General features: G+C 66.3%; 42 protein-coding genes (1 of these 42 only partly in view). 11 read left to right on the top strand and 31 right to left on the bottom strand.

From position 1 onward, the window contains the following. Positions 1-104 carry the 5' portion of a UTP--glucose-1-phosphate uridylyltransferase GalU gene (gene galU / locus FDW84_RS07670; protein ID WP_138608139.1) on the bottom strand. 802 nt of this gene lie to the left of the window's left edge, so 104 of the gene's 906 nt are visible here — the first part of the coding sequence; its start codon is at positions 102-104; its stop codon lies beyond the left edge, outside the window. A gap of 113 nt (positions 105-217) precedes the next feature. On the opposite strand from galU, the gene FDW84_RS07675 reads away from it, so the two are divergent. The 3 genes from FDW84_RS07675 to cpaB all read left to right on the top strand — a co-directional run bounded on the left by FDW84_RS07675 (position 218) and on the right by cpaB (position 2,134). Beyond that, positions 218-841 (top strand): 5-formyltetrahydrofolate cyclo-ligase, encoded by a 624-nt coding sequence (locus tag FDW84_RS07675; protein WP_138608141.1) that lies wholly within the window; start codon positions 218-220, stop codon positions 839-841. 146 nt (positions 842-987) lie between these two features. After that, positions 988-1,266 (top strand): FmdB family zinc ribbon protein, encoded by a 279-nt coding sequence (locus FDW84_RS07680; protein ID WP_138608143.1) that lies wholly within the window; start codon positions 988-990, stop codon positions 1,264-1,266. 100 nt (positions 1,267-1,366) lie between these two features. Next, complete coding sequence (gene cpaB / locus FDW84_RS07685; protein ID WP_138608145.1) at positions 1,367-2,134, top strand: Flp pilus assembly protein CpaB; 768 nt, start codon at positions 1,367-1,369, stop codon at positions 2,132-2,134. Between the two features lie 34 nt (positions 2,135-2,168). On the opposite strand, the gene FDW84_RS07690 is transcribed toward cpaB, so the two are convergent. From FDW84_RS07690 to FDW84_RS07720, 7 genes are all read right to left on the bottom strand, one after another. After that, positions 2,169-6,554 carry a DUF4011 domain-containing protein gene (locus FDW84_RS07690; RefSeq protein ID WP_138608147.1) on the bottom strand — a complete coding sequence of 1,462 codons (4,386 nt, stop codon included), beginning with the start codon at positions 6,552-6,554 and terminating at the stop codon, positions 2,169-2,171. A 130-nt stretch (positions 6,555-6,684) separates the two neighbouring features. Further along, on the bottom strand, positions 6,685-8,280 hold the full coding sequence (guaA, locus tag FDW84_RS07695; protein WP_171046702.1) for a glutamine-hydrolyzing GMP synthase: 1,596 nt from the start codon (positions 8,278-8,280) through the stop codon (positions 6,685-6,687). Positions 8,281-8,350: 70 nt separating this feature from the next. Next, entirely contained in the window at positions 8,351-8,857 is a 507-nt protein-coding gene (locus FDW84_RS07700; protein ID WP_138608151.1) for a DUF3817 domain-containing protein, read from the bottom strand. After that, a complete protein-coding gene (locus FDW84_RS07705) occupies positions 8,854-9,690 on the bottom strand; it encodes an SURF1 family protein (protein ID WP_138608153.1) in 837 nt (278 codons plus the stop codon). The genes FDW84_RS07700 and FDW84_RS07705 overlap by 4 nt, the downstream gene beginning before the upstream one ends. Positions 9,691-9,793: 103 nt before the next feature. Next, positions 9,794-10,282: a PTS sugar transporter subunit IIA gene (locus FDW84_RS07710; protein WP_138608156.1), complete on the bottom strand. Its 489-nt coding sequence runs from the start codon at positions 10,280-10,282 to the stop codon at positions 9,794-9,796. Positions 10,283-10,322: 40 nt separating this feature from the next. Then, positions 10,323-12,062: a glycerol-3-phosphate dehydrogenase/oxidase gene (locus FDW84_RS07715; protein WP_138608158.1), complete on the bottom strand. Its 1,740-nt coding sequence runs from the start codon at positions 12,060-12,062 to the stop codon at positions 10,323-10,325. 100 nt (positions 12,063-12,162) lie between these two features. After that, on the bottom strand, positions 12,163-13,299 hold the full coding sequence (locus FDW84_RS07720; RefSeq protein ID WP_138608160.1) for a GuaB3 family IMP dehydrogenase-related protein: 1,137 nt from the start codon (positions 13,297-13,299) through the stop codon (positions 12,163-12,165). Positions 13,300-13,348: 49 nt separating this feature from the next. Here FDW84_RS07720 and FDW84_RS07725 point away from each other — a divergent pair, with 49 nt between their 5' ends. Beyond that, a complete protein-coding gene (locus FDW84_RS07725) occupies positions 13,349-13,621 on the top strand; it encodes a hypothetical protein (protein ID WP_371419144.1) in 273 nt (90 codons plus the stop codon). A 66-nt stretch (positions 13,622-13,687) separates the two neighbouring features. Here the strand turns inward: FDW84_RS07725 and FDW84_RS07730 are convergent, their stop codons facing one another. The 5 genes from FDW84_RS07730 to FDW84_RS07750 all read right to left on the bottom strand — a co-directional run bounded on the left by FDW84_RS07730 (position 13,688) and on the right by FDW84_RS07750 (position 23,198). Further along, positions 13,688-15,601, bottom strand: a complete 1,914-nt coding sequence (locus tag FDW84_RS07730; RefSeq protein ID WP_138608162.1) for an ABC transporter ATP-binding protein — start codon at positions 15,599-15,601, stop codon at positions 13,688-13,690. Between the two features lie 83 nt (positions 15,602-15,684). Then, on the bottom strand, positions 15,685-17,196 hold the full coding sequence (gene guaB / locus FDW84_RS07735) for an IMP dehydrogenase (RefSeq protein WP_138131903.1): 1,512 nt from the start codon (positions 17,194-17,196) through the stop codon (positions 15,685-15,687). Between the two features lie 235 nt (positions 17,197-17,431). Continuing rightward, positions 17,432-19,501: an acyltransferase family protein gene (locus FDW84_RS07740; protein WP_138608254.1), complete on the bottom strand. Its 2,070-nt coding sequence runs from the start codon at positions 19,499-19,501 to the stop codon at positions 17,432-17,434. An 8-nt stretch (positions 19,502-19,509) separates the two neighbouring features. Further along, the gene (locus FDW84_RS07745) at positions 19,510-21,561 is read right to left on the bottom strand and encodes an acyltransferase family protein (protein ID WP_138608164.1); all 2,052 of its coding nucleotides are present in this window, start codon (positions 21,559-21,561) and stop codon (positions 19,510-19,512) included. A gap of 113 nt (positions 21,562-21,674) precedes the next feature. Beyond that, on the bottom strand, positions 21,675-23,198 hold the full coding sequence (locus FDW84_RS07750) for an ATP-dependent DNA ligase (RefSeq protein ID WP_138608166.1): 1,524 nt from the start codon (positions 23,196-23,198) through the stop codon (positions 21,675-21,677). A gap of 62 nt (positions 23,199-23,260) precedes the next feature. Between FDW84_RS07750 and FDW84_RS07755 the strand changes: the two genes are divergently transcribed. After that, positions 23,261-23,875 (top strand): dihydrofolate reductase family protein, encoded by a 615-nt coding sequence (locus tag FDW84_RS07755; RefSeq protein WP_138608168.1) that lies wholly within the window; start codon positions 23,261-23,263, stop codon positions 23,873-23,875. A gap of 89 nt (positions 23,876-23,964) precedes the next feature. Here FDW84_RS07755 and groL read toward each other — a convergent pair whose 3' ends face one another. Further along, positions 23,965-25,575, bottom strand: coding sequence for a chaperonin GroEL (gene groL, locus FDW84_RS07760; RefSeq protein ID WP_138608170.1), 1,611 nt, complete (start codon positions 25,573-25,575; stop codon positions 23,965-23,967). 77 nt (positions 25,576-25,652) lie between these two features. Then, entirely contained in the window at positions 25,653-25,946 is a 294-nt protein-coding gene (groES, locus tag FDW84_RS07765) for a co-chaperone GroES (RefSeq protein WP_003805290.1), read from the bottom strand. A 227-nt stretch (positions 25,947-26,173) separates the two neighbouring features. On the opposite strand from groES, the gene FDW84_RS07770 reads away from it, so the two are divergent. After that, positions 26,174-27,088 (top strand): DMT family transporter, encoded by a 915-nt coding sequence (locus FDW84_RS07770; RefSeq protein ID WP_171046703.1) that lies wholly within the window; start codon positions 26,174-26,176, stop codon positions 27,086-27,088. On the opposite strand, the gene FDW84_RS07775 is transcribed toward FDW84_RS07770, so the two are convergent. Next, positions 27,031-27,408, bottom strand: coding sequence for a hypothetical protein (locus FDW84_RS07775; RefSeq protein WP_138608172.1), 378 nt, complete (start codon positions 27,406-27,408; stop codon positions 27,031-27,033). The two genes, FDW84_RS07770 and FDW84_RS07775, sit on opposite strands and share 58 nt — an antisense overlap. 54 nt (positions 27,409-27,462) lie before the next feature. On the opposite strand from FDW84_RS07775, the gene FDW84_RS07780 reads away from it, so the two are divergent. Next, complete coding sequence (locus FDW84_RS07780) at positions 27,463-28,701, top strand: THUMP-like domain-containing protein (RefSeq protein ID WP_138608174.1); 1,239 nt, start codon at positions 27,463-27,465, stop codon at positions 28,699-28,701. Between the two features lie 6 nt (positions 28,702-28,707). Here FDW84_RS07780 and FDW84_RS07785 read toward each other — a convergent pair whose 3' ends face one another. Both FDW84_RS07785 and FDW84_RS07790 read right to left on the bottom strand, forming a co-directional pair. After that, a complete protein-coding gene (locus tag FDW84_RS07785; protein ID WP_256371717.1) occupies positions 28,708-29,526 on the bottom strand; it encodes a shikimate 5-dehydrogenase in 819 nt (272 codons plus the stop codon). A 25-nt stretch (positions 29,527-29,551) separates the two neighbouring features. Next, entirely contained in the window at positions 29,552-30,985 is a 1,434-nt protein-coding gene (locus FDW84_RS07790; RefSeq protein WP_138608176.1) for a glycoside hydrolase family 3 N-terminal domain-containing protein, read from the bottom strand. Positions 30,986-31,363: 378 nt separating this feature from the next. On the opposite strand from FDW84_RS07790, the gene FDW84_RS07800 reads away from it, so the two are divergent. Beyond that, on the top strand, positions 31,364-32,515 hold the full coding sequence (locus FDW84_RS07800) for a glutamate--cysteine ligase (protein WP_138608179.1): 1,152 nt from the start codon (positions 31,364-31,366) through the stop codon (positions 32,513-32,515). A 118-nt stretch (positions 32,516-32,633) separates the two neighbouring features. Here FDW84_RS07800 and tsaD read toward each other — a convergent pair whose 3' ends face one another. From tsaD to FDW84_RS07830, 6 genes are all read right to left on the bottom strand, one after another. Further along, positions 32,634-33,746, bottom strand: a complete 1,113-nt coding sequence (tsaD, locus tag FDW84_RS07805; protein ID WP_138608181.1) for a tRNA (adenosine(37)-N6)-threonylcarbamoyltransferase complex transferase subunit TsaD — start codon at positions 33,744-33,746, stop codon at positions 32,634-32,636. Then, positions 33,743-34,222: a ribosomal protein S18-alanine N-acetyltransferase gene (gene rimI, locus FDW84_RS07810; protein WP_138608261.1), complete on the bottom strand. Its 480-nt coding sequence runs from the start codon at positions 34,220-34,222 to the stop codon at positions 33,743-33,745. Before rimI ends, tsaD begins: the two co-directional genes overlap by 4 nt. Positions 34,223-34,266: 44 nt before the next feature. After that, positions 34,267-34,938 (bottom strand): tRNA (adenosine(37)-N6)-threonylcarbamoyltransferase complex dimerization subunit type 1 TsaB, encoded by a 672-nt coding sequence (tsaB, locus tag FDW84_RS07815; protein WP_138608183.1) that lies wholly within the window; start codon positions 34,936-34,938, stop codon positions 34,267-34,269. Further along, the gene (gene tsaE / locus FDW84_RS07820) at positions 34,938-35,534 is read right to left on the bottom strand and encodes a tRNA (adenosine(37)-N6)-threonylcarbamoyltransferase complex ATPase subunit type 1 TsaE (RefSeq protein ID WP_240721427.1); all 597 of its coding nucleotides are present in this window, start codon (positions 35,532-35,534) and stop codon (positions 34,938-34,940) included. The genes tsaB and tsaE overlap by 1 nt, the downstream gene beginning before the upstream one ends. Then, positions 35,531-36,751 carry an alanine racemase gene (gene alr, locus FDW84_RS07825; RefSeq protein WP_138608185.1) on the bottom strand — a complete coding sequence of 407 codons (1,221 nt, stop codon included), beginning with the start codon at positions 36,749-36,751 and terminating at the stop codon, positions 35,531-35,533. Before alr ends, tsaE begins: the two co-directional genes overlap by 4 nt. 73 nt (positions 36,752-36,824) lie before the next feature. Then, positions 36,825-37,916: a carbohydrate kinase family protein gene (locus FDW84_RS07830; protein ID WP_138608187.1), complete on the bottom strand. Its 1,092-nt coding sequence runs from the start codon at positions 37,914-37,916 to the stop codon at positions 36,825-36,827. Positions 37,917-37,984: 68 nt separating this feature from the next. Between FDW84_RS07830 and FDW84_RS07835 the strand changes: the two genes are divergently transcribed. From FDW84_RS07835 to FDW84_RS07845, 3 genes are all read left to right on the top strand, one after another. After that, positions 37,985-39,391: a family 4 glycosyl hydrolase gene (locus FDW84_RS07835; protein WP_138608189.1), complete on the top strand. Its 1,407-nt coding sequence runs from the start codon at positions 37,985-37,987 to the stop codon at positions 39,389-39,391. Positions 39,392-39,466: 75 nt separating this feature from the next. Further along, a complete protein-coding gene (gene mshA, locus FDW84_RS07840) occupies positions 39,467-40,732 on the top strand; it encodes a D-inositol-3-phosphate glycosyltransferase (RefSeq protein WP_138608190.1) in 1,266 nt (421 codons plus the stop codon). Between the two features lie 49 nt (positions 40,733-40,781). Next, complete coding sequence (locus FDW84_RS07845) at positions 40,782-42,458, top strand: formate--tetrahydrofolate ligase (protein WP_138608192.1); 1,677 nt, start codon at positions 40,782-40,784, stop codon at positions 42,456-42,458. Positions 42,459-42,708: 250 nt separating this feature from the next. Here FDW84_RS07845 and FDW84_RS07850 read toward each other — a convergent pair whose 3' ends face one another. The 7 genes from FDW84_RS07850 to FDW84_RS07880 form a co-directional block, all read right to left on the bottom strand. Next, positions 42,709-43,794 (bottom strand): inositol-3-phosphate synthase, encoded by a 1,086-nt coding sequence (locus tag FDW84_RS07850; protein ID WP_138608194.1) that lies wholly within the window; start codon positions 43,792-43,794, stop codon positions 42,709-42,711. A 163-nt stretch (positions 43,795-43,957) separates the two neighbouring features. Then, positions 43,958-44,998, bottom strand: a complete 1,041-nt coding sequence (gene mgrA, locus FDW84_RS07855; protein ID WP_138608196.1) for an L-glyceraldehyde 3-phosphate reductase — start codon at positions 44,996-44,998, stop codon at positions 43,958-43,960. A gap of 102 nt (positions 44,999-45,100) precedes the next feature. Beyond that, entirely contained in the window at positions 45,101-46,870 is a 1,770-nt protein-coding gene (gene treZ, locus FDW84_RS07860) for a malto-oligosyltrehalose trehalohydrolase (RefSeq protein ID WP_138608199.1), read from the bottom strand. After that, positions 46,867-49,194 carry a malto-oligosyltrehalose synthase gene (gene treY, locus FDW84_RS07865; RefSeq protein WP_138608201.1) on the bottom strand — a complete coding sequence of 776 codons (2,328 nt, stop codon included), beginning with the start codon at positions 49,192-49,194 and terminating at the stop codon, positions 46,867-46,869. Before treY ends, treZ begins: the two co-directional genes overlap by 4 nt. After that, entirely contained in the window at positions 49,191-51,446 is a 2,256-nt protein-coding gene (gene glgX / locus FDW84_RS07870; protein ID WP_138608203.1) for a glycogen debranching protein GlgX, read from the bottom strand. Before glgX ends, treY begins: the two co-directional genes overlap by 4 nt. A 66-nt stretch (positions 51,447-51,512) precedes the next feature. After that, positions 51,513-53,108: an NAD(P)H-hydrate epimerase gene (locus FDW84_RS07875; protein ID WP_138608205.1), complete on the bottom strand. Its 1,596-nt coding sequence runs from the start codon at positions 53,106-53,108 to the stop codon at positions 51,513-51,515. A gap of 24 nt (positions 53,109-53,132) precedes the next feature. Then, positions 53,133-53,480: a holo-ACP synthase gene (locus FDW84_RS07880; protein ID WP_018776647.1), complete on the bottom strand. Its 348-nt coding sequence runs from the start codon at positions 53,478-53,480 to the stop codon at positions 53,133-53,135. Positions 53,481-53,696: the final 216 nt, after the last annotated feature.

Consider the following 53,696-nt stretch of genomic DNA (forward strand, 5'->3'; position numbering starts at 1 on the left):
GGAAGCATTTCCTTGGGCATCGCCTTGGTTGCCGGCAGGAACCTGGTACCGAGTCCGGCGGCAGGAATGACGGCTTTGCGAACTTTCGGGTTACTGGTAGTCACCGGTCTAATCTAACGTCGGCGTCAAGCATTCAGTAATCAGCGGATGCGTTGAGATGCCGCGGCGGCAGGTGGCCTGCAGCCCGGCGGGCAGGACGACTTTATCGAGGAGAGACATGACAGTTGAGGAAACAAGGGAAGCCAAGGACAGAATCCGCGCCGCCCATCGCCGGCGGCGGGCCTCGCTGACGCCCGGGGAACTGGAGGATGCGGGCGCGGCGCTGGCGAAGCACGGGGCAGCCTGGGCGGATTCGGTAACGCAGGGGAACGCGTCCCTGGTGTGCGCCTACCTTGGCGTGGGCGGGGAACCACCGACGCTGGCGCTGATGAAGGTGCTTCACGACGGCGGCCACAGGGTTTTGCTTCCCGTCTGTGAGCCGGGGCGGGAAATGAAGTGGGTTTTCTGGGCCCCGGGGACTGACTTGGCGCCCAGCAGCTTTGCCCCTATTTTGGAGCCGGTGGGAACGCGCCATGAGATTGAGGTTGCGGGGGATGCCGCTGCCCTGTTCATCCCTGCCACTGCCGTTGACCTTGCGGGCAGCAGGGTGGGCCAGGGCGGAGGCTACTACGACAAGTTCCTGGGCCATCTAGCCTCCGCCGGGAAGCACATCCCGCTGGCCGCTGTTATCTACGACGAGGAACTGCTGCCCGCCGGGAGGATCCCGGTGGAGGAATTCGACCGCCCCGTGCCGGGAGTGGTACTTCCGTCCGGGTTCCGGGACCTTGCCCGCGGCTTCTGAGGGACCGGTGCGGGCACCATTACGGGGCGGTCCGGGCGCAGGAGGATGCTAGAATTAGCACTTAGGCCCTGCGACTGCTAAGGGCTGTCCAGTCGGACACCTGAGGCAGTGCGGGACCTCTCGTTTGCCCAAGAGGAGGAGCACCAGTGCCAACGTATGCGTACGCCTGCAAGGATTGCGGCCATGCCTTCGACATTGTCCAGTCGTTCTCGGACAGCTCTTTGACGTCCTGCCCCGAGTGCCAGGGTACCTTGCGCAAAAAGTTCAACAGCGTGGGCGTGGTCTTCAAGGGCTCGGGTTTCTACCGTACCGATTCGCGTGATTCCAAGGGAAGTGCCGTTTCCGCCACTCCCGCGGCTCCCGCGGCAGCACCTGCGCCTGCAGCCGCACCGGCTTCCGCGGCTCCGGCCGCAGCCGCTAGCTGATTCGGAGCCCTGCCGGCTGGCCCACCTGCTTCACGTGGCGTTGTCCACATAGCTGAGCCCGTCCCTGCCCAGACCTCACCCTGCCCTTTAGCGTGGGGGCATGCCTGCATACCGCCAGTCCCGCCGCGACGCATACAGCCGGGGCGCAACAAACAGACTGCCCAAAGCAGGGTCCCTGGGGGCTCCGCGGCGCCCGGGCGTCCAGGGAAGCAGCCGCGCGAACAAGCGCCCGCCCCTCCGTCCGTCGGCCTGGCTGAACCGCAACAGGAGGCTCGCCGCAGCGCTGCTGCTGTGCGCTGCGGCAGCCATCACCGTCCACCAGCTCACGCCGGCACCTGCTCATACGGTGACTGCGGTAGCGGCCGCCCGCGATCTGCCCGCCGGGGCCGCCATGACCCCAGCAGACCTTGCCGCCGTCCAGATACCACCCGGAATGATGGCCGAAGGCTTCCTTCAAGAGGCAGCCGAAGCGGCAGGCAGACAACTCGCGGCGCCCCTGCGCAAAGGGCAGCTGCTCACGGATGCCCAACTGCTCGGTCCGGGACTGCTTGCAGGGACTCCCCCGGGATCGGCAGCCGTCCCCCTCAGGCTGGCTGACCCGTCGTCCATCCAGCTGGTCTCGCCGGGACAACTGGTCAACGTAGTACTGACCGCTGCCAACGGCTTCGACCAACAACAGACCCCGGAGGTGCTGGCCTCGGCCGTGCCGGTGCTATGGACCGCCGGCCAGGGCGGGCAGGGCGGCCAGTGGCTGGGGACCGCGGAGACAGACGGGCTGATCGTCGTGGCAGCAAATCCCGAACAGGCCGCCCGGCTCGCCGGCGCCTCCACCCAAGGCAAGCTGTTCTTTGTCCTCGTCGGGCCCTAGTCCAACATCAGCCGCAATGGACCAGCGCCGAACGTCAGCCCCAGTGCGGGGGCCGCTGCTCCTTCAGCCAGGTCTCATGGTCGCTGTCATCGCGGTCACCCCAGCCCCGGGCTTCATCCTCAGACGCCTTGTTGGGAAGGGCGGCACTGCCATCCACGGCGGCAGTTCCCCGCCGGGTTGGCGCCGTACTTACGGCGCTGCTGCCTCGCCTGGTGCGGCTGCCGGACACTACTGCACCCTCAGGCTCTGCATCCTCTGCCCCAATTGCATCATGCGTTTCACCCTCCACCTTCTCCGGGGCAGGAGTGGGGTCATTTGACTGTCCAGTGGCGGATGTGCCGTCCTGTTCGCCGTCCGCGGCCATGGCCGTTGCCTCCTTGGCGGGCAGGCTTTCAGCCTGCGCTGGGTTATTTGTTGTTGCAGCGCGCCGCCCGGCGCGGGAGATTTCCGCATTATCACGGCTGGTGTTCCCTGAGGCCGAAACCGGGTCCGGCGAGGCCGGGAGGTGGGTCTCCGGAGTGAAAGAACACCCATGCCCGGATCCGTCGTGAGGGGCCGCGGACGCACCTTCCAGTACTTGACTGGCTGCGTCCACACCGTGAAGCGCCTGGTGCACGTCGTCATCGAGGAAGGCGATGGAGGTGCCCGCCCGTGCGGACAGCAAATTTTTCTCAAGGCCCAGATACCCGGCAATCCGGTCAGCGCAGGCGGACGGATCGGTAAAGACCTCGATGGTCCACAGCGGCATGTAGCGCCAGCCAAGGCGTTCCAGCTGCTGCGGCCGGAGGCGGCTCCGCTCGCGGACGCTCAAGGTGCGGTACTGCTCCGTGCCGTCCGATTCGATCGCCACCGGCCAAGGCAAATCGGCGTCGTCCTGTCCCATGGTGCTAAGCGGATCAGCGGCGGCAACCACATCGATAGCGCCGTCGTACTGGTGCCACACCCTTGCACCCCGGGCCCGGAGACGGTCCCCAAGGTCTGCCACCAGCGGATCCGCGCCCAGTGCCTGTTCGCTTGCTGCTGCGCGAGAGGCGGGAGTTCCGAGATCGGTATTCCCGGAGATTTCACGGTCCAGGAGCGCGTAGAGGTCCATGGCGCCATGGGTCAGCCTGGTGCGGTCCAGGTCCTCGGGCCGGAAGCAGGTGAGCACATGCATGGACCTGCGGGCCCGGGTCATGGCCAGGGCAAACTTTTCCCGGCCACCCTCGGCCGAAAGCGGCCCGAAATTGTGCAGGGCGCGTCCGTGCGGCGTGCGGCCAAACCCGGGCGAGAAAATGACGTGGTCGCGTACCAGGCCCTGCGCCCGTTCAAGGTCAACAACACGGAAGGACTCGGGTCCGGCTCCGAAGAAGCTTGCCAGGCCAGGGTGGTTCGGCAGCTGCAGCCTGATTGATTCACCAATCCGGGCAGCATGCCGGAGGCTGGCAGTGACCACGGCCAGCGACGTCCGCGGGCGCAGGCGTGCGTGCTCGAAGACCAGCTGTACCACACGGTTGACCTCCGCCACGACGGACTCCACGCCTTCATGGTCGGCGCTTGGCAAGCCTGTGCCGTCCGGGAGGTACTCCACCAGCAGGGCGCGGTCCAGTCCGGTTGCCGACTGGCCCTCCGGGAGCCGGCGGAGCCCGCCGTCGTAAAAGCTCTTGCTCAGCTGCAGGACCAGGTCCTCGTCCACCGCGCGATAGACGAAGTTCAGCCGCCATACCGGAAGCACCTCGGACAGGGCAGTAAAAGCACTCTCCACCCGATGGTGCGCTGATTCGCCCGGAGCCAGGCGTTCCACTCCAACCGTGAAGGTGCGGGAGGTTGCGATCCGGGCGTCACCGAAGGCGATGACCTGCTTGGCGCGGGCGATGGAAGGCAGCACGGCCTGGAGCGAGGTCGCCTCCGCGTCCAGGATGACCACCGCATCAAAGTGCTGCTGCGCCGGCAGCAGACCGGTCATCAGGTAGGGGCTGACGGACCAGACGGGGACCAGGGCGCCAATGAGTTCAGGAGCCTGTGCCGTCAGGGACGCCAAGGAAACCCGCCCGTCCTTGAGCAGGCTGCGAAGGAGGTCTGCCTGCCGCGGATGCTCGGCGATGGCGCTGCGCCACCGCTCCGCAAGGTCCCAGCGCAGGCGCGCGGCACCGCTGGCGATATGGGCGTTGTCGGCAAGGCGGTATTCCGCCTCCAGCTTCCGCAGGGCGTCACCGTCGGACATTGCGAGGTAGTCGTCACCGCTGATCATGGCCTCGAGGGCGGACTGCCACCATGCCAGCTCGAGCTCCGCAGCGACTGACCCTGCCGGAACCTCACGCTCTGCCAGGTCCGCCAGGAGTTCGCCCAGCCCGTGCTCGCGCATGTTCTCCACCAGCAAGGTCCGCTCGGGCAGCGTCTTAAGGGTGTCCGTGTCCGCCACCAGGCGCTCCAGGCGCTCCGTCAGCTCCTCGTACCGGACGGTGGCCAGGGATCCTCCGGCCTCGGTATGCCGGAGGGCCTCGCCCAGCTTGGCCAGGTCAGCGTCCAGCGACCGGTACATGACGTTCATCTCGGCCAGTCCCGACGGAACTGCCGGATGCCGCTGCGTCGTGGCGTAGCCCGCCCACAGCACCCGCTGCTCCTGGACCAGCAGCAGGGACGTGTGCAGGTCGGCGATGTGGACACCGGGCCGGACGTATTCCTTGGCAACCCTGCGCAGCCGTGAGCGCTGCATCGATGTCATCTCGATGCCGCGCTCCTTCCGCCAGGAGGAAGGAGCGGTGGCAGAAATGAGGTCCGTGACCGGGCGGTCGAAGATATCGGGCGTGAACTTGTCCAGGCTGCCCCGCACCGCGACGAGAAGCTGGAGCTGCTCGCCCCACTCCGCGAAGGAGGCACCCGGCCGGATCTCCGCGTGCTCCGCCACGGCCTTCATGCGGTCGCGCAGGACAGGCAGGTTCTTCGCCACGGAACGGACCAGGTCCTGGGCCTCCTCGGTCTCTTTCCGAGTCAGCAGCCTGGCACCATGCCAGGGGCTGGTGGTGGATGCCTTGCTGAAGCTGCCCAGTTCCGCGGCCCGGCGAAGCCTGCCCGCGAGCTCTTCACGGTCCCGGATGCTGTCCAGGACGCTTCGCTTCAGCCGGACCGTGGTGGCCGGTGCCGGATGGATGGAGGTCAGCTCCGCCAGCGACTGCATTGCCTGGTACGGTGAGCAGCCCCAGCGCTGGCGGACGTTATGGAGCGACGCCACGTGGTCCATCAGGGCGTGGCGGTGCTCGACCAAGGTGTTGTGGAGGTTTCCCAGCTGGGGTTCCAGCGACTTTTCATTGCGGACGATGGCCCGGACCAGCTGTGCCTTCAGCTGCTGTGCTGTGACGTTCCCGGACAGCTGGAACAGGATGGACTCCAGGCCGAGGCCCTCGAGCTGTCCGGATACCTCGTTGAGGCTGGCGCGGCGGTCCCCCACCACCAGGACGGTCTTCCCGGCATCCACCAGTGCACCGATGGTGTTGATGGCGGTCTGGGTCTGGCCGGTGCCGGGGGGGGTGCTGACCACCAGGGAATCGCCGGCCCGGGCAGCGTCAATGACGTACTGCTGGTCGGTGTCCGCATCCAGCAGGAGCAGTTCGTCCTTGGGGTGCCTGCTGTCCAGTGGCGGGAAGCGTGAGGGGTCCGGCTGATCGAAGTCCACCACTTCGCCGCCTGCCGCCGTGGCCAGCGCGGAGATCAGCGGGTTGGAATCGTTGATCCACGGGTCGTCAAGGTTCCCGGAGAGGTCTGCGAAGGTTGAGACCAGGAGGTTGTGCTGGGCTTCCGCGCCATGAATGGGCCGGATCAGCGTGCCCAGCCGGTCCAGGACGGGCTGCGGATCGAAGCGGGCGGTGCTGTAGGCGAGGCGGGTGACGGCATTGACGTCGAAGACGATGCCGTGAATGTTCTTCAGGTGGCGCACCAGGGCAGGGTTGATGTGTGCCTGCTCCGTCAACTGGAGCTCGTAATCGTCCTCCCCCGGGCGGACGGTAAGCGAAATGGCGGTGAGCATGACCGGCGCCGAGATGCGCTGCGGCTTGCCTCCGACGGCGGACGTCCACACCACCGTGCCCGCCGAGAGATATCCGGCATCGATGCCGCGGTCGTTGGCGAGTTCGAAGATCTTCGACCGGATGTTCCGCGAAGCCCTGGCAGCAACCACGTACTGCTGGCGGTCCCTGATCAAGGTGGAAAGCCTCGTTTTGCGGCCCGCCATCAGCTGTGCCAGGCCCGACGGGTGGGCATGGGTCAGGTCGATGGAGCCTTCCGGGGTCTTGGTGAAGCGCAGCATTGTGTCCGCACCAGTGACGGGTTTGAGCCCGGACAACCATTTGCGGAGCTCCTCCGAGCCCTCCGGGTGGTCTTGACCAACTGACACTACTGCCTTCTTTTCTGCGCTTGCACGTGACGCCCTGGACCATACCGGCATAGCTTCGAGCGTAGCCGCTCGGGCGCCGGACTTGAGAGACCGCAACACTGGAGGCGGCGAATTTAGGGAGGACTTTCGCCCGGCAACAGCAGTGGCCGGCCCCCGCGACGGAGGCCGGCCACTCAGGATGCTATTCCCACTCGATGGTTCCCGGCGGTTTGCTGGTGACGTCCAGCACCACGCGGTTTACGCCTTCCACCTCATTGGTGATGCGGTTCGAGATCCGGGCCAGCAGATCGTAGGGAAGGCGTGACCAGTCCGCCGTCATGGCGTCCTCGGAGGAGACCGGGCGGAGCACGATGGGGTGGCCGTAGGTGCGGCCGTCGCCCATGACGCCGACGCTGCGGACATCGGCCAGCAGGACCACCGGCATCTGCCAGACCTCGTTGTCCAGGCCGGCGGCGGTCAGCTCTGCACGCGCGATGGCGTCTGCCTTGCGCAGCAGGTCCAGGCGATCCTTGGTGACTTCACCGACGATCCGGATGCCGAGGCCAGGTCCGGGGAAGGGCTGACGGCCCACGATCTCCTGCGGCAGGCCAAGCTGGGCACCGACGGCACGGACTTCGTCCTTGAAGAGGGCGCGCAGCGGCTCGACGAGCTCGAACTGGAGGTCCTCGGGCAGGCCGCCCACGTTGTGGTGGCTCTTGATGTTGGCTGCGCCTTCGCCGCCACCGGATTCGACGACGTCAGGGTACAGGGTGCCCTGGACCAGGAACTTAATCTTCTCGCCGTGGGCTGCAGCCTCGGCGATGATTGCCAGCTCCGCTTCCTCGAAGGCGCGGATGAACTCGCGGCCGATGATTTTGCGCTTGGTTTCGGGATCACTGACGCCGGCGAGGGCTGAGAGGAAGCGCTCCTGCTCATTGGCAACGTAGAGCTTCACGCCCGTAGCGGTAACGAAGTCGCGCTCCACCTGCTCAGCTTCGCCTTCACGCAGCAGGCCGTGGTCCACGAACACGCAGGTGAGCTGGTCGCCCACGGCACGCTGGACCAGTGCAGCCGCAACGGCGGAATCCACACCGCCGGAGAGGCCGCAGATGACGCGCGCGTCCCCGACCTGCTGGCGGATGCGCTCCACCTGCTCCTCGACGATGTTGCCGGTGGTCCAGTTGGGCTCGATTTTTGCGCCCTTGAACAGGAAGTTCTCCAGAACCTGCTGGCCGTAGGCGGAGTGCTTGACTTCCGGGTGCCACTGGACCCCAAAAAGGCCCTTGTCCTCGTTGGCGAAGGCAGCCACTTCAGCGCCCGCCGTCGTCGCCAGGACCTCAAAGCCTTCGGGTGCCTGGTGAACGGAATCACCGTGGCTCATCCACGTTTTCTGGTGCTGGGGCATGCCCTCGAGGACGGAACGTCCCTCACCGAGGATGGTGGTCTCCGTGGAGCCGTACTCCCGCAGCCCGGTCTTGTCCACCTTGCCGCCCAGGGCGTTCGCCATCGCCTGGAAGCCGTAGCAGATGCCGAAAACCGGCACCCCTGCCTCGAAGAGGTCGGCACCAACGCTGGGGGCGCCGTCGGCATAGACGCTGGAGGGGCCGCCGGACAGGATGATGGCGGCTGGATTTCTGGCGAGGAGTTGCTCGGTGGAGTAGGTATGCGGAACCACTTCCGAATACACATTCGCTTCCCGGACGCGGCGGGCAATCAGCTGCGCGTACTGGGCACCGTAGTCAACTACCAGCACCGGCTTCTGGGAAGTCTGGGATGCAGTGGGAGTAGTCACCGTCATAGCCTACTTGCCGCCGTTGCACCCGCGCACCTTGAGGAGCAGCGCTGTGACGCAGCAGACGTTGGCTGGCTCAGTACCGCTGGGCTGCCTGCGGGTGGGCTGCAAGCTCGGCTTCCACCTCGGCGTGGACCTTCTTCTCCACGATGAAGGACAGGAACGGAACCACGCCGCCCAGCGCCAGCAGGATCAGCTTGAGGAACGGCCAGCGCATGAGCGCCCACAGCCGGAAGTTGGACATCAGGTACACCACGTACATCCAGCCGTGCACGATGAGGACCGTGACGGACAGGTTGACTCCGCCCAGCACAGCCGGCGGCTCGGCGCCTGCGAACCCGAAGCCAAAGGGCTGGCCGGTGGCGGCGTCGGTGCCGCCCGCGAACAGGTACTGGCCAAAACCGTACCGGGCAACCAGTTCGGCGCAGAGCAGCAGCAGCATGGCACCCGTCAGGTACGCCAGGACCTTGTAGAACTTCAGGGCTGACCGGATCTGCGCCTCGGTACCGCCGAAGCGGCGCTTTTTTCCGGAGGCTTTGCCACCGGCGGGCACGGCGGGGCTGGCGGGTTTCGGGTCAATCATGGCTGTACCTTTTGCTGGTTGTGGTCTGTGTGCTGGTGGTCTTCATCTTCAGCTTCAAGGCTGTCTTCGAGATCGCGGTGGTAGTCGTCCTTCACCAGGCGCCACCAGATGAAGAGGGCGAAGCCGGCGAAGACCACCCATTCCAGGGAGTAGAAGAGGTTGAGCCAGTTGATCTGCTGCGCCGGCGGCTGCGGACCAATGTCCAGCGGAAGGAGCTTGCCCGGCACCGCAGCCGGACTGACATCCACCCCGTCCGCAACTTCAGCGGTGGCGGCCACGAAACCAGGGTAGCTGCTGACCTCCCAGTAGTTGATCAGCTCAGCCACTGAAACGGCGGTGGCCTCCCCCGGCTGCCGCGCCGTTCCCGGCACGGGCGCTTCGGACGGCAGGAGCCGTCCCGTCAGTTCAATGGTTCCCGACGGCGGCGCGGCGGCATCTGCGCGGTCCGCCACCCAGCCGCGGGCCACCGGGATCCACGTCTGCGGCGAGGCAGCGGCCCCGGCAAGGGTGGGCGCCCCGTTGACGGCAAAGGCGGAAACCACCCAGTAGCCCGTCTTGCCGCCGTGCAGCCGGCCCGGGACCAGGAGCTGCCTGGCAGGGTCATACGAACCCCGCGCCGAAACCATTTGGTCGGCGTCGGAGCCGTGGAAGAACTCGCCCGGGCTAAGGGTTTCGGTCAGCGGCCGGACCTGCTCCGTGGCAGGGTTAACCGGCACCTCAGGCTGGGTGGACCGCCCGAACTGCCACTGGCTCAGCAGCACGAAGACCCCGGAAACGGCGATCGCGAAAACAAAACCGGCGATCCATCGGGGCTTGAGGGCTGTTTTCCACACGTCTTAACCGTACTTCGTACTTCTGTAGAACAACTAAACGCCGGAACGAAGAAATCTCTGCCTTCGCCTGTCCCTGGGGAGCGGCAGGGCTTGCTCAGCCGGGTCAGTGGTCGAAGAAGACCAGGCTGGAGTTGATGAGTTCGGCAATCACTTCGGCATCGTACGCCCGGCGCAGGGACTCACGGAACGACTCCTTGGACAGCGACCGGGCCAGGGTGGCCAGGACTTCAAGGTGGTCGGAGAAGGAGCTGGCCGGGGTTGCGATCAGCAGGATGACGGATGCAGGGCCGTCGGCGGCACCGAAGTCGAGGGCGTGTCCGTACTTGGCAATTCCCACGCCGATGGAGGTTTGGGAGACGAACTCGCTGCGCGCATGCGGCAGGCCGATCCCGCCCGGCAAGCCCGTGGCAAGTTGGTGCTCCCGGGCATTGACATGCTTTAGGAACCCTTCGAGATCCGAGATCCGCCCGGCGTCGTGCATTCGCTTTGCCAGCTGGGTGGCGGCGTCGGCCTTGTCCGCTGCCTCCAGCTCCAATATCACCATGTCCGGTGTGGTGAGTGCGGCATCGTACCGGTCAAGTGGTTCCGCCAAGGCGTATCCCTTCAGTCAGCAATGCTGGTGCCGTAACCCCTCAGCGCAAGGGCACGATGTCCTCCACGCCCAGGCGGGCGGCGTCTGCGGATTCGTCGTCCGGCTGTTGCTGGCTGAGGCGTTCGGCCTCCACCCGGGCAATATAGTGCCGGACCTCGTTTTCGCGCTGGGCGTCACTCCAGCCAAGAACGTCACCCATCAGTTTAGCGACAACGGGCACGGCGGACACGCCGCGGTCCCACGCTTCAATGGAAATCCGGGTCCTTCGCGTGAGCACATCGTGCACATGTCGGGCGCCTTCATGGGTAGCGGCATACACGGCCTCAGCCTGGAGGTAGTCGTCAGCACCCGGAAGCGGCTCCGCCAGCGCCGGATTCTCCTCGATGAGGGCCAACACCTCGGAGGTCATGGAGCCGTACCGGTTGAGCAGGTGCTCAACCCGGGCCACGTGCACCCCGCTTTCCTCCGCGGTACGGTTCCGGCGGTTCCAGGCAGCCCGGTACCCGTTTGCGCCGAGCAGCGGGATGGTCTCCGTGCAGCTGGGCGGGACACGCTCGTCCATGGTCCGGGTCGCCTCATCCACGGCGTCCTTGGCCATGACCCGGTACGTGGTCCATTTTCCGCCTGCCACCACCACGAGTCCGGGTACAGGGTGTGCCACCACGTGTTCGCGCGAAAGCTTGGCAGTGGAATCGTTCTCGCCTGCAAGCAGGGGACGGAGCCCGGCGTACACGCCCTCCACGTCTTCGCGGGTCAGCGGCCGCTTGAGGACCCTGTTGACGTGTTCCAGGATGTAGTCGATGTCCTTGCTGGAGGCAGCGGGGTGGGCCTTGTCCAGGTGCCAGTCAGTGTCCGTGGTCCCGATGATCCAGTGCCGGCCCCAGGGGATGACGAACAGCACGGACTTCTCAGTGCGCAGGATCAGCCCCACCGTTGACTGGAAGCGGTCGCGCGGAACCACCAGGTGGATGCCCTTGGAGGCACGGACCTTCAGCTGCCCGCGCTCTGTCACCATGGCCTGGGTTTCATCCGTCCAGACGCCGGTGGCATTGATGACCTGCTTGGCCCGGATGTTGAATTCGGTCCCGTCCTCGTGGTTGACGACCTTGGCGCCCACCACCCTTTCACCTTCGCGGAGGAAATCCACCACCTTCATCTGGTTGACGGCGTGGGCGCCGTAGTAGGCCGCAGTCCGGACCAGGTTGGCGCAGTATTTCGCGTCGTCCACCTGGCCGTCGTAATACCGGATGGACCCGACAAAGGCGTCGTTTTTCAGGCTGGGGGCGGCGCGCAGGGTGCCCCGCCTGGTGAGGTGTTTGTGGAACGGCACTCCCCTGCTGTGGCCGCTGGAAATCGACATCGCGTCATACAGGGCAATGCCGGCACCAACATAAGGGCGTTCGAGGAAGGGTTTGGTGAGCGGATACAGGAAAGGCACCGGCCGGGCTAGGTGCGGCGCTATTTCGGAGAGCAGCAGCCCGCGCTCCTGAAGCGCCTCCTTGACCAAGGCAAAGTCCAGCATTTCCAGGTAGCGCAGGCCGCCGTGGATCAACTTGGATGACCTGGACGACGTACCTGCCGCCCAGTCGCTGGCCTCGACTATTCCGACTTCCAGTCCCCGGGTGACGGCGTCGAGGGCGGCCCCGGTGCCCACTATACCGCCGCCGACAATCAGGATGTCCAGTTCCCGGCCGGGTTCCGCAGTGGCGCGCAACCGCTTGATGGCCGCTTCCCGTGCTGCGGGGCCCAGGGCCCCTCCGTTAGCAGGAACACTCTTCATTGAACGCCTCCAGTACCACTAGTGCCGGTCGTGAAACCACCCTACTTCGTTTGCGGCGTGGTTGGGCAGGGCGGCAGGGGGCGACTGGCTTGGCCCGGCGTCAGTTTCCTTCGTACGGGGATACGACGACGTCGACCCGCTGGAATTCCTTCAGGTCCGAGTAGCCTGTGGTCGCCATGGAGCGGCGGAGGGCACCGATGAGGTTGGACGTCCCGTTGGTGTGGTGCCCGGGGCCGAAAAGAACTTCCTCCAGGGGTCCGACGGTGCCGACGTTCACGCGGTCACCGCGGGGAAGCTCCAGGTGGTGGGCTTCCTGGCCCCAGTGCCAGCCTTTGCCGGGCGCCTCTTCGGCGCGCGCCAGCGCACTGCCCAGCATGACGGCGTCGGCGCCCATGGCGATGGCCTTGACGATATCGCCCGAGGCGCCCATGCCGCCGTCGGCGATCACGTGGACGTAGCGGCCGCCGGACTCGTCCATGTAGTCGCGGCGGGCGGCAGCGACGTCGGAAATGGCGGAGGCCATGGGCGAGTGGATGCCCAGCGCCCGGCGGGTGGTGGTGGTGGCTCCGCCGCCGAAGCCGACCAGGACGCCGGCCGCGCCGGTGCGCATGAGGTGCAGCGCGGGCGTGTAGCCCGCCGCACCGCCCACGATCACCGGTACGTCGAGTTCGTAAATGAACTGTTTGAGGTTCAGCGGCTCGTGGTCCTTGGAAACGTGCTCGGCGGAGACGGTGGTGCCGCGGATGACGAAGATGTCGACGCCGGCGGCAAGGACGGTCTTGTAGTGTTCCTGCGTGCGCTGCGGGGTCAGCGATCCGGCCACGGTCACGCCGGCCTCCCGGATCTCCGCCAGGCGGGACGTGATGAGCTCCGGCTGGATCGGAGCCTGGTACAGCTCCTGCATCCGTCCGGTGACTGCGGGACTGTTGGTCTCGTCCTGCAGGGCACCGATTTCGTCCAGAACGGGCTGCGGATCCTCGTACCGGGTCCAGAGGCCTTCGAGATCAAGGACTCCAAGACCGCCGAGCTTACCCAGCGCAATGGCCGTCTGCGGTGACATAGCGGAGTCCATGGGCGCCGCAATGACGGGCATGCTGAACTGGTAGGCATCGATCTGCCAGGAGACGGAGACGTCCTTTGGGTCGCGGGTACGACGGTTAGGGACGATTGCAATGTCATCCAGGGAGTAGGCACGACGCCCACGCTTGCCACGGCCGATCTCGATCTCGTAAGTCACTGCTCTAGGTTATCCCAGCCGCTGCGGTACCCCTGGCTAGAGTGGCCTGATGGGCAAGCGCTGGATTTTTGATGGCCATATTGCAGGGCTGGGCACCTCCTCCGGGCTGCGCGCCGTGGTGGGCGTCCTCGCGCCCAGTGAGAACGTCGCGGACTTCATTGCTGCCACGTACGCTTTCGACGACGTCGCGCTGGTGGACGTGTCCGCGCGGCTGGAGGAGGACTCCTTGAGGGTCGACGCCGGCCCGCTGGCCGTGAGCGCGCCGTCGTCGGCTGGAACGGCGCCGACGCCGGCGAACTGGCGCCTATTCGGCCTGCCGTGACATTCGGTTTCAGCAGCGTTCCGCCCCAGCCAGGCCTCGCCCGGGTGCGCACCACGATAACCGAAGTCACGCCCCGCCGGCCTCCGGGCCTACCCCGGCAGGATTCCCTGGGCGGGCGTGCGCGGTCATGGGGCCGGCGGGGACGCTGAGCTGCGATTCGAACATCCGGAAGTAGCGGCCCCGCAACGCCACCAGTTCCTGGTGCGTGCCCTGCTCCACGATCCTGCCTTCCTCGAGCATGAACACCATGTCCGCCTTTTCGATGGTGGCAAGGCGGTGGCTGATGGCGATGATAGTGCTGTTCCGGTCCGCGAACAGGCGGGTGAAGATCCGGTGTTCGGCCAGGGCGTCGATGGCTGATGTCGGTTCATCCATCACCATGAAGGAAGCGTCCCGGTAGAAGTTCCGGGCCATGGCGAGCCGCTGCCATTGGCCGCCGGACAGCCCGCTGCCCTTCCGGCCCCGCGGGTCCTCCATCCAGTTGCTGACGTGGTTGTCCAGGCCATTGGGCAACCTGTTGATGAAGTCCAGGGCCTCGGCATCTGCGGCGGCCTTGCGGATACGGCCGTCGTCCCGGGGCGAGTCAACGTCGCCGAACCAGATGTTCTCCGCGGCCGTGGCGAACTCGTACTTGAGGAACTCCTGGCTGAGCACGGCGAGGTGGCGGTGCCAGGAGGTGACGTCGACGGCGGCGAGGTCCACGCCGTCGAGCATCACTTGGCCAGAGTCGGGGCGGTAGAGGCCGGCGAGGATCCTGATCAGCGTGGACTTCCCGGCGCCGTTTTCCCCCACGATGGCGATGTGCTGGCCTTCGCGGATGGTCATGGTGATGCCCCTGATGACTTCGAGGTCACTGCCCGTGTAGGTAAACCGGATGTCCTTCAGCTCCACGGTCCTTGGTGGCTGCAGCAGCGGCGGCGCGTGCTCCGAGTGGACGGGCAGGCCCATGAACAGCTCATAGTCCTTCAGGTTTGCCAGGTCCTCGTCAATGGAGCTGAGGGAGGACACCAGGTTGTTCGCGGTGGACAGGGCGCGGCTGACGATTTGCTGCACGTAGAGGAACTGGCCCACGGGCTGGGCGCGTGCGATGATTTGCCCCACCACCCAGATCAGCGAGACCACCTCTGCGCCGTATTGGAGCGCGTCCGCGGCCAGCTGCTTGGGGATGTAACGGCGCTGGAAATCAAGACGGCGGCGCTCGTCTGCGTCGCGGAGGCGGGAGCGGAGGTCCATGAGGAAGCCGACGATGCCGTACAGCCGCATCTCGGCAATGTGCTGCGGACGCAAAAGGTTGGTTTCGATCATCCGGCGCTGGCGCCTGGAATCCACCTGGGTGTTCCAGTGGGCAATCTGTTCGCGCGACAGCTTGAACTGCAGGTAGACGCTGGGCACGATGGCCACCAGCACGATCACTGCGATCCACCAGCTGACCAGCAGCAGGGCGCCGACGGCCAGGACCACCGAGACGAGCTGCGTGAAGATCGCCGCGATGCGGTCAAGGACCCGGGCGTAGGAGTCGGAGAACCTTTTGGCGCGGTCGTACAGGTCAACGGTTTCTTTGTCGTCGTAGCGCCAGAATTCGAGTGCCAGGAAGCGTTCGTACATCTGGTCGCCCACGATGGCGCCCACTTTGAAGCTCATCAGTTGCTGGATGTAGCGGTCCACGCTGCTGAAGGCGCCCCAGAACAAACCCAGGGCAGCGGTGATGATGACGTAGACGACGGCGAGCTGGCCCGCCCCGCCGTCCCCGGCATAGGCAGCGGCAAGCGCGGTGGTGGTGAGGGCCGCAAAGTAGGTCGTGACCAGCGGAAGCACGGCCGAGATCAGCGAACCGAGCACTTTCATGACCACCGCGCCCGGCGAGGCGCGGAAGCTGACCTTCAATACCTGGGCCACGGCCCGGGCATAAGGCCGCAGCGCCAGCCGCCGCTGGGGATCTCGTGTCGGGGTCAGTTCCGCCGGATGGCGTGGTGGGGGCATGCAATCAGCCTAGTTCCGAACAGATACAGGTTGGGCCCCGTGCGAAACCTGGGTTTCGAACGGGGCCCAACCAAAGATGGCCCTTAGCGCGAACCGTAGTTCGGTGCCTCCACAGTCATCTGGATGTCGTGCGGGTGGGATTCCTTCAGCCCGGCCGGGGTGATCCGGACGAACTTGCCACGGGCCTTCAGTTCCGCAATGGTCGGTGCGCCGGTGTAGAACATGGTCTGGCGCAGGCCGCCCACCAGCTGGTAGGCCACGGAGGACAGCGGGCCGCGGTAGGCAACACGGCCTTCGATGCCCTCCGGAATGAGCTTGTCATCCCCGGAGACATCCGCCTGGAAATAGCGGTCCTTGGAGTAGGACGTGTTCTTGCCGCGGGACTGCATGGCGCCGAGCGAGCCCATGCCCCGGTAGGACTTGAACTGCTTGCCGTTGACGAAGATCAGCTCACCCGGGGACTCGTCGCAACCGGCCAGCAGGGAACCGAGCATTACGGTGTCGGCACCGGCCACCAGCGCTTTGCCGATGTCGCCCGAGTACTGCAGGCCGCCGTCGGCGATCAGCGGAACGCCGGCGGGGATGGCAGCTTTGGCCGATTCGTAGATGGCGGTGATCTGCGGGACTCCCACACCGGCCACCACGCGGGTGGTGCAGATCGATCCCGGTCCCACGCCAACCTTGATGCCGTCGGCGCCGGCGTCGATCAGTGCCTGTGCGCCTTCGCGGGTTGCGGCCTGGCCTCCGATGATGTCCACGTGGGCTGCCACGGGATCGGACTTGAGCCGGCGGATCATGTCCAGCACACCCTGGGAGTGGCCGTTGGCGGTGTCAACGAACAGCGCGTCGACGCCGGCGTCCACGAGTGCCATGGCACGCTCCCAGCCGTCCCCGAAGAAACCGATGGCGGCGCCCACGCGGAGCCGGCCTTCGTCGTCCTTGGTGGCCAGGGGGTACTGCTCAGCCTTGGTGAAGTCCTTGGTGGTGATCAGGCCCTTGAGCCGGCCCTGCTCGTCCACCAGGGGAAGCTTCTCGATTTTGTTGGTGGCCAGCTTGTGCGAGGCTTCCTCGCGGCTGATTCCCACGTGTCCGGTGACCAGCGGCATCTTGGTCATGACGTCGCTGACCAGCCGCAGCGGGAAATCGGACTCGGGTACAAAGCGGGTGTCGCGGTTGGTGACAATACCCAGGAGGCGATTGTCCTCATCCACCACAGGCAGGCCCGACACGCGGTACTGGGCGCACAGGTCATCCAGTTCACGCAGGGTGGCTTCCGGACGAATGGTCAGCGGGTTGGTGATCATGCCTGACTCACTGCGCTTGACCCGGTCCACCTGGTCAGCCTGGTCAGCGATGGACAGGTTACGGTGCACCACGCCCAAGCCGCCCTGGCGTGCCATCGCGATGGCCATCCGGGACTCGGTGACGGTGTCCATGGCAGCGGACAGGAGCGGCGTCTGCACCGTGATCCGCTTGGAAATCCGGGAGGAGGTGTCCGCCTCGGACGGGATGACCTCGGTGTGTCCCGGCAGGAGCAGGACGTCGTCGTACGTCAGGCCAATAAAGCCAAAGGGGTTGTGTTCGGGCTCGGTCATGAGTGCGCCTCTTACCTTGGTTGCTGGACGGGTAGGGGTTGCAGCCGATGACCAGCCCGTCATTACGGGACTGGCCTGTGCAGAAGTTGGTGCAGGACCACCGTGGAGGGCGGCGGCCCAAGAGCAGGAAAGTGTTGAGTAAATATTAGAACCTCTGCGCCGATCCCCCTATTCCACGCGTGCATTGTGAGGAACCGCACTCCCCACCCGCCCCATCCCTGTCGCGGGGACCTGTCTAGCTCCAGCCGGTGGCTGCCAGGAGGCGCTGCTCAAACATGGGCATCATGGTCTCCACGTAGGTGCGGGTGAGATGGTTGTCATCCTTGTACACGTAGACGTTTCCCACCACAGCAGGGCAGACACCGCGGGCGCAGATGAAGTCACTCAGATCCATCAGGTGCAGCCCGGGCAGCTTCCCCCGGTAGCTTTCCAGCGGTGAGGGGTCCGCCAGGGACTCGGCCAGGGACGGATTGCACTCGGGAGCGTGGGGGCCGTTCCGCTGGACGCACTCGGGCATGTTGAAGGTAAAGCGGGGGTTGTCCCGGATCCCGACAATCTCGATGCCCGCCTCCGCGAACGGCCGGACACCCTCCAGGTAGCCCGGGACCCCGGTCTCGAACGGCGCTTCCTCATGTGTCAGGGATGCCACCGTGAACACAGCGTCGGGGCGGTGTTCCAGAACGTAGGCGGCGCTTGCCTGGTTGTAGGCGTTGCACTCGGCGTTCCTTGTTTCGGACGCGGCACCGAAACGGCAGGCCGGCATCAGCAGCGTCACCAGTTCCCAGCCCCGCGCGGCGGCGATCGGCCCCAGCGCGCCCAGGTACTGCTGCGAGTGGGAATCCCCCAGCACCACGATCCGCTTGGTCGCTTCGCCTCCCGGGACCTCCTGCCGGCAACCCTCAAGAAGGGGATCCCTGGTGGCATTGGCACCGGTGCAGGGGGCGTGGATGCCGGCCCAGTCGTTGTCCAGCGCGGACGGCCCGGGGATGATTTTGGCACCGGCCGCAGGCACCGGTGCGTTCTCCGGGTGCAAGGCAGCGGCCCCGGGGGTAAGCTCCCGCGGCTGGGCCGCCGTCGCGCTTTCCTCCGCAGTGAGGGTGGTCTGCCAAACAGCCACGGGCCCGGCAAGGACGGCACCACAGGCAGCAATCACGACGGCGGTGCGCCAGGCCCGGCGCTGTGGCCAGTGCCAGTCGCGCAACGGCTTTTCCACGAAGCGCGTGGTGAGGACCGCGAGCACGATGGACGCGCCCACAATCCCCATGCCCTGGGCAAGGTTTGGCGCCTCCAGCCCGGTAGCGGCGAGTGCGAGCACCAGGACGGGCCAGTGCCACAGGTACAAGGCATAGGAATTATCCCCGAGCGCCACCAACGGCCTGCTGCTGAGGAACCTGTCCACGCCGAAGCGGCTGCCCGTTTGACCCGCGACGATGATGCCGGCGGCAGCCAGGGTCGGCCAGAGCGCCACGTAGCCAGGGAAGGACCGGTCCACCGTCAGCAGCAGGCCGCAGGACACCATGGCCGCCAGCCCGAGCCAGCCGAGCACCACCCGCAGCGCCCGGTTGGGTTTGAGGTGCGGAAGGGCCAGGGCAAGCAGCGACCCCAGCGCGAATTCCCAGAGCCTGGTCCGGGTGTCGAAGTAGGCGTAGGCCTGGTTGGTGGCCGTCTGCTCCACGGAGCACACGAGCGACACGGCGAACACTGCCCCGAACACCAGTGTGAGCAGCCCGCGGTAGTCCAGGCACGCGCCGCCGGGAAGGCGGTGCAGCAACGCCAGGAGGCCGGCGCTGCCCGCAAAGATGAGCGGCCACAGGATGAACACCTGCCCCTGGATGGACAGGGACCAAAAGTGCTGCAGTGGGCTGGCACCGGCATGATCCTGGGCGTAGTAGTCGACGGCTGTGTCTGCCAGCAGCCAGTTCTGGGTATAGAGCAGGGACGCCCAGGCCTGGTCCAGGATCTGGGGCCAGCGGTTTTGCGGCAGGATCAGCCAGGTGCCGGCAAGGATGCCGAGGATCACCACGACGGCGGCGGGCAGCAGCCGCTTGAAGAGGTGCAGCCAGTGGCGCAGGAGTCCAAAAGGCCGCCCCGCCTCGGCTTTCCGCACAAAGGAAAGCGTAAGCAGGAACGCGGAGACCAGCAGGAATATGTCCACCCCGCCGGAGACCCGGCCCAGCCACACGTGGTACGCCACCACCATCAGCACAGCAAGCGCACGGAGCCCCTGGACCTCGGGCCGGAAGTTTGCCTTGCGGCTCTTCGCGCCGGCTTTGGGCAGGTTCGCGGGCTTGCTGCTGTCCGTCATCCGGGACATCAGACCTGCCAACCCGTGGCGGCCAGAAACTCCTGCTCGAAGAATGGGGCAAGCGTCATCATGTAGGACCGCGTGACGTGGTTGCTGTCTTTGTAGACGATCACGTTGCCGATGGCGGCGGGGCAGAAATCATCCGTGCAGAAATACCGGGTGAGGTCCATGAAGCGGGTGTCCGGAAGCCGGTCGGCTGCCGCGTCTGTTGGGGAGACTGGGCTGAAGCTGACCACGCGGCTGCTGCCGCAGATCTCCTGCGCCTGGGGGTTCTCCGCCAGGCAGTCCGGCGTGTGGGCAGGCATGCGGGGGGTGTCCCGAATTCCGAGCACCGGAATACCGGCCTCGTTGAGCCGCTGAACCTCACGGATCCAGCCCTCGTCCAGCCACTCGGACACGGCGGAATCATGGAAGGTACGGGTGCTCGTCGTCAGCACGAGGTCGGGTTTCATCTCCAGGACTTTCTGCATTTCCTCCGCGTTGAAGTCGAGGCACTCCTGGCTTATCCCCGGACCCATCTCGTCAGTCAGCGGGCAAAAGCCTTTCGTTATGGAGGTGACGCTCCACCGGTTTTTCTCGGCTATGGGGAGGACTAACGTGTTCAATACGTGTGCGTGCGAGCTGCCCATGATGACGATGCTCTTCGTGCCGTCCTCCACAGCGTTCGTGCAGATGTTGACGTTCTCCCCCTCCCCCGTGCAGGGTTCAGGAAACTCGGGCCATTCGGTGGCCATCACTTCCGGTGTGGGGACCAGCTGCGTCCGCCCATCGGGCTGGAAGTTGAAGTTGTTGCTGGCTGCACGGGCCCCGGGATAGCGGGGGTCGTCCAGCCCGATGGCGGAGATGGAGCTGGACTGAAGGATGTGGTGCCGCCAAAGAGCCAGGGGTGCCGCTGCCACCGTTACCACCAGGGCGATGGCCAGGACTGACCGGCGCCGCCTGGTCTCCGGCCACTTCCATTCACGCCACGGTGTCTCAATGAAGCGCGTGGTGAGATGGGCGAGGAGCAGGGACGCCAGGATGATCACCGAACCCGACAGCCACCCTGCATGCTCCTTGCCGCTCCACGCCAGCCCGAGCACCAGGAGGGGCCAGTGCCACAGATACAGCGCGTATGACATCCCGCCCAGCTTCACCAGGGGCTTGAAGCTGAGGAACCTGTCCACCCCGGCCGCGCTTTGGGTCTGGCCGGCGGCGATGATCAGGGCAGCGGCGAGGGTGGGCCAGAGTGCGGCTATCCCGGGAAAGGCTGCCTGGACGTTCAGCAGGATCCCGCAGCTGAGCATTGCGATGAGGCCCACCCAGCCCATGATGATGCGGGTGGGACGGGAAAGGCGGAGACCGGGAAGAATAAGGGCCACCAGCGTGCCGAGTGCGAACTCCCAGAGCCGTGCTCCGGTGTCGAAATATGCCTGGACCTGGTTGGTGGCCGTGAAGTAGATCGAATAGGCAAGCGAGCCCAGGAAGAGTGCGAAGAAGACGTAGGCGAGCAGCGGCCGGTATGACAGCCTGTAACGCTGCGCCGCCCAGGCGGCGAGTGCGAAGATGAGCGGCCAGAGGATGAACACCTGCCCCTGGATGGAGAGGGACCAGAAGTGCTGCAGGGGGCTGGCGAGGCTGTGGTCGTTGGCGTAATAATCCACTGCCTGTTCCTGCAGCAGCCTGTTCTGGGAGTAGGACAGGGAAGCCCAGCCCTGCTGGATGAGGTCCAGCCAGCGGGTTCGCGGAAGGAACCGGTATGAAGCTGCCAGGGTCGCCACGATGACCGTGACGGCTGCCGGCAGCAGCCGCCGGAAAAGGTGCAGCCAATGCTTCAGCAGGCCCACGCGCTCCCGTCGCTCATGCCGCCCGGTGAACTGCAGGGTCATCAGGAACGCGGAGATCAGGAGGAATATGTCCACCCCTCCCGAGACGCGCCCGAACCAGACATGGTACGAGACAACCATCAGGACAGCCAGGGAACGAAGGCCTTGGATTTCGGGGCGGTAGGAGGATCTGTAGTGCGTTTGCCGGCCTCCGGCAGTCGGGGCTGGCGCTTCCGCGGTCCTTGTTACTGACACAAAATATCCTTCAGAGCCCTTGACAAACCATCAAGTTTAGCCGATACGGCTGGCCCTCCCGAATTTGGCGGTACCGGCCGGATCCCGCCGCCCCAAAAACTGCTGCGTTTCGGCTAGGCGCGCAGCAGGCCGCGCAAGGTCTGGATCGTGTCGGCGTCCGCCGCCGTCTTGTCGTCACGGTAGCGCTTCACGCGGGCGAAGCGAAGGGCGATTCCGCCGGGGTACCGCGGGGATTGCTGCACGCCGTCGATGGCAATTTCGACGACGGTGACGGGCTCCACCCACACGGTGCCCGCAGTGCGCCGCACCGCTATCTCTTGGAACCGCCGGGTCTGCCATTGCAGGAGCGCATCGGTGAGGCCTTTGAAGGTCTTGCCCACCATCACATAGCCGCCGGGTTCGCCGAACTCGCCGGTGGGGTCAAGTGCTCCGAGGTGAAGGTTCGACAGCAGCCCCGTCCGTCGTCCTGATCCCCACTCGCAGGCCAGCACCACCAGGTCGTAGGTGAGCACCGGCTTCACCTTCATCCAGTTGGAGCCCCGCCGGCCGGCGGCGTAGGAGGAGTCAGCTGCTTTGACCACCACGCCCTCGTGTCCGGCCGCGAGCGCATCGCGGGATACCCGCTCGGCGGTGGACGCATCCGCAGTGATCACCCCCGGAATCCTGTACTCGGGGGCGATGCGCTCGAGTATGGCGATGCGGGTCGACAGGGGCTCGTCCAGCAGGTCTTTCCCGTCAACGTGCAGCACGTCGAAAAACCATGGATGCAGCAAGGTGGCACGCGCCGCTTCCGCACCGAACCGGGCCATGGTTTCCTGAAACGGCCGCGGACTACCCTCCTCGTCGAGGGCGAGGGTCTCGCCGTCTAGGATCACTTCCCGCACCGGGAGTCCGCGCACCACCTCCACCACCTCGGGCAGGCGGTGTGTCACCTCAGCAAGGGTACGGGTGAAGACGCGCACGTCCTCTCCCCTGCGGTGCACCTGGATGCGCGCGCCGTCGAGCTTGTATTCCACGGACGCCTTCCCCGTAACCTCCAGCGCTTGAGTGGCGCTGGCGGCAGTTGAAGCGAGCATCGGCAGCACCGGACGGCCGACGACGAGCCCCACCGCGTCCAGTTCTTCCGGCGTGCCAGTAATCGCCAGCAGGGCGCTCTGACCGAGATCGCCGGAGAGCATTGCCGCCCTGCGGACTGCCTCGACAGGCCGGCCGGCGGCGCGGGCGATGGCGTCGGTCAGGACCCCCTCAAGCGCCCCCGTCCGCAGTTCGCCGAGCAGCACACCGGCGATGAAACGCTGCTCCCGTTCAGTGGCGGCGGACGTGAGCGTCCGGAGCGTCACGGCGCGTCCCGCAGCCGATCCCGAGCCCGTAGTGGCGAGCAGCCGGTCCAGGGCGGCGTCGAGGTCGGCGACAGTAAGAGTGGCATCAGCCGCCGGCTCCCCCATGGCCGCTGTCATGCCCCGCCAGCCGACCCCCACCCGTCCCTGCCGCGGCTTGGCGGTCAGCAGGCCGACCGTCGTCGCTATCGCGGCAGGCTCCAGCCGGCGCAGCAGGCCTGCCAGTGCCTCGACCTTCGCGAGCCGGGAGCGGGTGGACGCAACGGCGTCCGTGGTCCTCACGAGCTCGTCGAGCAGCATGGGACCAGTCTGCCACGCGCCCACCTCTGGACAGCGGCGGACACCGGTTCCAGAATGGGCGCGTGGGAATCATCGTCGCGAACCTGTTCCTTACGCTCGACGGCGTCTACCAGGCTCCCGGTGGCCGGGAGGAGGACCGCGAGGGCGGCTTTTCCTTTGGCGGCTGGCAGCTGCCGGTGTCCGATGAGGAGGCGGAAGCGGCCATCGAAGCGGAGATCGGCCGGATCGACGCCCTGCTCCTGGGCCGCAAGACCTACGACATCTTTGCGGCCTACTGGCCCCGGCAGTCCGGTGAGATCGCCGGCACCCTCAACCGTGTGCCGAAGTTCGTCGTCTCCGGCAGTCTTGCTGATCCGGCCTGGGCCAGCACGCGAGTGCTACCTGACGCAGCGGCCGCGGGCAGGCTCCGCGAGGAATACGGCCAGGTGCACCTGTTCGGCAGCGGCGTCCTCATCCGTTCACTGCTGGCCGCAGGTGTGCTCGACCGCCTCCACCTCTGGCTTTATCCGGTCACGCTCGGAGAGGGCAAGCGCCTCTTTGATACCGGGACCATCCCCGCTACTTTCCGGCTCGCCGAGCCTGCGCGGAGCTTCCCTAAGGGTGCAGTCTCCCTGGTTTACGAGCCGACCGGGGGCGTGGAAACGCAGGATATGCCGGGCGCTCAGGCCGCCGGGTAGTCCCCACCGTTCCCCCGGACACACAAAGAACCGGCCCAGCGCACGCTGGACCGGTTCTTTGCGCACGTTCGCTAAGCTTGGCCTGCAGCTCAGTGGCTGTGGCCTGCGTGCTCGTCTTCCTCGGCAGGCTTCTCGGCAACAAGGGTCTCGGTGGTGAGAACCAGGGCAGCGATGGAGGCTGCGTTGCGGAGGGCTGCGCGGGTGACCTTGACGGGGTCGATCACGCCGGCGGCGATCAGGTCCTCGTACTCGCCCGACTTGGCATTGAAACCGTTGTTGGTGTGGAGCTCGGCGACCTTGGAAGTGATGACGTAGCCGTCGAAGCCGGCATTCTGGGCGATCCAGCGCAGCGGCTGGACCAGCGCGCGGCGGACGATGCCCACAGCAGCCGCGGCGTCGCCTTCCAGTGCCTTGACGGCCGGGTCCTCATCCAGTGCCTTCAGGGCGTGGATCAGCGCAGAACCGCCACCGGCCACGATGCCTTCTTCGAGGGCAGCGCGGGTGGAGGACACAGCATCCTCGATGCGGTGCTTCTTTTCCTTGAGCTCAACCTCGGTGGCAGCACCGACCTTGATGACGCCGATGCCGCCGGCCAGCTTGGCCAGGCGCTCCTGGAGCTTTTCACGGTCCCAGTCGGAGTCGGTGCGGGTGAGCTCGGCGCGCAGCTGCGCAACGCGTGCTGCCACGTCCTCGGCCGAACCTGCGCCGTCAACGATGGTGGTGTTGTCCTTGGTGACCGTGATGCGGCGGGCGGTGCCCAGCACCTCGAGGCCGACGGTGTCCAGGCTCAAACCCAGTTCCGGAGACACAACCTGCGCACCGGTGAGGGTGGCGATGTCCTGCAGCATGGCCTTGCGGCGGTCGCCGAAGCCCGGAGCCTTGACGGCAACAACGTTCAGGGTGCCGCGGATGCGGTTCACGATCAGCGTGGACAGTGCCTCGCCGTCGATGTCCTCAGCGATGATGAACAGCGGCTTGGAAGCCTGCAGGGCCTTTTCCAGCAGCGGCAGGAATTCCTGCAGCGAGGAAATCTTGCCCTGGTTGATCAGGATGAGGGCGTCCTCCAGTACGGCTTCCTGGCGGTCGGCATCCGTGATGAAGTACGGGGACAGGTAGCCCTTGTCGAACTGCATGCCCTCGGTGAGCACCAGTTCGGTCTGCGTGGTGGAGGACTCTTCGATGGTGATGACGCCATCCTTGCCGACCTTGCCGAACGCCTCGGCGAGCAGTTCGCCCACTTCATCGCTCTGGGCGGAGATCGAAGCAACGCTGGCAACCTGGGTGCCTTCAACGGGACGGGCGTTCTCCAGCAGGCGGGCGGCCACGGCTTCAACGGAAACCTCAATGCCCCGCTTGATCTGGCCGGGAGCAGCGCCGGCTGCCACGTTCCGCAGGCCTTCCTTAACCAGTGCCTGGGCCAGGACCGTTGCGGTGGTGGTGCCGTCGCCGGCAACATCGTTGGTCTTGGTGGCAACCTCCTTGGCCAGCTGCGCGCCAAGGTTCTCGTACGGGTCGTCCAGCTCAACTTCGCGGGCGATGGTGACGCCGTCGTTCGTAATGGTGGGAGCGCCCCACTTCTTGTCCAGGACGACGTTGCGGCCGCGGGGGCCCAGCGTCACCTTGACGGTGTTGGCGAGCTTATCGATGCCGGCTTCAAGAGACCGGCGGGCAGCGTCGTTAAACGCAAGCTGCTTTGCCATGGTTTTGTCCTTTCAAGACAGAACCCCGCGCCGCTGAGCAGCAGAATGCATGACCAGCGGCGCGGGGACCCGGAGAGTTACTTTACGACGATCGCCAGGACGTCGCGGGCGGACAGCACGAGGTACTCGGTGCCGCCGGTTTTTACTTCGGTTCCGCCGTACTTGGAGTAGATGACGACGTCGCCGACAGCGACATCAACGGGAACGCGGTTGCCGTCCTCGAAGCGGCCGGGGCCTACTGCAACAACTTCGCCTTCCTGGGGCTTCTCCTGTGCGGAGTCCGGGATCACCAGGCCGGAAGCCGTGGTCTGCTCGGCTTCGAGCGGGCGGACAACAATACGATCCTCAAGAGGCTTAATAGAGACCGACACTCGGACCTCTCCTTCTTCGTCAGCAAATTCGTGGACTTGAAAGCTTTCCGCCCTGGCTGGCAAACCGTCGTCGCGGTGCCGGCCGCAGCCTGGTTGGCAGCTCTTCATGTATTAGCACCCTCCCAGGGAGAGTGCTAATGAAGACTCTATGTAAGGGTTAGCACTCGGTCAAGGTGAGTGCCAGCGTTTCGTCACGGGCGGACGCCGCCCGCGTGTAAATTTGACGGGTGCGAGCCGCCGTGTACCTCATTTTTGCCAATCTCTTCTGGGCCGGAAACTTCGTCGTGGGCCAGGCCGCCATGAAGACCATGGAGCCGCTCCAGCTGACGTTTTGGCGCTGGGCGCTGGCTGCGGTGCCATTGCTGGTGCTGGCCCGCGCGGTGGAAAAGCCGGACTGGCGCGCCGTCCTCGGCAGGTGGCCCGTCCTGCTCCTGCTGAGCCTGCTGGGCATGAGCGGCTACACCCTTTTGCTGTACAGCGCGCTGCAGCACACCTCGGCCCTGAACGCCGCGCTGGTGACGGCCGCGAACCCTGCCCTGATCATGGTCCTGGCCGTGGTGCTGCTCAGGGACCGGCCACGGCCGGTGAGCTGGGCCGGCATCGGGCTCGGCCTGGCGGGAGTCCTGCTGGTCCTGACCGGCGGCGACCTGCAGCGGCTCCTGACCTTTTCGATCAACACCGGGGAACTGCTGATCCTCGCCGCCATTACCGTCTGGGGCCTCTATACGATCATCGCGCGGAGGCTGGCCATCCCGGCAATCACGTCAACCGCAGTCCAGGTGGCCATGGCTGCCGTGGTCCTCGCTCCCGTTGCCGCAGCCACCGGTGCCGGCCTGCCGTCCACTTCCGCCGAAGGATGGTCGCTGGCCTTTATTGCCCTGTTCCCGTCACTGGGCTCCTACCTGCTGTGGAACCTGGCGCTGAAGCGCACCAGCGCAGCCAACGCCGGTAATTACCTCAACCTGATTGCGGTATTCACCGCTATCATCACGGTGCTGATGGGCCAGCCCATCACGCTGGCGCAGGTGCTGGGCGGGGCCCTGGTGATATCGGGCGTCCTGCTGACCAGCGCGGGCCAGCGGCCTCAGCGTCCCAGGTCGTCAAAGTCAACGTCCTCGCCGTCGGAGTCCCGGCTGCCCTGATTCCGGCTGCGGAAGAGCAGCACCGCCGCAGCAGCTGCGGTCGCCAGCGACGCGACAAGGAAAACGATGCTTCCCGCCCGGGCCCCGCTGTAAAGGCCCCGGATATCCTGCGCCTCTTGGGTGTCGTCCTGGATGTCATTGCCGCCCACCGAATAGACAGTGGCGTTGAACGTGTCCAGGAAGAAAATGATCACCAGGAGCGCAAGGCACACCACGGCCACGACGGAACTGGCAATCAGGGCAGGCCTGGCGAACCTTGCCGCTCCCCGGTCCCTGCGTTGGTGCTCAGGAAACGGCTGCGGACCTGCACTGTGGTTCATGCCTTCAACACTATCGGCATCCCTGCCAGCCGCTGCTCCACTAGGCTGGAACCCATGGCTCAAGCTCCCCAGGACCAGATTGCCCCACTGCTCACCCCTGAAGGCTGGGAACTGCTGGCATCCCTGGAGCCGTACCAGGAGGAGAAGTCCTTCGAACTGAATTCTGCGCTGCGCAACGCCGGGCACTCCCCCGAACTGGTCTCCGCCGTCCTGACCCAGTCCAGGCTGCGAACGAGGGCCGCGGCGAAGTTCGGCGAATTCGCCCGCCAGATGCTGTTTACCCAGGCCGGGTTGGAACAGGCCACCCGGCTTACCGTCGCCGCCCGGCATGCCCAGCGGTTCGCTGAAGCCGGGATCCACCACGTGGCAGACCTGGGCTGCGGACTGGCAGCCGACTCGCTGGCGCTGGCGTCCATGGACATCACGGTCACGGCCGTGGAGATGGATGAGACCACCGCCGCGTGCGCCACGGTGAACCTGATCCCCTTCCCGAATGCCACTGTGGTGCACGCCGACGCCACATCCATCCCCTTGGACGGCATCGACGGCGTATGGCTGGATCCGGCCCGCCGCGTCACCTCCACCTCGGGCACCAAGCGCATCTGGGACCCCGAAGCGTTCTCACCGCCGTTGTCCTTCGTCGAGGCTCTTGCCGCCTCCGGCAAGGCGGTGGGCGTCAAAATGGGCCCGGGCATGCCCCACGACTCCGTGCCTGCGGACTGCGAAGCCCAATGGGTGTCCGTAGCCGGGGATGTCACCGAAGTGGCACTGTGGTTCAACGCCGTGCGCCGGCCCGGGATCCGGCGGGCAGCTCTGGTGCTTGGCCCCCAGGGCGCGGCGGAACTGACCAGCGGCGAAGACTTCGGGGCAGGCCCGGCAGCCCCGACAGGACCCGTGGAGGGCTACCTGTACGAGCCGGACGGCGCCGTCATCCGCGCCGGCCTGGTGGCCGACGTCGCGCTGCAGCTGCGCGGGCACCTGGTGGATGAACACATTGCCTACATCTGTGCACCCTCGCTGGTGGATACACCCTTCGCCCGGGCCTACAAAGTGCTGGACGTCATGCCCTATAACGTAAAAGCGCTCAAGACCTGGGTGAAGGAGAACGGCATCGGGGTACTGGACATCAAGAAACGCGGCACCGCGGTCACCCCCGAGGAACTCCGCAAGCAGCTCCTCGGCGGCAGGAACGCCGGCAAGGCCGCCGGCCGGAAGGCCGCGAAAACAGGCACCCTGGTCCTGACCCGCATCGGGGAGGACCGGGTGGCCATCGTGGTGGAGCCGGTGGCCTAGGCCGCGCTACTGTGCGCGCATGAACTCCTCAGCGGCGCGCACCTGCTCCGCGTCGGGCCGCACGCCGGTGTAGAGCACGAACTGCTCCAGAGCCTGGATAGTGGCCACCTCCGCTCCGGTAATCACCGGTTTCCCCGCGGCCCGCGCCGCCCGGATAAGCGGAGTCTCCGCCGGCAGGGCGACCACGTCGAACACCACCCGTGCCGCCTTGATGGCTTCCTCGGGGAACGAGAGGCTTTCGGCCTCAGCTCCCCCTGCCATGCCGATCGGTGTGACGTTGATGACCAGGTCCGCGGTCCCGCCGTCGAGCGCTTTCCGCCACTGGAACCCGTACTGGTCCGCGAGCGCCCGCCCGCCGGCTTCGTTCCTGGCAATGACGGTCACATCGGAGAAGCCGGCATCGCGAAGCGCGGCTACTGTGGCCTTGGCCATCCCGCCTGCCCCCTGGACCAGGACTGAATAGCTGGTGGGCACCTGGTTTGCGGCCAGGAGCTGCTCAATGGCCGTGTAGTCGGTGTTGTACGCCTTCAAGTGCCCGTCCGTGTTCACGATGGTGTTCACCGAGTCGATCGCCTTGGCCGAGGGGTCCATCTCGTCCACCAGCGCGATCACGTCCTCCTTGTACGGCATCGAGATGGCGCAGCCGCGTATTCCCAGCCCGCGCACGCCTGCGATGGCCCGTTCCAGGTTGGTGGGGGCGAAGGCCTTGTAGATCCAGTTGAGGTTCAGCTGCTCGTAGAGGTGGTTGTGGAACCTGGTCCCGTTGTTGCTGGGCCGGGCCGAGAGCGAGATGCAGAGGGTCATGTCTTTATTGAGAATGGGCACCAGACCATTAAACGCGTTCCCGGGCTCAGGGGCAGCCGGTTCCCGCGGGGAAGCTTCCGACGGCGGCGGGCAGTTTCCCCGGTGCCGCCGCCTTTCCGGCCAGGACGGCTGCCAGTGCGTCGAAGGCTCCGTCGCTCCGGCCATAAAGTGCCATCTTGACCGGCGCGGTTGATTCCTGCAGCGGCCAGGGAGCATCAAGCGCGACGGCGATGTCCCCGCCAGCGCCGCGCCCGCCGTAGCCGATCAGGCTGACCACCGGTCCCGAACCCAGGGACAGGCCGGCCCTGGCCGCCGCAGCCTCGAACCGTGCCCTGTCGGCCGGATTGCCCCCGGCCACCTGCACGGCTCCGGGAACCATGGGACCGCCGCACGGACCGGATAGCACGGTGACGGCCGACGCTGAAACGCGCGCTGAGAGGGGTGCGCTGCTGCCTGCCGGCGCACCGGTTTTCGAGGCTGTCCGGGCGTGCCAGACCATCATGGTGGCGACGCGCCGGGCTGCCTCGTCCAGCCGCTCAGGGGGCAGTCCGCCGGTAGCCACCGCATGCACTATCGCTGCGTGCGCCTGGTCAACGTCGGCCGGCATCAGGAGGAGGTCGGCCCCGGCGGCAAGGGCCATCACGGCCGCGGTTCCGCCGGGATACTGTTTGGTCACTGCACCCATGTTCAGGGCGTCGGTCACGGCCACGCCCTTGAAACCCAGAGCCCGCAGCGCGTCATATGTCGGGGCGGAGAGCGACGCCGGGACGCCGGGTTCCAGTGCGGGTACGGCAATGTGCCCGGTCATCACCATGGGCAACCCGGCAGTTGCTGCAGCCTGGAATGGTTTCCAGTCCCGCGCGCTGAGTTCGGCCACGGTAGCTGTTTGGGTGGGGAGGCTGAGGTGTGAATCGACTGTCATCGAGCCGTGCCCCGGGAAGTGCTTGACAGTGGGCAGCACGCCCGCGGTGAGCATTCCCTCCGAGAAGGAGACGCCGAGAGCAGCGGCAGCACCGGGATCGGAGGAGAGGGACCTGGCACCGATGGTGACGTCCTTCGGCCCGCTGGTGACGTCGGTATCCGGTGCGAAATCTACATTGAACCCGAGCGGTACAAGTTCGGCCGCCAGGCCCTGCCCGGCTTCCCTGGCCAGGGGTCCGCTTCCGGCGGCACCGTAGCTCATGGGCGTGGGCCACTCCGTCAGCGGCGGCCCGAGCCTGGCCACCTGGCCGCCTTCCTGGTCCACCGCGATGATCCCGGGCCAGGGCCTTCCGTTGGCGGCTGCTGCCTGTGCCAGCCGCTGGTTAAGGGCGGCCATGCCCTCAACGTCCATCCTGCCGTGTGCATCCAGTGGCACGTTGTCGCCCATGATGATGGACCCGGCCAGGTGCAGCCGCTCAATGGTGGCTGCCTGGGCCTCCACCGCCATGCCCTTGAAGAACGGAAGCAAGACCTGCCCGGCCTTCTCTTCGGAGGTCATGGCCGCCACTGCCGCAGCGGCCGCATCCTGGTCCTGCTGCTGCGGACCCCAGCCCAGGGGCCGGGTACCCGGATCAGGCAGGGGGGACGCGGTGGCGCGCGACGGCGTCGTAAGCGGTGTTGGCGCAGGCGACGCCGAAGCGGAAGGGGACGACGGCGACGGGGCCGGTCCGGGCGCAGCGGTGCAGGAGGCAAGGGCTACTGCGGAGGCTGCCGCAAGGAGGTGGAAGGGTCTGTGAAGACTGTCACGCAGATGTTGGAACAAGGCCATCAATACGATGCTACCCCTGCACTAGACTTGAACCACCCGTTCGCCTGCCGGCAGCAGCCTTGTCAGTGACGGCGTGAGCCAGCGGCAAACAGGACAGTTAGGAAATGCGTGAAGATCGACTTCGCTTCATCCAGGCAGTCAACCCTTGGTGTTGAATGGGAACTCGCACTGGTGGACGGCAGGACAGGCGAGCTCGCCTCCGTAGCCAACGAAGTGCTCCGCGGCGTGGCCTCCCGCCACCCGGAGCTAAACGAAAACGACGAGCATCCGCACATCAAGCAGGAACTGCTGCTGAACACAGTTGAACTGGTGACCGGCATCTGCGGGACAGCCGCCGAAGCCAAGGAGGACCTCAGCCGTTCCCTGGCCGCCGTCCGCGAAGTCACCGACCCCATGGGCGTGGAACTGTTCTGCGCCGGCAGCCACCCCTTCAGCCCGCCGCAGCTGCAGCCGGTCACGGACAAGGCACGCTACGCCAAGCTGATCGACCGCACCCAGTGGTGGGGCCGACAGATGGTCATCTACGGCGTGCACGTCCATGTGGGGCTCGACCGCCGGGACAAGGCGCTTCCCGTCCTGGACGGGCTGGTCAACTACTTCCCGCACTTCCAGGCGCTCTCCGCGTCAAGCCCGTTCTGGGGCGGCGAGGACACCGGCTACGCTTCCCAGCGCGCCCTGATGTTCCAGCAGCTCCCCACCGCAGGCCTGCCCTTCCAGTTCCGTTCCTGGGAGGAATACGAGTCCTACGTCCAGGACATGTTCACCACGGGAGTGATCGACACCCTCTCGGAAATCCGCTGGGACATCCGGCCGGTTCCCAACCTCGGCACCATCGAGATGCGCATCTGCGACGGCCTGGCCACCCTGGAGGAAGTGGGGGCGATTGCGGCCCTCACCCAGTGCCTGGTGGACGAGTTCTCCACCATCCTGGACAACGGCGGAAGCATCCCCACCATGCCGCCGTGGCATGTGCAGGAGAACAAGTGGCGCGCCGCCCGCTACGGCATGGACGCGATCATCATCCTCGACGCCTCCGGCAAGGAGCAGCTGGTCACCGAGCACCTGCTGGAGACCCTGAACCGGCTGGAGCCGGTGGCGAAGAAGCTTGGCTGCCCGGATGAGCTTGCCGACGTCGAGAAAATCATCCGCCGCGGTGCAGGCTACCAGCGCCAGCGCAGGGTGGCCGCCGAGCACGGCGGGGACCTCCAGGCAGTGGTGCTGGACCTGGTCAAGCAGATGCGGAACGGCCCCACCGCCTGATTCTTCTCTTCCCGCCCCGAAACGGGGGCACTTCGGCACTGACATGCCGCCCGCCGCCGTAATTTACGACGGCGGCGCCCCCAAAATGCCCCGAGACGGCTCGCCGGGACAACTGCCGTCAGGCCGGGAGCGACACCGACGTGACCGGCAGGGATGAATCCGGGGCGAAACGGATCCCGCTGGGTTCCACTCCTGCCATCACCAGCTGCGCCCCCAAAGCTGCCACCATGGCGCCGTTGTCCGTGCACAGGTTCAGCGGCGGCACATGCAGCCTGATCCCTGCCGATGCGCAGCGCTGGCTGGTGAGCTCCCGGAGCCGTGAGTTCGCCGCCACGCCCCCGCCCAGCAGCACGTCCTTGATGCCGTGCTCCCGGCACGCCAGCACAGCCTTGGACGAGATGACGTCCACAACCGCCTCCTGGAAGGCGGCAGCGATGTCAGCCACCGGAATGTCCTCGCTGCGGGCTTCGAACTGCTCCACGCACCGGGCCACCGCCGTCTTGAGGCCGCTGAAGGACCAGTCGTACCGGTGCCTGCCGGGCTCTTCGGCGGTGCCCATGTACTTGGGCTGGCTGAGCCCACGGGGGAAACGGATGGACTTCGGGTTGCCGGTCCGGGCCACCTTGTCGATGGCAGGCCCGCCCGGATAGCCGAGGCCCAGGATGCGGGCCACCTTGTCGTAGGCCTCCCCGGCGGCGTCATCGATGGTGGAACCCAGGAGCACCACGTCATCGGTGATGCTGTTGATTTTCAGGATTTCAGTGTGGCCGCCGGATACCAGCAGGGCGCCGAGGTTTTCGGGCAGCCGGGGAGCTGCGCCGTTTTGCCGGCTGCCGCCACCGTTGTCCTGCCCGTCCAGCAACCCCACGCCCACGTGGGCCACCAGGTGGTTGATGGCATACAGGGGCTTGCCGGTGGCCACGGCCAGCGCCTTTGCCGCGCACACCCCCACCATCAGGGCCCCCGCCAGGCCGGGACCGGAGGTGACGGCAATGGCGTCCACCTCGTCCAGGGTCACACTCGCGTCAGTGAGTGCCTGCTCCAGGGTGGGCACGAAGGCATCGAGGTGGGCCCGCGAGGCGATCTCAGGGATCACGCCGCCGAAACGGACGTGCTCGTCCATGGAGGAAGAGACGGTGTTGGTCAGCAGCGTGGTTCCCCGGACGATGCCAACGCCGGTCTCATCGCAGGACGACTCGATGCCCAGCACCAGTGGCTGCGAACGGTTCATGGCTGGCCTGCTTCCTTCGTTGTCCCGGCGTCCGATTGCCCACCCGGCGAGCCGTTTAGCTGCAGGCGCATGATCAGGGCGTCCACGCCGTCGCGGTAATAGCGGGGGCGGATGTGGATCTGCTCGAAGCCGAAGCGCCGGTACAGCTGCTGCGCCCGCGGGTTGTCGGCACGGACCTCCAGCAGGACGTCCGCCGCCCGCCGGCGCCGGGCTTCCTCAATAAGGCTGGTCAGCAGCCAGCTGCCGATGCCGCGGCCCTCATATTCAGGCACGACGGCGATCGTCTGGACGTCCGCGATGGGCTCGATGCACATCAGGCCCGCGTAGCCCACGATGCCGTCGCTGCCCTGGGCCACGAGGTAGCGCCGGGTTTCCGGCTGGGACAGCTCGTCGAAGAACATGTGCAGGGGCCAGGCGTCCACCGGAAAGAGCCGCTGCTCCAGTGCGCTCACGGCAGGCACATCATCAATTGTCATTTCCCGGACGGTGATCCCGGGTGCCTGACGGCCAGGAACGCCGTTCACAAAGCCCTCTTCCGCGGCCCGGGCACCTGCGCGTCGGATTCCCGAAGGTACAGGGGCGTTGAGTCGAGAAGCCCGTTGCCGGCAGCAAGCCGGGCCAGTGCGAACTGCCCCAGGTACAGGGCGTCCGGTTGTTCCTGCGCAAATTCCGGATGGCAGTCCAGGGAATCGGCATAGAGGCCGGCACCGGCACCAAAAGCGGGCAGGTCCGGCAGGTCCGCAGCGAAGCTGACGTGCGGACCGTCCTCCAGGTGCGGAAGCCGGCCGTCTTCAAGGGTGTACCGCGCCCAGTAAACCTCTTTGCGCCGCGCATCGGTGACCACCAGGAACTCCGGCACGGCGGCGGTGGATTCGGCCACTTCCAGGGCGACGGCGTCCAGGCTCACCATCCCATGCAGGGGTTTGCCCCAGACAAACGCAAGCGTCCGGGCGGTAGCGATGCCCGAGCGCAGTCCGGTGAAAGGTCCCGGCCCCACGCCCACCACCAACGCGTCGATATCCTCCCCGGTGATTTCGGCGGAGGCGAGCATCTCCTGGATTCCCGGGGCAAGCACCTCTGCATGGCTGCGGGTGTCCTCGGTGGAGAAGCTGGCCAACACTCCTTCGGGCACGTCATCGGACACCAGGGCTGCGCTGGCAACGGCGGAGGTGTCAACGGCAAGGATCAGCATCAGCGGACCCCTTCCACGGCGGCACCAAGTTCCGGTGCCTCGGGCCAGCGCGGACCATAGCCGCGCATGACGATCGTGCGGGGCTCGTCCGCGTCCTCGGTATCGAAGTCAAGCTCCGCAGAAAGCTTGTGGCCGCCGGGTCCAAAGGCACCCAGCCCAAGGGCACGGTGCAGGTCGATTTCCAACCTGCTCTCGCTGAGGTGTTCCACCCGGTCCTGGCCCCACTCCACGACCGTGACGGAGGAGTCCATGGTGTTTTCAAGGTCAATGTCGTCGATTTCGGCGGCGGATTCCAGCCGGTAAGCGTCCACGTGCACCAGGTCGGGGCCGCCGGGCCGGGGTCCCCCGGGCAGGTTGGGGTGGATGCGGACCAGGACGAACGTGGGGGAAATGATGCCCTCCCGGACTCCCAGCCCCTCTCCGAGCCCCTGGGTGAACGTGGTTTTGCCGGCACCCAGCTCGCCGCTGAGCACCAGCAGGTCCCCGGCCTCCAGCGCCGCCGCCAGGCGGACGGCGAGCGCGTGGGTCTGCTCCGCCGTCGTCGCCGTGAACGTCTTCTCCCAGTTAGGCAGTGCAATGCCGCCGTTGGTGCTCATGCCCCACCCTCCCGGCCGGCCGCGACGCCCCGGTCCTCTTCGTTGATGAAGGAGCGCGGCACCCGCGGGCTGATGCGGGTGACGATCTCGTAGTTGATGGTGCCGGCGGCGTGGGCCCAGTCATCGGCAGTGGGGCCGCCGTCGGCGCCGTCACCGAAAAGCTCCGCCTCGGCACCCAGCAGGCCGGCGCCGCCCGGACCAAGGTCGCCCAGGTCAACGACCATCTGGTCCATGGCAATCCGCCCCACTACCGGGTAGGTCCTGCCGGCAATGCGGACCGGGCCACCGGTGGCGACACGCGGGATCCCGTCTGCGTAGCCCACCGGGATCAGGCCCAGCGTGCTGCGTCCGCTGGTGTGGTACCGGAGGCCGTAGGAAACGCCCTGCCCCTCCGGTACTTCCTTGCACTGCGACACCACCGTCTTCAGCGTCATGGCCGGGCGGAGTCCCAGCTCGGCGGAACTCTGGCCCTGAAAAGGCGACAACCCATAGATTCCCAGGCCTACGCGGACCAGGTCGAAGTGGGTGTCGGGCCGGGACAGCGTGGCGGGAGTGTTGGCCAGGTGCCGGACCTCCGGGTCCACGCCGGCGTCCTCCGCGACGGCCAAGACTTCACGGAAGGTGGCCAGTTGCTGGTCCGTTTCCGGCCGTTCGGGTTCGTCCGCAACAGCAAGGTGGGAGAAGATTCCCACCACCCGCAGCAGGCCCTGGTCCTGGTACTCCATCGCCTCGCCCACCAGGCTGTCCCACCTGTCCAGGGCAGCGCCGTTCCGTCCCAGCCCGGTGTCCACCTTCAAGTGGATCCTGGCGGGACGCTCCTGTTCGCGGGCTGCGGCAACAATGCGGTCCAGCTCCCAGCCGGAGCAACCGATGTCGACGCCGGCGGCCACGGCAGCGCCGAAGTTGCTTTCCGTGGTGTGCAGCCAGGCGAGCAGCGGGGCGTCGATGCCGGCAGCGCGCAGCGCCAGGGCCTCGGAGATATGGGCAACCCCCAACCAGGAGGCCCCTGCCTCCAGTGCTGCCCGGGCCACCGGAACAGCCCCGTGCCCGTATGCATCGGCCTTTACTACCGCCATGACTTTCGCCGGGGAGGCGGCGGCGGCAAGGCGGCGGACGTTGTGCCGGATCGCGTCCAGGTCGATCACCGCCGAGCGTTCAGAACGGGGGCCGTGTCCCGGGACAGCACGTATTTCGCCGGTTGTTGCGGGGTAAGTCACCCTAGTGATTCTAGTGCTGGGGCTTCCGGCCGAATAATCAGGGCGGAACGGCGCAGCACGGCGGTGAGCCCGGTCAGGCGTCGGACAGGTGCGCAATGGTGGCGGAAGCCCTGCGCTGGGCTCCGAGCGGGACGTCCTGGATGATGTCCGCCAGGAAGCCGAAGCGCCGCAGCCACTGGCTCATCTGCCGCTCCGGCCGGGCATTGGCCCGCCGCCACCAGTCGGCAATGTCCCCCCAGCCCGGGGCAGCCAGCGATCCGCCCACCTCCTGGACGGCCAGTGAGGCGCAAAGGTTAGCGAAACGCAGCCTGTCCCCCAGCGGCCAGCCGGCCAGGCTGCCGACGATGAACGCGGCGTCGAAACAGTCCCCGGCCCCGGTGGGATCGAACGCCGTGACTGGAAGCGACGGGACCCACTCCTCCTCCCCCGTTTCGGAGTTCACCGCCATGGCCCCCTGCGCACCCAAGGTTACAACCGCCACCGGGACCCGGTCGGCGAGCGCGTACAGGGCGGTCCACGGATCATCCTTTCCGGTGAACGCCATGGCCTCGCGTTGGTTGGGCAGGAACGCGTGGAAGTACTGCAGGTTGTCCAGCCGCACACGCGCCCATTCACCGCTCGGGTCCCAGCCGACGTCGCCGAACAGTTTGACGCCGGCCTGGTGGGCGGCTTTGGCCCAGGGCTCGATTTCCGTGCCCACTTCCGCGATTCCGGCGAGCGCTGGCGGAGGATCGCCGATGAGCTCTGAGGAGGTGATCGGGGCGGCATGGCCGTGGGTCACCAGCGACCGGTCCTTCTCGACGCAGAGGGAAACAGTCACCGGTGAATGCCAGCCCGGAATCCGCCGGGACAGGGTGAGGTCCACGTGCTCCTGGCGGGACAGGATCTTCCAGTTGAAGTCCCCGTAGCCGTCGTCACCGAAGGCGGCGGCCAGTCCCGTCCGCAGCCCCAGCCGTGCCGCAGCGATGGCTTGGTTGGCAACCCCGCCGGGGCAGCTTCCCATGCCGTCGCTCCAGATTTCGGTGCCCGGTTCCGGTGCGTGGGGCAGGCCGGTAAAGATGATGTCCTGGAAAACGGTACCGGCCAGCAGCAGGTCAAACCCGGGCATTGACGGCGGGCGGACCGCAGCCAGGGGGTCGAACGGGCGGGCTGGGATCGCGTCCATGTCCGCACAATACGCCCTGCCGCCGACATCCGGTAGGGGCTCGAGCGTGCCCGGCCTACACTGCTCTTATGCGGCTTCTGATTGCCGGCGGCGGCGGGTTCCGGGTCCCGCTGATCTACCGGGCGCTGGCCTCCGGCCGCTTCGCCGGCCTGGTCACCGAGCTGGTACTGTACGACGTCGACCCTGCCCGCCTCGACGCCGTCACCGCCGTCCTGAGCAGCATGCCTGAAGGGACGGGCGCCCGCGTTCCCGTCCACGCCACCACTGACCTGACCCGTGCGCTGGCCGGCACGGACATGGTATTTGCAGCCATGCGCCCCGGCGGCACGGCAGGGCGGGTGGCGGATGAAAAAGTGGCGCAGGGCCTGGGCCTGCTGGGACAGGAAACCACCGGAGCCGGCGGCATCTCCTACGCACTGCGGACCATTCCGCACATGCTGCGCCTCGCACGGCTGATGAAGGAGCACTGCCCGGATGCGTGGCTGGTCAATTTCACCAATCCCGCCGGCATGGTCACCGAGGCGCTGCTCCCGGTGCTGGGCAGGAAGGTGACCGGGATCTGCGACTCGGCGGGCGGCCTGGTGCAGCGCGCAGCGCGGGCAGCGGGTATTGGGTTGCGGGAGGGGAGGCTCGACGGCGTGGGCTACTACGGCCTCAACCATCTGGGCTGGCTGTACCGGCTGGAGTCCGCCGGGCGGGACGTGCTGCCGGACCTGCTCGCAAACCCGAAGGCGCTGGACTCGTTCGAGGAGGGCAGGATGTTCCCCCAGCCAGCCCTGGCCCGCCTGGGCGCGCTGCCCAACGAGTACCTGTACTACTACTACGAGCAAGACAAGGCCCGGGAGGCAATGCAGGCCATGGCCCGGACCCGCGGCGAGACCATCCACGTCCAGCAGCAGGAGCTTTATCCGAGGCTGGCCGTTGCCGGCGCCGATGCTTTCCGGCTGTGGGAGGAGGCGCGCCGGTCCCGCGAGGAGGGCTACCTTGCCGAAGCGCGCGCCGGGGGCGGGCAGCGGGATGAGGACGATCTGGCCGGCGGCGGCTACGAACGGGTGGCCCTCGCCGCCATGCAAGCACTGTCCGGAGCCGGCGACACCCAGCTGATCCTGAACACCCGCAACTGCCTGCCGGGTTCAAGTCCGCCCCCGGTGGCTGAAGCAGCCCCTCCACAGGCCGCCATTCCCGGACTGCCTGCGGACGCCGTCGTCGAACTTCCTTGCACGGTGACTGCCCACGGCGCACATCCACTGCCCCAGGAGGTTCCCCCGGAACCCCAGCTGGAGCTGCTCCGCCGGGTAAAGGAAGTGGAGCGCTTGACGGTGCGGGCGGCAACAGAGGGAAACCGGGACGCGGCCCTGGCAGCCTTGGCCCGGCACCCGCTGGTGGGATCCGAAGGGCTGGCCGCCGTGCTGCTGGCGGGCTACGAACAGGAGTTCCCTGCGCTGCGGGACCTGTGGAGCAGGGGCAGGCGTTAAGGGAGGAGTAGTGTTTTATCGGACGCGCACTGAACCGGCGCTGCCAGTACGTGCCGGTGGCCGGAAGGAGGTCCCGTGGCTTTGATCCGCAGGGTCGCTTTGCTCTCCCTCCACACCTCTCCCATGGAGCAACCGGGCTCCGGTGACGCCGGGGGGATGAACGTGTACATTCGGGAACTCGCGTCCGCGCTGGCCGAAGCCGGTGTTGAGGTGGAGATCTTTACCCGGTCCACGTCTGCCAACCAGCCCGCCGTCGAGCATCCCGATCCCGGCGTCTGCGTCCACAATGTCCTGGCCGGGCCGCCGAAGAAGATCCCCAAGGAAGAACTTCCGGGCCTGCTGCACAGCATGGTTGCGGAGATTGAGCAGATCCGGCGCCGGCAGCCGCACGGGCGCTACGACGTGATCCACTCGCACTACTGGGTTTCCGGCATCGCCGGCCTGGAGCTGTCCGGGCTGTGGGGCGTGCCGCTGGTCCACACCATGCACACCATGGCGAAGGTGAAGAACCTGCTGCTCCAGTCAGGTGAACAGCCAGAGCCGCGGCGCCGTGAACTTGGCGAGCACCGCATCGTTGACGGTGCCGCGCGGCTCATCGCCAACACGAGCGCGGAGGCCGCCGAACTGGTGTCGCACTATGGCGCCAGCTATGACCGGATCGACATCGCCCCGCCCGGCGTGGACCTCAGCACCTTCACCCCGGCTTTCCGCGCCAGGTCCCGCAGCGAACGGGGCATCGGCGCCGGGACGTTCCACCTTGTCTTCGCCGGCCGGATTCAGCGGCTGAAGGGGCCCCAGGTACTGGTCAAGGCGGCCGCGCTGCTCCGGCAGCGCCGCCCGGACATCGACCTCCGGCTCACCATCCTGGGCTCGCTGAGCGGCAACAAGGAATTCAACCTCCGACGCCTGGTGACGGAGGCGGGAATGGACGACGTCGTCACGCAGCTTCCGCCGGTCAAGGCACCTGAGCTGGCTGCCTGGTTCCGTGCGGCGGACGTGGTGGTCATGCCTTCCTTCAGCGAATCCTTCGGCCTGGTGGCGCTTGAAGCCCAGGCCTGCGGCACGCCGGTGGTGGCCACGCGTGTGGGCGGGCTGTCCCGCGCAATCTTTCATGGCAGGACCGGGCTGCTGGTGGACGGGCACCATGCCTCCGATTGGGCCGATGCCCTCGAGGCCCTGTACGACGATCCCGTGACCCGCGAGGACATGGGGCGGGCGGCCGCCATCAGGGCACAAAACTCCGGCTGGGCCCGCACTGCGGCCATCACGCTGGAAAGTTACCACGCCGCCGTCGACAACTACGCGGGAAGCCGGCTGGTCCCGGCCGTTCCTGCCTCGTAAGGACCCGTTCGCCGGACTATCCACCGGAACCGCCAAGGAAAGGACAACGATGTCTTCCACCCCCAGTGACCTTGAAATTGCCAGGGCGGCACGAATCCGTCCCATTGGGGACATCGCGGCAGCGGCGGGCATCAACGCGGAAGCGGTGGAGCAGTACGGGCGGTACAAGGCCAAGATCGATCCGGCCCGGCTGCAGGCTCCTGCTCCCGCAGGGAAGGTGGTGCTGGTATCAGCCATGTCCCCCACTCCTGCCGGTGAAGGGAAGTCCACCACCACCGTTGGGCTGGCTGACTCGCTGGCCCGGGCAGGGCACAAGGTGATGATCGCCTTGCGCGAGCCCTCGCTTGGACCTGTCCTGGGCATGAAGGGCGGGGCAACCGGAGGTGGGTACTCCCAGGTGCTCCCGATGGATGAAATCAACCTGCACTTCACTGGCGACTTCCATGCCATCACCGCGGCGAACAACGCACTGATGGCGCTGGTGGACAACCACATCTACCAGGGCAATGAGCTCAACATCGACCCGCGGCGCATGACGTTCAAGCGCGTCCTGGACATGAATGACCGGGCGCTCCGGGAGGTGGTGATCGGCCTGGGCGGACCCACCCAGGGAGTTCCGCGCCAGGACGGTTTCGACATTACGGTGGCGTCCGAGATCATGGCGGTGTTCTGCCTGGCCACGAACCTGGTCGATCTCCGCGAGCGCCTGGGCCGGATCACGTTCGGCTATACCTTTGACCGTACCCCCGTCACCGTTGCTGATCTGGGCGTCCAGGGTGCCCTGACTCTGCTCCTGAAAGAGGCCATCAAACCCAATCTTGTACAGACCATCGCCGGAACCCCGGCCCTGGTGCATGGCGGCCCGTTCGCCAACATTGCGCACGGCTGCAACTCGCTGATCGCCACGCAGACTGCCCGGCGGTTGGTGGACATCGTTGTGACGGAGGCAGGCTTCGGCGCTGACCTTGGTGCCGAGAAGTTTATGGACATCAAGGCACGGACCGGCGGGGTGGCGCCCTCGGCAGTGGTGGTAGTGGCAACGGTACGGGCGCTGAAGATGCAGGGCGGCGTGGCCAAGGAGCAGCTGGCGATCCCGGATGTGGCAGCACTGGAAGCGGGGATCGCCAACCTTCGCCGTCACGTGCGGAATGTGGAAAAGTTCGGCGTTCCGCCCGTGGTGGCCATTAACCGGTTTGCCTCCGATACTCCTGAGGAACTCGATTGGCTGTTGGCGTGGTGCGCGGCGGAAGGGGTCCCGGCTGCGGTGGCCGATGTGTGGGGACGCGGCGGGGGCGGCGACGGCGGGGATGAGCTGGCAGCCCTGGTGGCGCAGGCGGTTTCCGGGCCCAGCAGCTTCCGGCATCTGTACCCGCTGGAGCTTCCGGTGGAGGACAAGATCCGGGTCATTGCCCAGGAGATCTACGGCGCGGACGGTGTTGATTTCTCCGTCCCGGCGCTGAAGCGGCTGGCTGACATTGAGCGGAACGGGTGGTCCCAGCTGCCGGTGTGCATGGCCAAAACCCAGTACTCCTTCAGCGATGACGCCTCCAGGCTTGGAGCCCCGAAGGGCTTCACCATCCATGTGCGGGACCTGCTGCCCAAGACTGGGGCCGGCTTCATAGTGGCGCTTACCGGAGCGGTGATGACAATGCCAGGTCTGCCCGCAGCCCCGGCGGCAATGCGGATGGACGTTGACGAATCCGGTAACCCCGTCGGCCTCACCTAACCGCCGACGCTCTCTCACTTAACGTGGGCTTTTTACAGACGCTTTCTCACCTAACGTGTACTTTCCGCAGACGCTCTTTCACGCCCGGCGAGTCGCAGACGTTGTGCGGCCGCCATGAGCGTTAAAGCCGCGGCGCTCCCCCACCGAAGTGAAAGAGCGCCGCGTGAGAACCCACGTTAAGTGAGAGAGGATCGGTCCAAAAACCCACGTTAAGTGAGAGAGGGTCGCAACGGGTGACCGGACTTAGCGCTTAGCGCTCGATGTCGCCGCGGATGAAGGCTTCCACCTTTTCGCGGGCGAGGTCGTCGTTGAACTGCTCCGGCGGGGACTTCATGAAGTAGCTCGAAGCTGAGAGCAGCGGGCCGCCGATGCCACGGTCCAGGCCGATCTTGGCGGCGCGGATGGCGTCGATGATCACGCCGGCGGAGTTCGGGGAGTCCCAGACCTCCAGCTTGTACTCGAGGGACACGGGGGCGTCGCCGAAGTTGCGGCCTTCGAGGCGGACGAAGGCCCACTTGCGGTCGTCGAGCCACTGAACGTAGTCGGACGGGCCAATGTGGACGTCCTTGGCGGCCAGTTCTGCTTCCACGTTGGAAGTGACGGCCTGGGTTTTGGAGATCTTCTTGGACTCCAGGCGGTCGCGCTCCAGCATGTTCTTGAAGTCCATGTTGCCGCCGACGTTCAGCTGGTAGGTGCGGTCCAGCGTGACGCCGCGGTCTTCGAACAGCTTGGCCATGACACGGTGCGTAATGGTGGCACCGATCTGGCTCTTGATGTCGTCACCAACGATCGGCACACCGGCAGCCGTGAACTTGTCTGCCCATTCCTTGGTGCCGGCGATAAACACGGGCAGGGCGTTGACGAAGGCCACGCCGGCATCGATGGCGCACTGCGCGTAGAATTCGGCAGCTTCCTGGGAACCAACCGGCAGGTAGCAGACCAGGACGTCAACCTTGGCGTCCTTGAGCGCCTGCACCACGTCCACCGGCTCTTCATTGGACTGCTCGATAGTCTCGAGGTAGTACTTGCCGAGCCCGTCAAGGGTGTGGCCGCGCTGGACGGTGACGCCGGTGGGCGGAACGTCGGCGATCTTGATGGTGTTGTTTTCGCTGGCCAAAATCGCGTCGGCCAGGTCAACGCCGACCTTTTTGCCGTCAACGTCAAACGCGGCGACGAACTCAACGTCACCCACGTGGTATTGGCCGAACTCAACGTGCATCAGGCCCGGGATCGTGGCCTTGGGGTCTGCATCCCTGTAGTAGTGGACCCCCTGGACCAGCGAAGCGGCGCAGTTTCCTACGCCGACGATTGCAACACGAATCGGATGTGAAGACACGGAACTCCTTTGAGGACAAACGTCAGCCGGCCGGTTCGGCTTCGAGGGTGGTACGACGACGGCCGGCAGGCTTTGGCGCCGCGCGGCGCCTTTTCATAGTACCCAACAGAGTGGGGGCGGGGCCTGTTCCCTCGTCCCACTCCTTGGAATAGCGGTAAAGAGGCTAGACGGGCTGCTTCCAGAGGTTGATGTCCGATTCCACGGCGAACTCGTCGATAGCGTCCAACTCGTCCTCCCTGAATTCGATGTTGTTGATGGCGGACAGTGAGTCCTCCAACTGGCTGACGCTGGACGCACCGATCAACGCCGAGGTAACAGCTGATCCCTTGTGCTGGTCCCGGAGAACCCAGGCAATGGCCATCTGCGCCAGTGACTGCCCTCGGCCCGACGCGATCGCGTGCAGGCCGCGGATCCGGTCCAGCTTCTCGTCGGTAATTGCGTCCTCGGACAGGAACCTGGCCTTGGCTGCGCGTGAGTCGGCCGGTATCCCGTTGAGGTAGCGGTCGGTGAGCATTCCCTGGGCAAGCGGAGAGAAGGCAATGGAACCGGCGCCCACCTGGTCAAGCGCCTCGTAAAGGTTCGGTGAACCGTTCTCAGTCCAGCGGTTGAGCATGGAGTAGCTGGGCTGGTGGATCAGCAGGGGCGTTCCGAGTTCCTTCAGGATCCGGGCCGCCTCCAGGGTCTGCTCAGGAGTGTAGGAGGAGATGCCGGCGTACAGGGCCTTGCCCGATCGCACCGCGTAGTCCAACGCGCCCATCGTTTCTTCAAGCGGGGTTTCCGGGTCAGGCCGGTGGCTGTAGAAGATGTCCACGTAGTCCAGGCCCATCCGCTGCAGCGACTGGTCCAGGCTGGAAATCAGGTGCTTCCGGGAGCCCCATTCCCCGTATGGGCCGGGCCACATGTAGTAGCCCGCCTTGGTGGAGATCACCAGTTCGTCCCGGTACGGCTTGAAGTCCTCCTTCAGGTGCCGGCCGAAGTTGCTTTCAGCTGACCCGTCCGGAGGTCCGTAGTTGTTGGCGAGGTCGAAGTGGTTAACGCCGAGATCGAAGGCGCGGCGGAGGATGGCCCGCTGTTCGTCAAAGCGTTTGTCATCGCCGAAGTTGTGCCAGAGGCCGAGGGAGATGGCCGGGAGTTTGAGACCGCTGCGGCCGACGCGGCGGTAGGGCATGGTTTCGTAGCGGTTATCCGCTGCGGAATAAGTCATACGTTCCATCCTGCCGGTTGTGACCGGCGCAACAGCACATCGTGGGAGAAGTTACGCCGCGGGCTGACAAGTCCACTCCGCGGCGCAACTTCAATGCCAGGTTCAGGACTTGAGGATCGCCGCGCTCCAAGGCGCCAAGGCAAGCGCTTCGCCGTCAAGGGAAGTACCTTCATCCGTCGACAGCAGGACGGAACCCCGGGCACCCTCCAACCGGACCTTCGCATCCGACAGGTTCAGGAACACCTCAACACTGCCGCGCCGGAAACGCAGCCAGCCGGCGTCGTCGTCGAACGTCACGTCCGTTTCCCCGAAGCCCAGCCCGGCAAGCTCACGGTGCTCCCGGCGCAGCGCCGTGAGGGAGCGGTACAGCTCAAGGAGCCTCGCGTGGTCGCCGCCGGCGGCCTCGTCCCAGTTGAGCTTGGAGCGGGTGAAGGTTTCCGGGTCCTGCGGATCTGGCACGACGGCGGGATCCCACCCCATCCGTTCGAACTCCTTGATGCGCCCTTCCGCGGTGGCCTTGCCCAGTTCCGGTTCCGGATGGGACGTGAAGAACTGCCAGGGCGTGCTGGCCGCGAACTCCTCACCCATGAACAGCATGGGGGTGAACGGCGAGGTAAGGGTGAGCACCGCCGCCATGGCCAGCTGCCCGTAGGACAGCGACTGCGAGAGCCTGTCCCCCGTGGCCCGGTTGCCGATCTGGTCGTGGTTCTGGTTGCACACCACCAGCGCCGCTGGGTGCACCAGCGAAGCGTTGATGGGCCTGCCGTGGTGCCGGCCACGGAAGCTGGAGTAGCTGCCGTCGTGCAGGAAACCGTCCTTCAGGACCTTGGCCAGAACCCGGAGAGACTGGAAATCCTCGTAGTAGCCGGTGGTCTCGCCGCTGACGCTGACGTGCACGGCGTGGTGGAAGTCGTCGCTCCACTGCCCGGCCAGGCCGTAACCGTTGGCGTCCCGCGGGTACAGCAGGCGCGGGTTGTTCAGGTCCGACTCGGCGATCAGGGTCTTGGGCAGGCCGGTTTCGGCCGAGACGGCGTCACCCAGTGCACCGAACTCTTCCAGGATGTGGATTGCCCGCTCGTCGCGCAGCGCGTGCACGGCATCAAGGCGCAGCCCGTCCACATGATAGTCCCGGAGCCAGAGTGCGAGGTTGTCCAGGATGTATTCGCGCACCACGTCCGAGCCCGGGCCGTCCAGGTTGACCGAATCGCCCCAGGTGTTGGCGTCGCCCTGCTTGAGGTACGGGCCGAACTTGGGCAGGTAGTTGCCGCTGGGGCCAAGGTGGTTGTACACCACGTCCTGGATGACGCCGAGGCCGGCGGCATGGGCGGCGTCCACGAACCGCTGGTAGGCGGCAGGTCCGCCGTAGCCTTCATGCACCGCGTACCACTGCACGCCGTCGTAGCCCCAGTTGTGGGTCCCGTTGAAGCCGTTGACCGGCAGCAGCTCAACAAAGTCGACGCCGAGCTCCGCCAGGTAATCCAGCTTTCCGGCCGCGGCATCCAGAGTCCCCTCCGGAGTGAAGGTGCCTACGTGGAGTTCGTAGATGACCGAGCCCTGCAGCTCCCTGCCCTTCCAGCCGCCGTCCTGCCAGGCGTAAACGGCGGGGTCGAAGGTTCTGGAGAGCTCATGGACGCCGGCGGGCAGCCGCCGTGAGCGGGGATCGGGAACGGGGTGGCCGTCGCCGTCGAGCAGGTAGCCGTAGTCCACTTCCCCGTCAGCCGGGGCATCCGGTGCAGTCCACCAGCCCTCCGAGCCGGGGGCGGTTTCCTTCTGCAGCATCGGATACTGCCTGCCATCGGCCAGCAGGATCACCGAACTGGCTTCGGGGGCCCAGACGTCGAAACGCTCGGGGCCATTGTTCACAAGGGTCATGCTTGTTCTCCATCCGCGGGTACGAGCAAAGCCACCGGGTAGGTACCCAGGACGTCGGCCACCGAAACGGTGCCCGCCCCGTAAGCGGCGCCGGTGAGCTCGTCCCGCATGTCAACGGGAAGGTCGACGGCGGTGTCCCGCCAGCCGCCGCCGGCTGCCAGGCCCGCGGGGAGCCTGGTGGCAAGCGTCAGGGCACCAGGAGCACTTTCGTCCCCTCGGTGGAAGGCGAGGAGGTGCCCGGCGGCCGCACCGGATGCAGTCACCGGCGTGTATCCCTGGAACAGTTCCGGCCGGTCACGGCGGAGCCGCAGCGCGCGGGAGGTGATCAGGAGCTTGCTGGTGTCCGTTCCCGACGCAGGCAAGGTGCCGGCGTCGAGCTTTGCCAGCTCCTCCTGAAGCCGCGCGAAGTCCACGGGCCGCCGGTTGTCCGGGTCCGTGAGGGACCGTTCCCAAAACTCGCTGCCCTGGTACACGTCCGGCACTCCGGGCATGGTGAGCTGGACGAGCTTGGCGGAAACCGAGTTGGACGCGGAGCAGGCGTCGATTCGAGCCACGAAGTCCTCCACCACCTTGGCAACCCGTGAATCGTCGAACACTGCATCCACGGCTGCCTTGACCTTCGACTCGAAGGCCTCGTCCGGGTCCGTCCACTTGGTGGAGTTGCCGGCTTCCCGGGCAGCCTTTTCCGCGTACCCCTGGAGCCGTTCCCTGCTGGCCGGCCAGGCGCCGATGATCGCCTGCCACAGCAGGTTCTCGTAGGGTCCGTCCGGAATCGGTGCCAGTTCCCGGAGGGTGTTCAGCGTTTCCGTCCACTCCTGCGGAAGTTCGGCAATGACTGAAATCCGTGCCCGGGCATCTTCGCTGCGCTTGGTGTCGTGCGTGGACATGGTGGTCATGGAGAGCGGCAGTTCCTGCTGCCGCCGGAGCATCCGGTGGTGGAACTCCTCAGGGCCCACGGCGAACTCGGTGGGTTCGGCCCCCACCTCGGTCAGCGTGCCCAACCGGGTGTAGCGGTAGAACGCGGTGTCCTCCACGCCCTTGGCCATCACCATGCCGGAGGTCTGCTGGAAGCGGACGGCGATGGGGTTGGCCGGGTCCAGGAGCAGCGGCAGCAGCGTGCCGACGGCAACTTCCAGGTCCGGCCGGTGCGCGGCGGCGGACTCGCAGGCTTCCTTCAGGATCTCGGCGCCGGTGGGCAGGTAGGTCCGGTATACCGGGAAGGCGGCGATGATCTCCGCGATGGCATCGGCTGCCTGCTCCACCGAAAGCCCGTAGGATTCTGGAACCAGCCGGGCCAGTCTCAGCACCTCGGACCGCAGGATGCCGTCAGCGATCATCCGCTTGGTGCCACGGATCATCTCGGCATAGTCGGCGGGGGCGTCAGAGTCACGGAGCTTGGCGTCCAGCGCGTCAAGGGGCGCCTCGCCTGCGGGGTCGATAAAGACCCTGTCGACGTCGGCCAGTGCGTCATAGCCGGTGGTTCCTTCGCAGGCGAACTCGCTGGGCAGGACTTCGCCGGGCTCAAGGATCTTTTCCACCAGGACGTACGCGCCGCCGCTCAGGTCCTTCAGCCACCGGAGGTAGCCGGCGGGATCGGCAAGGCCATCCGGGTGGTCCACACGGAGCCCGTCCACGAGGCCTTCCTTGAACCAGCGGCCCACCTCTGCATGGGCTTCCTCAAATACTTGGGGAACCTCCACACGGATCCCTGCGAGCGTGGTGACCGCAAAGAAGCGCCGGTAGTTCAGCTCAGCGTCAGCGCGGCGCCAGTCGATCAGCTCGTAGTGCTGGCGGCTGTGCACCTCCTGCGGGGAGTCCCCTTCGGAGTAGGTCCCTTCAGCAAGCGGGAAGCGGTGATCGTAGTAGCGGAGCTCGCCGTCCTTGATCTCAAGCTTGTCCAGGTCGTCCCCGGAGCCAAGCATGGGCAGCCTTATCTTTCCGCCGCCCAGGTCCCAGTCGACGTCGAACGCCTCGGCATAGGGCGAGCCCTTTCCCTCTTTGAGCAGGGACCACCACCACGGGTTCTGCGCGGGGGTGGCCACACCCACGTGGTTGGGAACGATGTCCACCAGGACGCCCATCCCGTGCTCGCGGGCTGCCTTCGACAGGGCCAGCAGGCCTTCGGGGCCGCCCCGTTCCGGATCCATGGAGGCGGGGTCGGTCACGTCATAGCCGTGGTCCGAGCCCTGTTCCGCGGTCAGGATCGGTGACAGGTACACCCAGTCCACGCCGAGGGATTTCAGGTACGTGACCTTTTCGGCAGCGTCAAAAAGGGTGAAGCTGCGGCGGATCTGCAGGCGGTAGGTTGATGCCGGCGCCCTCACTTGCCGGTCGCCTTCCGCTCACCGATTTGCGTGGTCTTCCCGGGCTCGGCCACCACCGGGGTGCTGATGGATTCCGCCTCGCTTGTGGTCGCCTGGGTCAGGGCTGCAAGGGATGCGGCAACCGAGTGATCAGGTTCAACTTCCTCCACGGTGTGGGCCCGCAGGACCACCAGGGACTTGGCCTCCACCGGAAGCGGCTCGCCTGCTGCCACCGGTTTGGTATCAGCGTTCTGTCCGGCGGTGTCGATGATGACGTCCCATGCCGGAGCGTACTCGTCAGACGGCAGCGTGAACTTGACCGTGTCATCGTGTGCGTTGAAGAACAGCAGGAAGTTGACGTCGGTGATCCTGCGGCCGCGGCTGTCCTTGCCCTGGATGCCGTTCCCGTTCAGGAAGACACCCACGGAGCGGCCGAAGCCGCTGTCCCAGGCTTCGGGCTTCATGGTTTCACCGGACGGGTCCAGCCATACGATGTCCGGCAGGCGTTCGCCTTCGCCCCTCAGGACCGGGCGGCCGTCAAAGAACCGGCTGCGGCGGAAGGTGGGGTGCTTGGCGCGGAGCGCGTTGACTGCCGCCGTGAACTCGATCAGCGGCTGGTCGATGCTGTCCCAGTTGATCCAGGTCAGTTCCGAGTCCTGGCAGTACCCGTTGTTGTTGCCCCGCTGGGTGCGGCCCAGCTCGTCACCGTGCAGGAGCATCGGCACGCCCTGGGACAGGAGCAGCGAGGCGATGAAGTTCCGCTGCTGCCGGGCCCGCAATGACAGGACCTCGGGATCGTCTGTGGGCCCCTCGGCGCCGCAGTTCCAGGACCGGTTGTGCGATTCGCCGTCGTTGTTGTCTTCGCCGTTGGCGTCGTTGTGCTTCTCGTTGTACGAGACCAGGTCGGCCAGGGTGAAGCCGTCGTGGGCGGTGACGAAGTTGATCGACGCCACGGGGCGGCGGCCTGAGTGCTCGTACAGGTCCGCCGAACCGGTGATGCGGGAGGCGAATTCACCGAGGGTGGCGGGTTCGCCGCGCCAGAAGTCGCGGACAGTGTCGCGGTACTTGCCGTTCCATTCCGTCCATTGCGGCGGGAAGTTGCCCACCTGGTAGCCGCCGGGTCCCACATCCCATGGTTCGGCGATGAGCTTGACCTGGGAGACCACCGGGTCCTGCTGGATCAGTTCGAAGAAGGTGGACAGCTTGTCCACGTCGTAAAACTCGCGGGCCAGGGTGGAGGCGAGGTCGAAACGGAAGCCGTCCACGTGCATCTCGGTGACCCAGTAGCGCAGCGAGTCCATAATCAGCTGCAGGGAGTGCGGGTGGCGGACGTTCAGGGAGTTGCCGGTGCCCGTGTAGTCCATGTAGTGCTTCTCATCGCCGTCCATGAGCCGGTAGTAGGCGGCGTTGTCGATGCCCTTGAAGGACAGCGTGGGGCCCAGGTGGTTACCTTCGGCGGTGTGGTTGTAGACCACGTCCAGGATGACTTCGATCCCGGCCTGGTGCAGGGAGCGGACCATGGCCTTGAAGTCCTGGACCTGCTGTCCTGTGTCACCGCTGGAGCTGTAGGTGTTCTGGGGTGCGAAGAAACCAATGGTGTTGTAGCCCCAGTAGTTGTTCAGCCCCTTGTCCTGCAGCGTGCCGTCGTTGACGAACTGGTGCACCGGCATCAGCTCGATGGCGGTGACGCCGAGCTTCTGCAGGTGAGCGATGACTGCCGGGTGCGCCACGCCGGCATAAGTCCCGCGCTGTTCCTCCGGGATCTCCGGGTGCAGCTCGGTCAGGCCCTTCACGTGGGCCTCGTAGATCACTGACTGGTGGTACGGAATCCGCAGGTTCTGGTCGCCTTCCCAGTCAAAGTACGGATTGATGACCACGCCCAGCATCATGTGCTTGGCGGAGTCCTCGTTGTTGATCGAGTCGGGCTCGCCCAGGTTGTAGGTGAACAGTGCGGGATCCCAGTCCACCTGGCCGTGGACAGCCTTGGCGTAGGGGTCCAGCAGTAGTTTGTTGGGATTGAAGCGGTTCCCGGTGGCAGGATCGTAGGGCCCGTGGACGCGGTAGCCGTACTTCTGCCCGGGCTGGACCTGCGGAATGTAGCAGTGCCAGACGTAGCCGTCCACTTCGTCCAGGGGGATGCGCGTTTCTTCGCCATCATCGTCGAACAGGCACAGCTCGACTTTTTCTGCTCGTTCGCTGAACAGGGCAAAGTTGGTGCCGGTTCCGTTGTAGGTGGCGCCAAGGGGATAAGCCGATCCAGGCCAGACTTCCATAATGCTCCTCTTTGTAATTGGCAGCAGAAGAGCAGCAGCGCTCCTGATGCCGGTGCGAACTAATGCCTACCGTAACGGCTGACCGTGACTATTACGTATGCGGGCCCCAGAGTTACTAAGCGTGCTTACTTTACCCCACGTTTCGGGTATTAAGGCAGCGATCGCGCCGGCAGCGATCGGTCCCCCCGATTCGGCTTCCGACGCCGCCCTCCCGGCTTTGCCGTGCAGAGCCGCTCCCAGCGCGGCCACCGCTGCCCATCGCTGGTTCCCGTCTGCGCTGGCCTTTTCGAAGGGTCCGACGTCGGAACCCGCCTGGGCGAGCAGTGCCCCGATGACCCCGGCGAGGACGTCGCCACTGCCGGCGGTTGCCAGCCACGGTGTCCCGTCCGCCTGGCTGAACACGGCCCCGGAGGGTGCTGCAACGAGGGTGGAAGCACCCTTGAGCAGCACCGTGGCGCCTGTTAACTCTGCCGCGCGGCGGACCGCGGCCAGGGTTGCGCCCTCCACCGCTCCCCTGTCCTCCGTCCCGCCCAGCCGCTGAAGGAGCGCGGCGAGTTCCCCGGCGTGCGGGGTCAGGACGATGTGCGGAGCCAGAACGTCGGGAAGGGCGGGCAGTGCCCCGGCATCGGCCACCACGGGCAGGCCGGATGTGACTGCATCGCGCGTCCGCTGAAGTTGTTCGTGCTCTTCCGGTCCCATTCCGGAGCCCACCAGCCACGCCTGGACCCGATTGTCCGCGACCGAGCCGGTACTGCACACCACTTCGGGGCATGACTGCCGGACCACGTCCGCCACCTCGGGCGGGCCGAGGTAGCGCACCATTCCCACACCGGCGGCAAGGGCACCGCGGCAGGCCAGGACGGCGGCGCCGGGATAGGCGGCAGACCCTGCCACCACTCCCAGCACCCCGCGCGAATACTTGTGCGACCGCCTGGCAGGTCGGGGCAGCAGCAGAGCAAGGTCCTGGACCTCGAGCCGGCGCAGGGACGGTTCCGGCAGGTGTTGCTCGATGCCGATGGGCACGACCTGCACACTGCCCGCGTAGTCGGCGCCGGGATCGGCCAGCAGGCCCGTTTTGGCGCCGCCGAAGGTGACGGTGAGGTGGGCAGGCAGGACGGGCCCGGAAACGTCCCCTGTATCGGCATCCACGCCACTGGGCAGGTCGCAGGCCACCACGGATGTCTGTCCTCCGGCAGCGGGCAGGAGTTCGGTCAAGGTGGCGACCAGGGTGGCGGCAGGGCCCCGGAGGCCGCCTTTCGCGCCCGTGCCCAGGATTGCATCAATGACGACGTCGGCACGCGCGGCTTCCGCGGCCAGCTCGCCGGGAGCTGCGTCAGCCAGTCGGTGGACCCTGCCGCCGGCAGCCTCAAAAGCAGCCAGTGCCTTGGGATGGGCGTCGTCCCCGGTGAGCACCGCCGTCGTACGCGTTCCCCTGGCGGCGAGGAAAGCGGCGGCGTAAAGCCCGTCTCCCCCGTTGTTGCCCTTTCCCGCGAGCACTGCGACTTTGGCGCCGTAGAGGCGGAGGCCGCGGGACTTGAGCTCATTGATCACGGCGTTGGCCAGCCCGTAGGCAGCACGCTGCATGAGGACGTCGCCCAGGCCCGTGGCAAGGAGCGGCTCCTCGGCTTGCCTGATCTGTGTCCCGGTGTAGGCGCTGATCATGGTGCGAAGCGGCAGACTGCCGGATCAGCCCTCGGCCAGGACCGTGGCGGTGGCGATTCCGCCGTCGTGGCTCATGGACAGGTGCCAGCGCTTGACGCCCTTGGCCTCGGCGACTGCGAGCACGGTGCCTTTGACCTGAATGGTGGGGCCGTTCTGGTCGAGACCGATCCAGCAGTCCTGCCAGTTCATGCCGGCCGGCGCACCGAGGACCTTGGCAACAGCTTCCTTGGCAGCGAAGCGGGCGGCGAGGGAACGGGTGTTCAGTTCCCGCTCCGCAGGGACGAAAAGCCGGTCCCGGAGCCCTGGTGTGCGCTCAAGCTGGCGGCCGAACCGCTCGATGTCCACTACGTCTACGCCAATGCCAACAATCATGGCACTACTCTACGGTGACGCCCTGACACTCCAGCGCATTGCCGTGCTGCACAGATGCGTCACTTTGACGCCTCAAAGCCGGGCGCGCCCGGGTTTTCAAGGCCTCGTTGAGCAGCCGGGGCGGCAAAAGTTACGCAAACAGCTCCCGGGCAAAGGAAAACCCCGGGCCAACAAGCCCGGGGTTTCACCTGATAAACATGATTCCCTTATTCGACC

Source organism: Pseudarthrobacter sp. NamE5, assembly GCF_005796225.1.
Taxonomy (GTDB): Bacteria; Actinomycetota; Actinomycetes; order Actinomycetales; family Micrococcaceae; genus Arthrobacter.

Coding starts and splice junctions, on each gene's coding strand:
- guaB (WP_138131903.1), bottom strand. CDS start 17,196: ATGACCGAGCCCGAACACAACCCCTTTGGCTTTATTGGCCTGACGTAC.
- treZ (WP_138608199.1), bottom strand. CDS start 46,870: ATGACCCTTGTGAACAATGGCCCCGAGCGTTTCGACGTCTGGGCCCCC.
- FDW84_RS07830 (WP_138608187.1), bottom strand. CDS start 37,916: ATGGACGCGATCCCAGCCCGCCCGTTCGACCCCCTGGCTGCGGTCCGC.
- FDW84_RS07845 (WP_138608192.1), top strand. CDS start 40,782: ATGTCTTCCACCCCCAGTGACCTTGAAATTGCCAGGGCGGCACGAATC.
- FDW84_RS07740 (WP_138608254.1), bottom strand. CDS start 19,501: ATGACGGACAGCAGCAAGCCCGCGAACCTGCCCAAAGCCGGCGCGAAG.
- glgX (WP_138608203.1), bottom strand. CDS start 51,446: ATGGAAGTCTGGCCTGGATCGGCTTATCCCCTTGGCGCCACCTACAAC.
- FDW84_RS07775 (WP_138608172.1), bottom strand. CDS start 27,408: ATGAACCACAGTGCAGGTCCGCAGCCGTTTCCTGAGCACCAACGCAGG.
- FDW84_RS07715 (WP_138608158.1), bottom strand. CDS start 12,062: ATGAAGAGTGTTCCTGCTAACGGAGGGGCCCTGGGCCCCGCAGCACGG.
- tsaB (WP_138608183.1), bottom strand. CDS start 34,938: ATGCTGATCCTTGCCGTTGACACCTCCGCCGTTGCCAGCGCAGCCCTG.
- FDW84_RS07750 (WP_138608166.1), bottom strand. CDS start 23,198: ATGCTGCTCGACGAGCTCGTGAGGACCACGGACGCCGTTGCGTCCACC.
- mgrA (WP_138608196.1), bottom strand. CDS start 44,998: ATGACTTATTCCGCAGCGGATAACCGCTACGAAACCATGCCCTACCGC.
- FDW84_RS07725 (WP_371419144.1), top strand. CDS start 13,349: ATGGGCAAGCGCTGGATTTTTGATGGCCATATTGCAGGGCTGGGCACC.
- cpaB (WP_138608145.1), top strand. CDS start 1,367: ATGCCTGCATACCGCCAGTCCCGCCGCGACGCATACAGCCGGGGCGCA.
- FDW84_RS07780 (WP_138608174.1), top strand. CDS start 27,463: ATGGCTCAAGCTCCCCAGGACCAGATTGCCCCACTGCTCACCCCTGAA.
- FDW84_RS07790 (WP_138608176.1), bottom strand. CDS start 30,985: ATGACCTCCGAAGAGAAGGCCGGGCAGGTCTTGCTTCCGTTCTTCAAG.
- FDW84_RS07675 (WP_138608141.1), top strand. CDS start 218: ATGACAGTTGAGGAAACAAGGGAAGCCAAGGACAGAATCCGCGCCGCC.
- tsaD (WP_138608181.1), bottom strand. CDS start 33,746: ATGAACCGTTCGCAGCCACTGGTGCTGGGCATCGAGTCGTCCTGCGAT.
- guaA (WP_171046702.1), bottom strand. CDS start 8,280: ATGACGGTGACTACTCCCACTGCATCCCAGACTTCCCAGAAGCCGGTG.
- FDW84_RS07875 (WP_138608205.1), bottom strand. CDS start 53,108: ATGATCAGCGCCTACACCGGGACACAGATCAGGCAAGCCGAGGAGCCG.
- FDW84_RS07880 (WP_018776647.1), bottom strand. CDS start 53,480: ATGATTGTTGGCATTGGCGTAGACGTAGTGGACATCGAGCGGTTCGGC.
- FDW84_RS07690 (WP_138608147.1), bottom strand. CDS start 6,554: ATGCCGGTATGGTCCAGGGCGTCACGTGCAAGCGCAGAAAAGAAGGCA.
- tsaE (WP_240721427.1), bottom strand. CDS start 35,534: ATGAGCACCAACGGCGGCATTGCACTGCCTAACTGGGAGAAGACGTTC.
- FDW84_RS07700 (WP_138608151.1), bottom strand. CDS start 8,857: ATGATTGACCCGAAACCCGCCAGCCCCGCCGTGCCCGCCGGTGGCAAA.
- FDW84_RS07835 (WP_138608189.1), top strand. CDS start 37,985: ATGCGGCTTCTGATTGCCGGCGGCGGCGGGTTCCGGGTCCCGCTGATC.
- rimI (WP_138608261.1), bottom strand. CDS start 34,222: ATGACAATTGATGATGTGCCTGCCGTGAGCGCACTGGAGCAGCGGCTC.
- FDW84_RS07730 (WP_138608162.1), bottom strand. CDS start 15,601: ATGCCCCCACCACGCCATCCGGCGGAACTGACCCCGACACGAGATCCC.
- groL (WP_138608170.1), bottom strand. CDS start 25,575: ATGGCAAAGCAGCTTGCGTTTAACGACGCTGCCCGCCGGTCTCTTGAA.